This window comes from Chryseobacterium sp. (genome assembly GCF_022869225.1).
GTDB lineage: Bacteria > Bacteroidota > Bacteroidia > Flavobacteriales > Weeksellaceae > Chryseobacterium.
This window is the reverse complement of record NZ_JALIHL010000001.1, coordinates 1,152,255-1,209,925: the sequence shown is the minus strand read 5'-3', so window position 1 is coordinate 1,209,925 and position 57,671 is coordinate 1,152,255. Positions and strand designations below refer to the sequence as shown.

Sequence of the window (57,671 nt, the reverse complement as noted above, 5' to 3'; positions counted from 1 at the left end):
CTACCATCCGAAAAAGGATTTCTTTGGGAAGTTGAAATAACCAGGTAACTTATTCCCTGGTCTTTATAATGAGAAATCTGGGCGTCCGTTAAAGTTTCATTTTCTTTTAAGTGATGCAGGTTTTTCACTGCAATCCATCTCCTGCAATAATGTTCGTTGGTGGCATTGGCATGCGGGGCCTGCTGGTGATTGAGATGAAGCTCTTTTAAAATCTGTATCTTATCAGAATTCTTTTTCTTAACCAGGCATAAATAAAACAGGTCTTTAATGCCCATTTCCGCAGAAAGGATATTGGTCAGGCGGTAATAGAAGGTTTCAGGAGACTGGGTGAAACTGTTGATCAGGTTTTCAAACTCCTGGTGCTTCCATGTATTCTGTAAGAAAAATTCTGAGGTCTTTTCGATGACAGGGTCTTTGGGAATTAATAAAGCTCCGGCAAAATAAGACGCATAAAAATTATTAAGAATCTCTTCAAAACTTCCGAAATCAAGCCAGGAATACGTATTGGGACGAACCTTTAAATCCAGTACATTAAATCCTATTTCTTTGGCTAAAATAAATGTCTTCTGATCTTTTTCGAGCTTTTTATTCAGAAGCAGTAATTTTTTCTCCGGAATAAATAAAGAGCGGAGATTATCCAGGGTTCCATATTTTTCAAAATCTTCAGCCTGTATATGATAGTCAAACTTTTCCAGCAATATATTTTCAAGGGCTTCAGATTTAAGATTTTTACCAATCTGCAATTGATTTTCCCGGGTAAATAAGTCTGCTTTTTCTTCTATTTCCGGAAAATAATTGTCATACAGTTCCTGGAATGACCTTAAAACGGCGAAATAAAACCTTTCTTTTCCAAGGTTATAATTCTGAGAGATTTCAATCAGTGCATTAATGAAAGCGGTTACTTTTTTCGGGGCATCATTGATGATGCTGATCAGGTTGTTTTTATTGATCCCAAAAAGTTCCAGGGGGACTTCTTTGAAAAAATCCGACTGAAGAATTTCATTGAATGGGGCTAAACTTTTGTCCAGTTTTGTGGAGACCAGCTCATCAAAAGTAGTTTGCAAAGCCTCAGAAAGCTGGATGATCTTATCGTGTTTCGGATATTTTTTTCCATTTTCAATTTCGTTAAGATAAGATTTTGATAACCCGGTTTTTACGGCAAGGTCCTGCAGAGACCAATTTTTCTTTTGTCTCTGTTGTTTCAGTTTTAGTCCGAAAACTGTTTTGATAAAGTCGCTTTCTGAATTCATTACTCAAATATAAATAATTAGATGCGATTATTCGCATAATAATTTTTTAAAAATTTTAGCGAACGTTCGCTATTTGTGAAAATTTTTATTTATGTTTGTAATATCAAATCATCAAAATCAATATGTTATGGAAACAAAGTCTCAATTAAAAATAGGATCTGATCAGCAATTTCAAGAGGTTTTTACTCCGGAATTGATGGATTTTCTCACGGTACTTCATCAGAATTTTAATCAGAAAAGACTGAAACTTTTAGAAGAAAGAAAAAAAATACAGCAGGAATTTGATAAAGGTGTTCTTCCAAAATTCCCGAACGACACGGAAGAAATCAGAAACGGAAACTGGAGATGTGCATCGCTGCCGCAGGATTTATTAGACAGAAGAGTAGAAATTACGGGTCCTGTTGATCGGAAAATGATTATCAATGCATTGAATTCAGGAGCTTCCACATTCATGGCAGATTTTGAAGACAGCAGTTCGCCGACCTGGCAAAATTGCATTGAAGGCCAAATCAATCTTTCAGATGCTGTGAGCAGAAGAATCGATTTTATTAATGAAAAAGGGAAGGCCTATAAGCTTAATGAAAAAACAGCGGTTTTACTGGTCCGCCCGCGTGGTCTGCATCTTCCGGAAAAACATATTGAGATCAACGGAGAAAAAGCCTCCGGCTCATTGATCGATTTTGGAATTTATTTTTTCAGGAATGTGAAAAATCTTCTTGAAAAAGACAGTGGCCCTTATTTTTACCTGCCCAAATTAGAACATTATAAGGAAGCCCGCTGGTGGAATGAAGTTTTTGTTTTTGCTCAGAATTATCTGGGAATTCCGCAAGGAACCATTAAAGCAACGGTTTTGATTGAAACCATTACCGCTTCATTTCAGATTGATGAAATTTTATATGAATTAAAAGAGCATAGTGCAGGCTTGAACTGCGGAAGATGGGACTATATTTTCTCATATATCAAAAAATTCAGAAACCTCCCGGAATTTATAGTTCCGGACAGGGATCAGGTGACCATGACCTCTCCTTTTATGAGTGCTTACTCAAAAAGAGTGATTGAAGTATGCCACAAAAGAAATGTTCATGCGATGGGCGGGATGGCAGCGCAGATTCCTGTGAAGGATGACGACGAAGCTAATAGCATTGCATTCGGAAAAGTAAGAAATGATAAAGAGCGCGAAGTGAAAAATGGACATGATGGAACCTGGGTGGCACATCCGGCATTGGTATCCGTGGCTAAAGAAGTTTTTGATCAGTATATGCCTTCCAAAAATCAAATCGATAAAAAATTTGAATATCACATCACAGAAAGCGACCTGCTTGAAATTCCTAAAGGGGAAATTACAGAAAAAGGAGTCAGAAAAAATATCAATGTAGGCATCCTTTACCTGGAAAGCTGGCTGATGGGGACGGGAGCTGCGGCCCTATACAATTTAATGGAAGATGCAGCCACCGCAGAAATTTCAAGAACGCAGATCTGGCAGTGGCTCAACAATGAAGCCGTTTTGAGTGATGACAGAACATTGACGAGAAATATGGTTCTCCAATGGGAAGCCGAAGAAATGGAGAATATTGAAAAATATGTAGGGGAAAGCCGTTTTAAAAACGGGAAATTTAATCTGGCCAAAGAACTTTTCAATGAGCTGATATTCTCAGAAAAATTTGAAGAATTTTTGACCCTGAAAGCTTACCCTTTTATTTAGTTGAAAATGGAAAATAGAAATAGAGGATTGAAAATCGAACATCCTCCCATCTATTACTTAAGTCCTACTCCCTAATATCTAACTAACAAAATCCAAATATTATGAAATCAAGACAAGAACAAATCCAGGCTATAGAGCAAGATTGGCTGACGAATCCACGCTGGAACGGTGTAAAAAGGCCTTATACGGCAGAAGATGTTTTAAAGCTCAGAGGATCTTATACCATTGGTTACACTATCGCTACTGAAATGTCCAAGAAATTCTGGGAAAAATTAAATACCCAGGAATATGTGGCAGGGCTTGGCGCCTTAACCGGTAACCAGGCGGTGCAGGAAGTCGATGCCGGGCTGGAAGCTATTTATCTTTCAGGCTGGCAGGTAGCGGCAGATGCCAACCTATCCGGAGAAATGTATCCTGACCAATCCTTGTACCCGGCTAACTCTGTGCCGGCTGTGGTAAAAAAGATCAATAATGCATTGTTAAGAGCAGACCAGGTGCAGTCGGTGAACGGAACCGGAGATAAAGAATATCTTGTGCCGATCATTGCGGATGCAGAAGCAGGCTTTGGCGGAAATCTGAATGCTTTTGAACTGATGAAGCAGATGATTGAAGCCGGAGCAGCAGCCGTACATTTTGAAGACCAGCTTTCTTCAGCCAAAAAATGTGGCCACCTGGGCGGAAAAGTACTGGTTCCTACTCAGGAAGCCGTAAATAAACTGATTGCAGCACGTCTGGCAGCAGATGTCTTGGGAGTTCCAAGCCTTATTATTGCCAGAACTGATGCGGATGCCGCAGACTTGTTGACATCAGATATTGATGACCGCGATAAAAAATTCGTAACCGGAGAAAGAACTTCCGAAGGGTTTTATGTCGTAAGAAACGGGGTAGAGCAGGGGATAGACAGAGGACTGTCTTATGCTCCCTATGCAGACTTGATCTGGATGGAAACTTCAAATCCGGATCTGGAGCAGGCAAGAAGATTTGCTGAAGGAATTCATGCAAAATTCCCTGGAAAAATGCTGGCTTACAATTGTTCTCCTTCTTTCAACTGGGCTGCGAAGCTAAGTGTTGAAGAAATGTCTACTTTCCGTGAGGAGCTGGCAAAAATGGGGTACAAATTCCAGTTTATCACGCTGGCAGGATTCCATGCCTTGAATACAGCGATGTTTGAATTGGCTTTAGCCTATAAAGAAAGAGGCATGGCAGGATATTCAGAGCTTCAGGAGCGTGAGTTTGCACTGCAGCAAAAAGGATTCAGGGCTGTAAAACATCAGTCTTTTGTAGGAACAGGATATTTTGATGAAGTTCAGAATGTTGTTACGAATGGCTCTTCAGCTACTGTAGCAATGAAGGATTCTACGGAAACGGCTCAGTTTCATTAGTCATTTTTTCCATATTTTTTGATGTAAACCTTCTCATTTTTGGGGAGGTTTTTGTGTTTATTCCTGATTTGCGCAAACCGAATATCTGCCGGACCTCAATGGAAAAGTTCCTATATTTGATATTCAAGAATACAGGAAGAATGGATTTAGTACATCAGAAACAGATTAAGGTAACGGAAGAGCATATCGATCAGAACAATCATGTGAACAATGTGCAATATGTACATTGGGTAGAGGAAATTGCAGCGGAACATTGGGATCTTTTAAAGCACAAAACGGAATATGTGAATGATGCCTGGATGCTTCTCGATCATCATATACAATATAAAAAACAGGCCTATCTGAATGATATGATCACAGTAAAGACCTATCCTGAAACGCCCGAAGGAGCAAAACAGCCCAGAAAAGTTGAATTTTACTGCAATGACGAACTTGTGGTAGATTCAAGTACACTCTGGGTTTTATTTGATCCGGAAACAAAAAAAATCAAACGGCTGGAAAAGGATTGGCTGGAAAAACTGAAGTGGTAACCGTAACTATGAGAGTATTTAAAATATTGATATCAATAAAATATGAAGATCATCATTTCTTTTTTAACAATATTCTCAATCTGCACATCTGCTCAATCTTTGAATGGGACAATTCGGGATACGCTGCTATATAAGGAAAGCAATGCTCCGATATTTGTATTGAAACTCACTGATATTTTATATAAGAATGAATTTCATGGCTATACCGACAGTAATGGGCACTTTGAGTCTGAAAATTTAAAAGATGGAAAATACAGATTGAATATCGCTGAGAATAATAATTATATAAAAAATGAATATCTGCTCAATGTCAAAGGAGATACCGTCGTCAATTTGATCGCTGTAAAATACTGCCCTTATAAAGAAAACAAAAGTTTAGTCTGCCCGGTTTGTAGGCGTGATAAAAACGTACTTCCCATTTTTTATGGACTAACTACTTGGAAATTCGAAAAGAAAAATAGAAAGAAGTATTATTTTGGAGGTTGTGAAGTTTCAGGTTGTGATCCAAAATATTATTGTAATACGGATAGAGTGAAGTTTTAGAAACGAGTACTAAGGTTTACCGCTTGATTGCTATAAAATCGTAATGGGTTGTAATAGATTTTTATGAATGAGCTTATAGAGGCTCTGTTTTTTTAAGTTAGAGCGTTTTGTCATATCTTTGCACGATGATACGTATTACAAAAATTTTTACATTCGAAACGGCTCACGTACTGTACAACTACGATGGGAAGTGTAAAAATATGCATGGACATTCCTATAAGCTGTTTGTAACGGTGAAAGGAAGACCGATTAATGATATGGATAATCCCAAAAATGGGATGGTGGTAGATTTTGGAGATATTAAAAGTATCGTAAAATCTGAAATCGTGGATGTCTGGGACCATGCGGTTCTTGTGAATGCCCTGTCGCCCCACAAAGAATTGGGCGATGATCTTGAGCAGAAAGGACATAAGGTAATCTATTGCAGTTTCCAGCCGACTTGCGAAAACATGTTGTATGCTATTGCTTCAAAAATCAAATCAAAACTTCCGGAAAGAATTTCTCTGGCCTATCTTAAACTGCATGAGACTGAAAATTCTTATGGAGAATGGTTTGCAGAGGATAATCAATAATTATACCCCACAAAATTCAGAAGGTGTTAACAACTACGATCAATTTAGAACCTGGAAAAAAAGTGTATTTTGCTTCAGATCAGCATTTTGGGGCTCCCACGCCCAAAGAAAGCAAGGTGCGCGAAGAGAAGTTTATACGCTGGATGGATGAGATCAAGGAAGATGCTCAGGTTTTGTTTTTAATGGGGGATCTTTTTGATTTCTGGCATGAATGGAAACACGTTGTTCCAAAAGGTTACGTACGTGTTCTCGGAAAGATTGCGGAATTGAAAGACCGGGGGATCCATATTTATTTCTTTGTAGGGAATCATGATCTCTGGATGAAGGATTATCTTGAGGAAGAGATCGGATGTACGGTTTTTTATCAGAAACAGTATTTTGAAATGGGCGGAAAAAAGTTTTTACTGGCTCATGGAGATGGCCTTGGCCCTGGGGACAAAGGATATAAAAGGATGAAAAAGTTATTTACCAATCCAATTGCCCAATGGTTTTTCAAATGGCTTCATCCGGATGTAGCCATGAAAGTTGCACTGTATCTTTCTCAAAAAAATAAAATGATCTCCGGGGAAGAGGATAAAGCGTTCCTGGGAGAAGACAGGGAGTTTTTGATTATTTATTCCAAAGAGAAGCTGAAGACAGAAAAGATCGACTACTTCATCTATGGGCATCGCCACCTTCCGATGGTACTGGAACTGGAGCCTCATGCCAAATACATCAACCTGGGGGACTGGATCTCTTATTATACCTATGGTGTATTTGAAAAAGATTTTGAACTGAAGGTTTTCGAAAAATGAAACAAAAAAATTGCCCCTAAAAGAGGCAACTTTCGAATAGACCGAAGTCTACTCTTGTTTTTAATCCATATTCCGAATAAATAATTGCAATAAGTTTACCAAAGTATAGTTTGGAACTGAAAAATTTTAATAAAAAATAACCACCCTTCATGATTGGCTTGTATTAAGAAGATTTAAAGGGTAAAACTTTTATAACATTGGAAAATATATTCAACATACAGACAGAACAGGATTTCCTGGAGGCATCATTGAAAACTTTTCGTTATCAGTATGAAAATGTTGAAATATATAGGAAATTCGTTGATTTTTTGAAGATCAATCCGGATGAGGTAAACAGTTTGCCAAAGATTCCATTTCTGCCCATAGAAATGTTCAAAAATCATCAGATTTTAGATAAAAATGTGACTGCAGACCTTTATTTTCAAAGCTCAGGAACTACACAGATGAATTTGTCAAAGCATTTCATTGCAGATCAGAACCTCTATAAAGAAAGTATTTATAAAAGTTTTGAACAGTTTATAGGGAAACCGGAAGATTTTATTTTTCTGGGACTGTTGCCAAGTTATCTTGAAAGACAGAATTCATCTCTGATCTATATGGTGGATTATCTGATGAAAAAATCGGAAAGACCGGAAAACGGATATTTCCTGTATAACCATTCAGAGCTTTTTGAGCTTCTGAATCAATTGAAGGACCAAAAAGTCATTCTTTTCGGAGTTTCTTTTGCCCTGTTGGATTTTTTAGACTATTGTCATTCAGAGCGTAGCAAAGAATCTCTAAATTTTCATGAAAATTTAATAGTTATCGAAACCGGAGGAATGAAAGGCCGGAAAGAAGAAATGACGAAGGATGAGCTTTTAAAGATGCTGCAGGACGGTTTTAAGACCGATAAGATCTATTCAGAATATTCAATGACGGAATTGCTTTCACAGGCTTATTCCCTTGGTAACAATGAATATGAATGCCCGAATTGGATGAGGATCATGATCAGGAATGCAGAAGATCCGCTTACTTATGAAAAAGAGGGAAGAACAGGTGCTATTAACATTATTGATCTGGCTAACACACATTCCTGTGCTTTTATTGCGACTCAGGATCTGGGAAAAATAACAGGTGATGCATTTCAGGTACTGGGAAGAATAGATCACTCAGACATAAGAGGTTGCAGCTTGTTGGTGAGTTAATAATAGCGGGGTGCAGAATCTGTGTTATAGGATTTGAAGACCAAGTACGGGGGATGAGATTTCGGATACAAAATAGGAGTCTCACCGGTTAAGGTTCAAGCGTTACAGCTAAAGTCGTAGTTCCTCTCAACATTCTAAACCTAAAAATCATCTAATATCTTAACTCTTGGCTCTTGGTTCTTGGCTCTTGGCTCTTGACTCTATTATAACACTTGATATTTTTACATTAATACCTTATAGAAAACAATGCTTAAAATAGAAGAACTCATTCACGCTTATATCCATACGCACTGCGATTTTGAAAAAGAGCTTGTGCTGACCAACTATTTTCAGGCAGACTGGGAAGCGGATATGCTGATCATTGATGCGATGGGGAGCAGTCATGAAATTGAAATAAAGCTTTCGAAAAGTGATTTTAAGAATGATTTCAAAAAATCATATATCAATAAAGAGACGGGTGAGAAATTTCTGAAACATGATAAGATTTCCTGTGGAGACTATATGTGTAATGCTTTCAGCTTTTTACTGCCTATGGGAATGGTGGAGGCGGAGCTTATTCCTGAACACTGTGGCATTATTGAATTCTATCATAATGCAGATACCTGGGAAACGGAATTCTATCTGATCCGCCAACCTAAAAAACTTCATGAGGACTCCTATTGGAAATTGAATGACAAAGATCTTTTTATCAGGAAAATGGCTCTCAATCTGCTTCAGCGTAAAATGGAGATCAAAGGAAAGCATGAAGAACTCATTTTTAAAAATCCTTTCGATATCAAAAAGATAAAATAAAAAATCCTGCCGCCGGCAGGATTTTTTATTTATTATTCTCAATCTGATTAATCTGTTACTTCTGCAGTATCTCTCTGAAGTAGAAATTTGTAGATCAGCCCTCCTGCAATTCCTCCCAGAATAGGAGCTGCCCAGAACAGCCAAAGCTGAGACATGGCAATTCCGCCGGTGAAAACGGCCTGAGAAAGAGATCTCGCAGGGTTTACGGAAGTATTGGTAATAGGAATGGAGATCAGGTGGATCAGGGTAAGGGCAAGACCAATAGCAATACCGGCAAATTTACCGTTAGCCCATTTGTCTGTAGCTCCCATGATTACAATAAGGAAAAAGGCAGTTAATAGAAACTCGGCAAGAAATGCGGCACCCATGCTGAATGCCTTGCCGTTATAAACTGCTTCTCCATAGAAGTTGGTGGCAAAAGCACCCGGTTTTGAAAAGTCTACCACGCCGGCACCATTAAGGATGGTGTATAGACATGCTGCTGCAACAACTGCTCCCAGACACTGCGCTACAATATAAGGGATCAGATCTTTTGCAGGAAATCTTCCTCCTGCTAAAAGCCCGAAAGAAACTGCAGGATTGAAGTGTCCTCCCGAAATATGACCTACTGCGTAAGCCATCGTAAGAACAGTAAGTCCAAAGGCTAAAGCAACTCCCAGAAGGCCGATGCCAATGTCGGGAACTCCGGCTGCGAAAACTGCACTTCCACAACCACCGAAAACAAGCCAAAATGTGCCGAAAAATTCAGCAAAAAGTTTTTTTATCATGTTGTTTATTTTTAAATGTATCTCAAATGTAGAATTTATATCTTAAAATAAAAAGATAAATCTTAAAAAATATTTCAAAAATAAGGGAACAAAAAATGTAAATTCAACAATTTGGTTTGAAGTTTGTTTGGGATCTATTCGGATCGTATTATGATCAAAAATGAAAGAGATAACATAATTGTTTTATCTTTTATTAGTAATTTAAAAGGGTGGTTAATGAGAAAGTTTCTTTGTGTGGTCTTTGTACCTTTTATGTATAGCTTACATTATTCGCAGGCAGCCAAAAAAGTTTTTCCCTGCTATGATCTTACGACGGTTTTAAAAGTGGAGCCTACAGCCCTTTATAAACCTCATATCGATGCATCGAAAAGTTTTGGAATAAAGCTGCTGAAAGATGCTAAAGCTGTACAGAAATACATTAACAATGGAAAATTTCATAAGATAAAAAAAACAGGAAAGGGCTATCAGGTTCAGAAACTTGATTACAGCAGGGCTTATATGGTGTCTAAAGCAAAAACTACGCTGGAAAAGATAGGCTCTAGATTCAATAAAGAAACCAAAGGGGGAACATTTACAGTCTCTTCCATCACCAGAACACTTGAAGATCAGTGCAGGTTAAGAAGGGTAAATGCTAATGCTTCTCTGGGGATAAGTTCGCATAACTACGGAAATTCTTTTGATATTTCATACATCAGATTCAATCATGTTCTTAAATATAATCCGAAAATGGAAATTGCTCTGGAAAAAGTTTTAAAATATTATGCAAATGCCGGTAGAATTTACTATATAAAAGAAAAACAGCAGAGTTGTTACCATATTACGGTAAGGAATTATTAATTAAAATTCTTACTTGCATGGCATGTGTAGTTTGTCTATTTTTATAGGACTTAAAAAACCATGCTTATGACAACATTAAACAGAGAAGACTACATGCTGCCGCACGATCAGTGCTCAGTAGCTGCAGCTACTTGGAACGAGTACCTTGCTAAGTATTCTAAAGTAGGGGAACTGATCCCTACCAATAATATTTTTGAAATATCCAGACAACATCTCGATTGGATGAAGAACAACAGCCAGTACAATGAATTTTGTATTGAGGTAGGGGTGCATGAAGCGCATCTGATTCTGATTTTCTATCCTATGAGCGACACAGGAAGAAAAATTGATGATAAAGAAGCTTATCCATTTAGTGTTCTTTGCAGGCTTGACCGAGATATAAGACTTCAGGAAGTACAGGAGTACAGCATCGTTAAGAATGCTATTTTATCTAAAGATCTTCAAAATGTTGATAAAGAAGCTGACATGTCTTTCCCGGTTTCCGGTAAACCGATCCTTGAGCAGGATAAAGCTTTAGAAGCTATTGAAAAGTGGAGAGATGAAGGAATGGACTGGTTTTACAGAGAATGTACAGAATTCGGTGGGGCGAGAATTTTCAGAAGATTTTATGTTCCTACAGAAGACTTATGTCTTAATAACCCGGGGCTGACAAATATTGTATGCTCATTTGGGCTTAAATATAATGATGTCTATGAGAGAATGCTGGTTACCCTGATTTTCATTTCATTTAACCAGGCTCTGGAAAATGTAGGTGGGGTAGAGCTTGAATCCAATACCTATGACTGGGCCAAACCATGTCCTCCAATCTGCCGTATACCTTATGAATAATTTATAAATGGGAATGGCTGATTTTTATAAGGCGATTTTATTCCTCAATTATGGTCTGCTTCTATCCGTTATTTTTTTAGGAGCAGCCAAATACCGTATTTTAAATAATAAGGAAAAGCAGTATTTTTATTGTATTGCTTTTCTTTTTTTTATTGAATTACTGAACCTTATTCTGCCTTATATTTTTAACCTTAATGATACCTCATTTCTCTATCCTTTCTATATTGCGGGTGAGTTTTTTTTACTGAGCTTTTTATTTATCAGAAAACTGGATCTTCCCCGATATTTTCTGGGAATTGTAGCGGTACTGGCTGTTGGATTTATGATTTCAAAATATGGTTTTGATTATCCATCCAATGCAGATATTGCAAAAGTAGTATCAAATATCATCATCATCTGTCTTTCAGGATTTACGCTGATCCGGGAAATAAAAGATACTTCGGGACAAAACCGTTTCCTTTTGACAGACGCCAGTATTTTCTTCTACTATTCCGTTTCGGTATTTATTTTTATCGTTCAGCATCAAATCGCAAACCTGTCGGAAGACGGGTATTATATTATTTTTAGTGCAAACAATATCCTTTCAGGTATTTTGTACATTTCATTTTTATATACCTTCATCCAATTAAAGAAGTAACCTTAAATATCAACCTGCTGATTCTTATAATTGTTACCATAACAGTTATAGTCGCTTTTATTCTCCTCGCCTACAGATCGTTTATCAGCAGGATTATAAAGGAAAAAAATGCACAGCATGAAGTAGAGGTGCAGCATCAGAAGAAGCTGGTGCTGGAAAATATTAAGGCACAGGAAGAAGAAAGGAAAAGAATTGCCGTTATGATTCATGATGATATCGGAAACAGGCTCAATATTCTCTCTTTATGGCTCAATAACCTGGATACTCAGGGAGATGAGGTGATCAAAAAGAATATCTACAGCCAAATGTCTTCCCTGATTGATGCCGCCAGAAGTATTTCACATTCATTATATCCTGTCAACCTGGAATCCGTAGGAATGGTCTTGTATGTAGAAGAACTGATAGCAAACCTTTCCCATAAAATCAATATTTCCATGCAGGTGATGCCGGGATACGAAAAGAAAGATCTTTTTGTAGAAGTTCAGCTGTACAGGATTATCCAGGAGTTTACGACGAATGTGATCAAGCATTCTACCGCTTCTGATCTGTGGATCTATATTAAAGACTATCGCGGGAGCATGGCTGTTGTCATTTCAGATAACGGACAGGGTTTTGAGTATGATCAGGTGAAAAAAGGAATGGGAATCAAAAATATTGAATCCCGGATCCAGTCAATGAATGCTACCCATAAATGGAAACATACTTTTTTACATAAAGGAAGTCGATTAATCATTAAAATTCCAAAAAATAATGAGTTCCCAAATCAAAATAGCCCTGATAGATGACGAACAGCTGATCCTGGAAGGAGTAAAAATGCTGCTGTCAAACGAAAAGAATATATCGGTATCCCTTACTTCCGATAATGGTCCCGATTTTATAGAACAGCTGGAAAAACTTTCAGAACAGGAATTTCCTGATATTGCTCTTGTAGATGTCCAGATGAAGCCCATGAATGGTTTTGAACTGGTAGAAATTCTTAAAGAAAAATATCCGGATCTTAAAATTATTATCCTTTCCTCACACTATAAAACCTCTATTTTAGGATATATGGTAAAGCTGGGCGTTTCTGCCTTCCTCCCCAAAAATTCCAATAAAAAAATATTTATTGAAGCAATAACAATGGTGTATAAAAACGGGGTGTTCTTTACTGCCGAGGATCATCAGATGTTATTTACCTATATGAACAGTTCTGCAAAGAAAAACTCCCTCTTTGAAACGGAAGATGAATTGTCCGAACGAGAGAAAGATGTTGTAAAACTGATTTGCCAGGAATTTACCAATAATGAAATAGGAGAAAAACTTTTTATCAGTCCAAGAACAGTAGAAAGCCACAGACAGCGTATCCTGGAAAAGATCGGGGCAAAAAATACAGTTGGAATCGTTATTTATGCCATCGTAAATAATATCTATTCCCTTGAAAAACTTTAGTTGAATTACATGTTTATATGTAATTTTTTATCTTCATTCCGTAGAAATACGGAATTTTTTATTTGGTATTTTTTACTCTAGTTTACCAGCCCATACTTCTGTTACTTTGAAAAAAATCCTTGTCAGCGACGATTGGATGAAGTTTGAATGTAAAATACAGAGAAAATCTGTAATAATAAATGAATAAAAGAATGCAGGACAACAACGTAATTTCCGTTGGAATCTTCTTTGATGGTACTGGAAATAATGGAATAAATGCTTTTTCACCGGATAAACCACTGAAGAATAATGAAAGCTACTATGGTGCTTTTACAAATGTTTATAAACTATACAACCTGTTTAACGGGCATGAGAAAATATATGTCGAAGGAGTAGGAACTGTGCCAGGAGGTGAAGATAATAACTTTGCGATGGCAACATGTGCCAACCCACCGTATGGAAGCGGATACTCGTCTGATGATAAAATCCGGAAAGCTGATATTTTTGTACAGGAGGTTACCAGAGACAGGAATAAAGAATATCATTTTTATCTGTATGGATTTGGAAGGGGAGGAATGCTGGCCAGAACTTTTTGCAACCAGCTGCTGGCTTATTATTCTTTATCCCATATTAAAATCAAATTCCTGGGAATTTTTGATACTGTAGAATCTAAGCCTTTTAATACATATGACTTAAGTCTGCCACAGGAAATAGAACACGCCCTTCATCTTTGTGCCATCAATGAATGCAGGTTCTTTTTTCCGCTTACCGGTTTTTTTGAAGATTCAAAGACGATGCAGGACAGAAAATTTGAATACGGGAACTCTGTATGGAAGGAAATTTTTGTCCCCGGTGCTCATGCTGATGTAGGCGGCGGATACCTGGAAGGGCCGCAGTCTGTTTATATCTCTACAGATTTTATGAATGTGAATGATCTGCACGATTATGTATCAGATATTAGGAATGCAAAAAGCAATGCTGAAGGAAACCGGGTCTGGGATGCTTTGCTTGCTGATTATCAGGTTGAGACTGGTGAAATTTATTCTCAGGCTTATGTATGCAGGGATAAAGTGTATAATAATCTTGCAAAAGCGTACGGCAGGCTGATGCTGGAAGAAACCAATAGTACTGCTGCGGTTTTTGATGCAGATCTTGCTGAATTATATTTCGAAATAGACTATTATAAACATCCTTTTCTTGTTCGCTTTTATGATCAGCTTAAAGAATATACCCGGGATCTTTCAGCAGATAAGAAACCGGTGTATGATGATAAAAAGCTTAGCGATTATATTCATATATCAGCCAATTTTGGATTGTATGAAAATTCTGTACTGAAGAGATCAGAGTCCGAAATTAATGCTGAGCTGATTAATAACGGGTTGAATGTATCCAGCAGCACATCTGTTGATCAGGACAGCCAGACGAGGCTTTCCGTGGAGCTTCATCTCCCTGAGGATAGTTTTGTAGCAGATTTTCTGTACGGTACCAATGTTTCTAATAATGATATCTGGGTCCGCTCTGTCATCAAGACCCCGACCGCGATAAAACTAACGAGATAAATAATAGTGTTAGTACTTTTCAGTTTTAAATTTAGGTATGGGACATCGTGTAAGGTGTCCCATTTTGATTTGTAAAATGATATCTCTCCGCTGCGTAGAAGTACTGAAGCGTGAATTTGGTATTTTGTACTGTAGTTTCCAAAGACTTATTCCCGTTACTTTGAATTGTTCTTTCAGCGAAGCTTCAAAAAGACAGAACAGGAATTATAACAATAATCATTCAAAAAAATAAGTACAACATCAAAATATTGAGTCATGGAATATAGAGATAATGAAGTTTTTCTTGAATCAGCTTCAAATAATTTGGTAAAAGGATCTTTTACAGTAAGTGAGTTTTCTGTTACAAGTGGACAGGATCCTAAAGGACATATTTATGCAGGATATACTGCAAGCTGTGGCAGTGACGGCAAATTTACTTTTTCTATAGGAAGAAAAGGATCAAAAGAAGTGGCGTCATGGTTTACAGACAGAATTCCGGGAAGCAGAACAACATTTGATCACAATCCGGATGATTTGAACTTTGCCATGATTGGAACTTTAGTGTTGGAATTTTCCGGCAATAAAGTCTGTACATTTTATAATATTGCATTGGCACAAGGTCATAGCGGATCCAGTAACAACTGGTGGTTTGGAGGTAAGCAGGCCATGAATAATGGCGGAAATAAAGTCATCTGTGGAGCCGTAAGCAACGGAATTGTAGAACTGGCTGAATTTCTGAGAGGAGGAAATGATGTAAGCCGTGTAAGAGTAACCCCTAAAACTTTTTAACAACGTTCATCAATACAGTGAATAGATAAGTTTTTAAGCTTATAAAAAACTGTCCGTTACGGGCAGTTTTTTTATTTCTGGCCTATTCATTTCTTTTTCCGTATTTTTGCCCCGAAAATTCATTATTAACTCTTAATTTAAAAAATGCTTTCTGTTCAAGGTTTAGGATTACATCATTCGGGAAACTATCTGTTTCAAAATGTAAATTTCACTATTAAAAAAGATGATAAAGTAGGTCTGGTAGGGAAAAATGGAGCGGGGAAATCCACTTTATTGAAAATGTTATCCGGAGAGATTAATTTCTACGAAGGAGATGTAATAACTGAGGGAAGCGTTACCATCGGCTTCCTGAAACAGGATCTTGATTTTGTAAAAGGAAGAACTGTCTGGAACGAGACCATGCAGGCTTTTGAACAAATTAATGCCTGGAAAAATGAGCTCGAAGAGGTCAATCACCAAATGGCAACAAGAACCGACTATGAAAGTGATTCTTATACGGATTTGATCAATAAAATGACCGAGCTGAATGATCTTTTAATGAACCATGATGCCTACAATCTGGAAGGGGATATGGAAAAAGTATTGTTTGGTTTAGGATTTAAAGCAGATGATTTCCAAAAGATTACCGATGAATTTTCAGGAGGGTGGAGAATGAGAATCGAATTGGCAAAGCTGCTTCTGCAAAAGAATGATATTATGCTTCTCGATGAGCCTACTAACCACCTGGATATGGAATCTATCATCTGGCTGGAAAATTTCTTAAAGGATTATCCCGGAGCGATTGTTTTGGTAAGTCACGATAAGCAGTTCATGACAGCCGTTTGTAACAGAACTTTTGATATCAACAACAAAAAAGTTGACGATTACAAAGCCAACTACACAAAATATCTTATCATGCGGGAAGATCGCCGTGAAAAACTGATTCAGGCTAAAAAGAATCAGGATGCGGAGATCAAGCAGATGGAAGATAATATCAATAAGTTCCGTGCCAGTGCTACCAAGGCATCTTTTGCCCAGTCACTGATCAAAAAATTAGATAAAATTGAACGTATTGAAGTGGATAATGAAGACGTTTCCAAGTTCAATATCCGTTTCGTACAATCTATGGTTCCCGGAAAAATAATTTTTGAAGCGGATCATTTAGGAAAAGCTTACGGGAAAAAACAAATTTTTGATGATGTAGATTTCATCGTTCAAAGAGGAGACAGAATTGCGCTTTTAGGACAAAACGGACAGGGAAAAACCACTTTAGCTAAAATTTTGGCGGGTGATATCAAAGATTATTCAGGTTCTTGGAATCTTGGTCATAATGTAAACATCGGATATTTTGCTCAGAATCAGGAAGAGGTCTTAACGCCTAATAAAACCGTTTTGGAAGAAGCTGAAGATGCTGCTACGGAAGAAACCAGGCCCAGGGTAAGAGATTTATTAGGATCTTTCCTGTTTCAGGGTGATGCTGTATCTAAAAAAACAAAAGTGCTTTCCGGGGGGGAAAGAAACCGTCTGGCGCTTTGTAAGCTTCTTTTACGTCCATTCAATACCCTGATCATGGACGAACCTACCAACCACCTGGATATCCAGTCCAAGGAGATTATTAAACTGGCTTTACAGAATTTTGAAGGGACCCTAATTGTCATCTCTCACGACAGAGAATTCCTTCAGGGACTTTGTGACAAGATCTACGAATTCCGTGATGGGAAAATGAAAGAATTCCTTGGTGATATCAATGAATATCTGGAATATAGACAAAAGGAGACGATCAGAGAGATTTCTGCGGAAAAAGCCAAGCTTCACCATGAAGAAGTAAAGGTAGAAACTAAGAAGGCGGAAGAAAAACCTGCCGTTGGCAGCAGCCCGTCCTCTAATGCTATAAGTAAAGAACAAAAAAATATTCAGAATAAAATCAAAAAAGTAGAAGAGCGAATTTCCGAACTGGAAACAAAAGTTGAAGAAATGGAAGCTTCTTTTGCGAAGGAAAACCCTTCTGATGAAACTTTAGAGACGTACAATAAAACTAAAGAAGATCTGGATTCTGCCTTGCAGGAATGGGAATATCTGGGAACTCAACTTGATTAAAACAAATATAAAAGCTTCATAACCTCAAAATTATGAAGCTTTTTTTATAAAATAGTGGTTATTGCTACATATGGTACTACTCATTACAGTAATTTAATAAAAGTTTAGTTTAACAATTAAATTATTTTCATAATTTTGAAGAATGATTTTTAAAGAAAGCAGAATTTTGAAGAGTTTTATCTCCAAGCTATTGTTTGGAGTGTACTTCCTCGCACTGCTTTCTCAAAGCTTTCACCACCATGATTCTGTGGATTATTTTAAGTCTTTTAATCTTAAAAAGACAGAGAATACCGTGACGAAAGCAGTTGCTAAAGAGAAAGCTGGCGACTGTCTGGCCTGCCACTTTTTGGCTACCGGACATACATTGGCTCCTGAAGAATTCAGTTTTACCTTCGGTCATTATACGCACGAAGTAAAGCAGATCATCGCTGTTCAGGAGAAAATCTGGTCACAGACCAAATTCACATTTCAGCTTCGGGGGCCTCCCGCTATTTCATAATCAATAGATTCTTACTGGGTTTAAAGTTTTGTACTTTAAAGTTCAACGTTTAATGTTGTTGGAAAACAGCCGGCAGTTTGTGATTGGCAGTTATACTGATAAAAATGCCTCAATTACTGACTTCTAACTTCTTACCATTAACACACTTTATATAGTACAATCAAACCGGCCCATCCAACAAATTTTAACGAAAAAATGTACCCGGATAAAGGGTACGCAATCAATCTATTTATAATGAAATTGATATATTGCCTATTGCTGATCTTTTGTGGATCAGTATTTACAAGCGCACAAAAAACGTATACTGTACAGGGAACTGTTCAGGATTTTCACGATAGGACGATGCTGGAAAATGCTGTGATTAAAATCGGAAACTTTACAGCCAAAACAGATAAGAAAGGACGATTTTCTTTTGCTAAAATCCCTGCAGGGAAGTATACACTCATTGCCAGCCATCCTGATTGTAATGATTATACTGAAAATATAGGAATTGATCAGGATGTTCAGTTGGTCCTTACCCTGGAACATCATATCAAAGATATTGAAACCGTTACCATACATGGAAACCACAAAAATAACGGTTCGCTGGTTGTCAAAACGCTTAGTAAATATGATATAGAGAAAAATTCTACAGACAATCTGGGGAATTTATTATCTAAAATTTCAGGAGTGACCGCATTGAAAACCGGAAATAATATTTCAAAACCCGTAATCCATGGGCTTTATGGGAGCAGGATCAGCATTATGAACAATGGTGTGCGTCTTGCAGAGCAGGAATGGGGCGTAGAACACGCTCCGAATGTTGATATCAATAATTTTCAGCATATCGATGTGATTAAAGGAGCATCTGCTTTGAAGTATGGAAGCGATGCCATAGGAGGAGTCGTGGTCATGGAACCTGAAATTTTCCCTAAAAAAGATACGATTAAAGGCTCGGTAGGGCTTTCCGGAATTTCTAACGGAAGAGGTCTCGGCTTGGACGTAGATGTTGCCAAAGTCTGGAAAAACGGATGGGCTGTAAAATCTGGCGGAAGTATCAAAAAGCTGGGCGATCAGAGCGCTCCCGACTATAATCTGAAAAATACGGGAATGGATTTTTCTTCCTTCAATTTTACAGTCCAGAATAATACCTATGAAAGAGGAATTTCCTTTGATTATTATCTGACCAATCAGAACATAGGGATTTTAAGAGACTCCCATGTGGCCACATCGGAAGATTACGACAGGGCAATGAATGCAAATCCCCCTATTTATTCAGGTAAATTCAGTTATGATATTGATAACCCAAGACAGGTTATTGAGCATCATATTGCAAAAGTTTCAGCTTTCAAAAGGTTTGAAAATATCGGGAAACTATCTGCAACATATAGCTACCAGTACAACCACAGACAGGAATATGATATCAGAAGAGGAGAGTTAAATGATACACCCTCTCTGGATCTGGAACTGATGACCCATCAGTTTAATATTAATGATTTGTTAGAAAGGGAAAAATGGTCTTTGGAAACGGGAATTGATGCCGGTTTTCAGAACAACTATTCAGATCCTGCAACAAAAGCAAGACGTCTGATCCCGAATTACGACAAGTATTCTGCGGGGGCTTATTCGGTGTTCAAATATAAAATCTCTCATGAATTTAATTTTGAAGCAGGATTGAGATATGATTTTACCCGTTACGATGTTACCAAATGGTATGACAAAAGTGACTGGGACAAATTATATGCGGACACGTATCCGCAGTTTTATGTGAAGACTGATCAGAACAGGGTTTTGACCCGTCCGCAGCTTAATTATAATAATGTTTCCTTCAATGCAGGCTTGGAATACCGTCCCAATGCTAATTTTGATTTGAAATTTAATTATGCTAAAGTGGGAAGATCTCCGAATGTTGCTGAACTGTTTTCAGATGGATTACATCATTCTGCAGGAGTGATCGAAACCGGAGACATGGGATTGAAAAATGAACAGGGACATCAGTTTAATTTAAATATCGACTCAAAGTTCAGTGTTCTGCAGGGACTGAACGTTTCTGTAAATCCCTATTTTTTCATCACTAAAAATTTCATTAATGAAGTTCCTGTAGGGATCAAGGGTACCATCAGAGGTGTATTTCCGGAGTGGGTATATGAACAGATTGATGCGAAAATGTACGGAGTAGACCTGGATATCAATTGGAAGCTTACGGATGATCTGGCGTATGTTGGGAAAGGAAGCTATGTATACGGGCAGGATGATACCCACAATGAACCGTTGATTTTAATGATGCCGCCGAATTTTTCCAATGCATTGCAATTCAAAAAAGAGAAATGGAATAACTTCTATCTGACTCTTGAAAATCAAACCTTTTTAAAACAAGCCAGATTCCCGATTCGAAATGCCCCGTTGGAGCTTTATGTAAATGGCGAATTGGTGGATAAAATGATCGATTTCAGTACTCCGCCCAACGGATATTCACTTTGGAATATCCAAACCGGAATCAATATCAGCAAAAATCTTTCGGCAGGACTTATCGTGAACAATCTTTTCAATACCTCCTACAGAGAGTATCTGAACCGTTTGAGATTCTTTGCAGATGAGGCAGGAAGAAACTTTATTTTAAACTTTAGATACAGATTCTAAAGATTTCAATACTATTCAATCAAAATTTTTACAATTTTAAAATTCTTAAAAATGAACAAACTATTCAATACTAAAAATATTATCAAATTATTAGCTGCTTTATTTATTACCGTTACTGTCGTTACTTCTTGTCAGAGAAACGGATCTGCAGAAGAAGATGACCTTCCTCAGGAAGAGCTTACCAATATTATTCTTTTGGTAACTGAAGAGGGAAGCACCAATACAATTTCGTATGACTACAGTATTGGAGCTGGGGGAACACCTACCATTCCTCTTAAAGATGGGAAGAGCTACACCGTTCAGGCTAAATTCAGAAACGGTAACGAAGATGCCACCCAGGAAATTATTGATGCTAAAAACGAACACTTTTTAATTTTCGACTTTCCAAAATCTAATATTACGGTAGAAAGAGTGGATGGAGGAGATCTGAGAAGTGACGGAAAAAGAGTAGGATTAAGAACAAAATGGACTGTTGTAAAAGCGGTGGACGGAACAGCACCATTCTTAAAATTAACCCTTATTCACTCCCCTCAAAGTGTAAATGATGCTAAATCAGGAACAGCCTGGGGAAGCGTAGTAGGAGGAGAGACTGATGCGGAAGCCAAATATAACCTGAGTAATTAGGAATAATTAATCTTGTTTAAGCCACCGGAATTCCCGGTGGTTTTTTATTTAACAATATTTGGCGTTATAAGTTGACTTTAAATGGGTGATTTTCATAAAAAATTCATATTTTTGCAACCTAAAATTTTAATCAATAATGAAGGTTACCGCACAAAACCATGATGACGTAAGTGCATTGCTTACAGTAACATTGGAAAAATCTGACTACAAAGAAAAAGTAGAGAAGCAGTTGATTAATTATGCTAAAAATGCGCAAGTTCCTGGATTCAGAAAAGGGAAAGTGCCTTTGAGTATGGTTAAAAAACAATATGAAGCAGGTATTGCATTTGAAGAAATCAACAGACAGGTTTCTGATGCTTTGAACAACTATGTTAATGAAAATAAATTAAGATTAGTTGGTCAGCCAGTTCCTCAGCCAGTAAATGAATTGAATTACAACGCTGATCAGATCGAGGTTGCTTTTGAAGTAGGATATGAGCCTGAATTCACGATAGATTTAGCTAAATATGAAGCTCCTCACTACAAAGTAGAAGCTTCTGAAAAAGAAATCAACAAGAGCATTGAAAACATGCAGAAGCGTTTCGCTGAGCAGGTTCCTCAAGATAAAATCACTAAAGATTCTTATATCGCTTTAGAAGTTTCTCAGGTTGTAGAAGAATATGCAGAAGGAGAGCACCACCACCACCCAAAGAACGTTACTATTACAGCTGACAACAAAGAAGCTTTCAAATTAGTAAAAGCTTTGAAAATGGATGAGTCTGTAAAAGTTTCTAAAGAAACGCTTGCCGGCGATGAAGAATTAGCTAAAGAATTAGGATTCAGCAAAGAAGAAGTAGAGCACCTGCACCATGATGAATTAGAAGTAAAAGTAAAAGACTTCTATTCATTAAACTTAGCTGAGCTTAACGAGGAGTTATTCAACAAAGTATACGGAGAAGGAACAATCAAGTCTGAAGAAGAGCTTAAAGAAAAAGTAAAAACTGAATTAGACGAGTATTTCCAACAGAATGCTGATGTTCACTTTGTGAATAAAGTATTAGAACAGGTAACTGAAAAAGAAGAAGTAAAACTTCCTGAATCATTCCTTGTGAAGTGGTTATTGTTCTCTAACCAGAATATCCAGTCTGAAGAGCAAGCTAAAGAAATCCTTGAAGCTGAAAAAAATCAGTTGAGATACCAGATCATCGAAGGTAAACTGATGAATGATAACGAAATCCAGTTGGATTATGCTGATGTATTGGCACAAGCTGAGCAGTTGGTAAAAAATCAGCTGGCAATCTACGGAATCCACCACTTAGGGGATGAGGAGATCCAAAAATATGCTGTTGAAATGTTAAAAGATCAGGAGCAGGTAAAACAGATCTCTTCTGAAGTAGCTATGGCTAAATTGAAAGATGTAATTCTTGAAAAAGCAAGCAAAAAAGAAACTAAAATTTCTCACGACGAATTTTTAGAAGAGCTTAAAAAATAATTATACACTGATATAAATATTTTAAAACCGTCATTTTGACGGTTTTTTTTATTTAATGATCCTCCTCTGTATATTTCGGTCATTATTCATATATTTACCCTCTAAACTTATTATTACATATATGAAAAAGATGATCATCCCTTTTTTCTGTGCAGTGCTTTTTTCCGTCCCTGCAGCAGCGCAGAAGAAAGAAGCTGCTACTGTTAAAACAACAGAAGCCGTACCCTCTAAACTGACTCCTAAAGAAGTAGTGGATAATTACTTTAAAGCATTAGGTGGAAAAGATAAATTGGAAGCTGTAAAATCTACCGTTACAGATAATACGCTTAGCGTACAGGGAATGGAAATTACAATGACGACCAAGAAGCTGGGAAACAAATTCAAATCTGTACAGTCCTTAATGGGGCAGCAGATGGTTCAGCTGTTTGACGGTGAGAAAGGATATTTTGATCAAATGGGGAAGAAAACCGAAATTCCTGCAGATAAACTTGCCGATTTGAAAAAAGGGAAGCCGGTAGATGCTTTGGCTTTTGATGCTGCCAACTTTAAGAGTGCAACAGTAGAAAAGCTGGACGGAAAAGATTATAATGTACTTTCTTCAGATAAAGGAAAATTCTACTTTGATGCGGCTACGGGTCTTTTATACAAGACAATGGCAGGAGAAGGAAATGTAACCGTTAAAAGTTATATGACGGTAGATGGATTGCAGTTCCCATCCGAAGTAGATGCTGAAGGAGGCGGGCAGAAAGTGAATATTAAAACCACTAAAATAGTAATCAATTCCGGAGTGACGGATGCCGATTTTAAATAGACCTTTCATAGAAAAAGCCGGATATTTCCGGCTTTTTTTAATATTGGTCCCTGAAGTAAAATCTATGACCCGAATTCTTTCTTCCATTCATCAGCAGCTTCGCTTAGAACGGTATAGAATTCTTCACCGTATTTTCTGGTCAGTGGAGTTTTCAGGAATTTATAGACAGGAACCTGAAGCTCTTTGCCCAGTGTACAGGCATCACTGCATACATTCCACTCATGATAGTTTAAAGCGGTAAAAGTAGAGTATTCTGTAATCCTGATAGGGTAAAGGTGGCAGGAGATAGGTTTCTGCCAGTCTACAGCACCGTCTTCATACGCCTTTTCAATACCACATTTGGTAATTCCTTTTTCATCGAAAGTAACATAAGCACATTCGCGGTTCTCCACCATTGGAGTAACATACATTCCGTCGTGTGGGTCAGTAGTCCATGTTCCCTGTTCTTCAAGGGCTTTGATGCCTTCCTGGGTAAGGTAAGGCTTTATCTTATCAAAAATACTGTCCAAAATTTCAAGCTCGTCTTTATCCAATGGAGCTCCTACATCCCCTTCTACACAACATGCACCTTTACACTTGGTAAGGTTGCAAACAAATTCTTCGGAAAAAATATCCTCGGAAATCAATTTATCGTCTATCTGAATCATAATTTTTTAAAATAAGTCAAAAACTGTACCTGCTTTAAAGCCAAGTAAACTAATAATAATAAGCCATAATGCGGCTTCCTGCATCCAATATCTGGGCAAAAATCTCATCATCCTGCTCAGAATAATACTTGAAGGAAATGCCAGTAAGAGCAGATATTCATAGTTTTTATTCATATACAGAATGATGGTTATAAGCTGGGCAACGGAAAAGACCAATAGAAACGTATATTTATATCTGCTGATCGGGCTTTTCTTATTGTAATTTTTAAAATGGTCATATACCGCGTAAATCAGCATCAGGACAACTGGAACCAGCGGTAACAGCCCAGTATAGTCCGTTACCGGTTTCATCTTTCCAAAAGGAAAATAATCAATATTCCAGGTAGTGAACTGTACAAAATACATGATTGAGAAATAACTGAAAGCGATCAGAACTATTCCTAAAAGAAACCTGAAAAGATTCAATCCTATTTTTGCTGAAGTGGCGACCACGTGGATGATGACAAAAACAGCCATCGGCCAGGTGGTGGGAAGAAAAATAAAGTTCAATGCGACAATGGCCCCTACCAGTACATATGATTTTTTTCTGATGTCTTCATCTGCACTTGTCAAAAGAAGAATAAGAAAAGAATTGGTAAGCAGGGAAACCGCAATTCCGATATCTAAATTTCCGGGATACAGCCCAAAAATAAAAATTGTATATAAAAATAACGGAAGATGGGTCTGATAATTAAGGGCTACACTGTGAAAACAAAAATATCCCAAAGCAATTCCCAGAAAAGTAATTCCGGCAATAATCGCTTCGTAAGTATTGAAATTCAATATGTTAAATATTATTACTACTAAAAGAAGAAAACCAATATAAACAGGAATTGAAAAAATATTGCTTTCTTTTGAAAGTAATTTAAACATTTTTTATAAATTTGTACAAAGTTAATTTAAAAAAGGAAAATAATGACGTCTTTCTTTCTATTCTTAAGTAAAGTTTTCAAATGGACTTTCGGGTTCTTTGATGCTTTCGGAAATGTTTTAAACTGGATCCTGTTTATCGTTTGTTGTGCATTGTTTACATATTGGTGCTATGTACTGGTAGCTAAACTTGGAGGCGATAAAGATAAAGACTATTATTCTCCAACGGAAGGGAAGCACCCTTACTACGATCCGAATATCTACAAAAAAGAAGGTTAATTAATTGGTTATATAGTAAAAAACCGATCAAATAATTTATTTGATCGGTTTTTTTATTACTAACGATTAAAATTTATTTTTCTCAGTCATGGATGGGAAGTACCAAAACGGGAACAGGAGAGTTTTTTGTCAGCCCTTTGGTAAGACTTCCGACAAATACATCATAAATTCCGCTTCTTCCGTGTGATCCCATAACGATATAATCCGCATTTTTTTCCTTGGCATGTTCCAGGATAATATCTTTGGCAAGTCCTTGCTTTAACAGGTGCTCACAATCAATATCATGGGCGATAATCCTCTGTTCCAGTTTATTAAGCTGAACGAGCTCCTCTCTGATCTCATTCGCTTCCACTTCCGGAAAATATTGAAATCCCATATCCCCGATCGCGAAGCCAATATCTGATGGAGCTACGTGAATCAGATAAATTCTACCATTAAGTTGTTTTGCAAATTTTATGGCACCTTCTACCAACTGGTCTGTTTTGTCCCCAAAATCTACGGGTAATACAATATTTATCATAACCTTCATTTTGTTACCTAAAGATATAAAAAAATTACCAGAGTTGATGTTAAATTACTTATAATATTCGAATGTCAAGTACTTTTTCTTCCTCAAGATACGCTTCCAGCACGTCATTTTCACTTACTTTTCCGACCCCCTTCGGAGTTCCGGTAAAAATAAGGTCGCCTACTCTTAATGTGAAATATTGTGACGCAAATGCGATAATATCATCAAAACCGAATATCATATCCTTTGTATTGCCATCCTGTACCGTCTCTTTATTCTGCCGTAATGAAAACTGGAGATTCTCAAGGGTATAGTTCTCTTTTTTAAAGAAATTTCCCACTACCGCAGAGCCGTCAAAACCTTTGGCAAGCTCCCACGGAAGCCCTTTGGATTTCAGTTCAGACTGAAGATCTCTGGCGGTAAAGTCTATTCCTAATCCTATTTCTTCGTAATGCTTATGAGCAGATTCTTTCTGAATGTATTTTCCGCCTTTTGAAATTTTTAATACCACCTCCAGTTCGTAGTGGATATCATTTGAAAATTCAGGGATGTAAAAATCATTTCCTTTTAACACTGCAGTATCAGGTTTCATAAAGATAACTGGGTTCTCCGGAATTTCATTTCCTAATTCTTTTGCGTGTTCGCTGTAGTTTCTTCCAATGCAGATGATTTTCATAACTCTTTTTATTTTATTTTTTTGACTTCGTCATTGCGAGGAACGAAGCAATCTTTTAGATGGGCTAAAGACTATTAATTCCTAACAGGTTAATGGGTAAATTCATTCCCGCAATAATAACATTTGAATTTATGGCTCGTCAGAAAAGAAATTCCAAAGAAGCTGGTGGCGCTGTCATCCCTGTAAATATGATTCGATCCGCATTTCGGGCATACAAAATCAAATTCGGGATCACTGATGGTATGTTCTACCTCTAAAGAAAATGCTTCATTTTCCTTATAATCTGTGAGAATCTGTTTTGCCTTTTCAATGTCATCTTCAAAAACCTGAAGCTGGATTCCGCCTACCGCCTGTGACAGCAGCCAGTCGGATTGAATGAGCTGTTCATTGGCAATGAAGCTGTTGATCCCATTTTCTGCCAGTATCTGTTTGTCCCTGTTGGCTTCAAGGGCAGTTTCATAAAATTTAAAACGAACCAGATCAGACATTTTTAAAATTTACTTGATAATTGAATCTTGGTGAAAACTTTCTTGGTATACAGTGGGAAATCGGCATTCTGAAGCCATCCGAAATATCCGAGATCTTTTTGGAATACGGCTTTTACCCCCTGGCCTTTATATTTTCCGAAATTGAAAACTTCTTCCATCTTGTCATTGTAGCCGATAAATCCGGCAAGATCTGCATTTTTATTATGGAACGTGAACTCGCTTAGCGGAGCAATTTCGTTTGGAATGTCATCATATTTTCCCACCTGTGCGTCCAGAACTTCGAACGTAGCCATTACATCAGCCTCAGCAGAGTGGGCATTTTCCAATGTTTTACCACAATAAAACTGGTAAGCGGCTCCCAGGTTTCTAGGCTCTTTTTTATGGAAAATAGTCTGTGCATCCACCAGTCTGAATTTGCTGAGATCAAAATCTACCCCCACCCTTAAAAGCTCTTCTGCCAAAAGTGGAACGTCAAATCTATTAGAATTGAAACCTCCCAGATCACTTCCGGAAATCATTTCCATTATTTTAGGAGCGATTTCACTGAATACAGGGGCATCTTTTACATCCTCATCATATATGCCGTGAATTTCACTGCATTCTTTCGGGATCGATATCTCCGGGTTTACACGCCAGGTTTTGCTTTCTCTGGAAGCATCAGGATTTACTTTTAAGATACAGATTTCAACGATCTTATCCTTTCCGATATTCGTTCCTGTTGTTTCCAGGTCAAAAATACAAAGAGGTTTATGGAGTTTTAAATTCATGTTGTTGATTAATAATTTGAAAATGGGTTAATTTGAAAAGAAGATCATAATCAATTTCTTATTCTGTTATTTAAGCTGTTTTTGAAAAACAAGTGACACCAGGATATAATAGATGACCAGCATCGGGATTCCTACTGTTTGAAATAAAGCAAGAATAGCAATACCGCCCACCAATAAAACTATTTTAGGGTAATTGTCTTTCAATTGTTTGGATTTAAACTTCATCGCCATCATTTTTATCGGGCTGATCAGCAGCCATGAGGTAAAGAGGGTGAGGATGACCAATAACAATTCGTTTTCAAATAGAAAACTGAAAGCCCCTGTTTCCCTGAAGGCATAATAGAGGCCAAACAGCAATACCGTATTGGTAGGCGTGTTCAATCCTTTAAAATAATATCTCTGTTCCTCATCCAGATTAAAGATAGCCAGCCTTAGACAGGAGAAAACAGTAACCACCAATCCTATATACTTGATTTCAAATGGGAAATGGATTCCAAGCAATTCTGCTCCGAATGGCTCAAGTGCTTTATACATGGTCAGCCCGGGAATCACTCCAAAACTTACCATGTCTGCCAGAGAATCGAGCTGAAGGCCGAGATTCGAGTTTGACTTTAGGGCTCTTGCTACAAATCCGTCAAAAAAATCAAAGACAGCAGAGAAAATAAGGCAGATCGCCGTTGTCTGATAATCTCCTAAAATAAGATGTATTGCACCTATACAGCCTGCAAATAAATTAGCCAGCGTTAAAGCATTGGCAAGATTATTCTTTATAAAATCCATAAGTACAAAATTACAGTTTTTAAAAATTCTAGCTTAAAATAATGTGCACTAAAAAATACAATAAAGTGATTTTGATGTAAATTTGCCCCATGAAATTTTTTAAAGAATTAAGAACGCAGGAAGTTCTGGTATTGATTTACAGGATTTTCTTAGCCTATTTTTTTTATCAGATAGCAAGACTTTTATTCTGGTATTTCAATAAAGACCTGATTAAAATTGATTCGGTTTCAGATTATCTGAAGCTTGCTTATCATGGGACTGCTTTTGATACCACTGCGATTTTATATGTTAATTCGCTGTTTATACTGCTCAGTCTCATTCCTTTGGTGATCAATACGAAAAGAGTCTTTCAAAAAATTCTTTTCTGGATTTATTTTGTAACGAACGGGATTGCCTATGCAATGAATTTCGGTGACTTTATTTATTATAAATTTTCGCAGTCCAGACTTACCTCTGCAGCATTGCAGGTAGCAGAACATGAGTCTAACCTTTCCAAAACATTTATGATTTCTGTGGGACAGCATCCTTTTGTGTTGATAGGGTATGTTGTTTTGATGGCAGTATGGATTTTCCTGTATAAAAAAGTGAAGGTTGAAGAGCAAAGACCGGTGAAATTAATACCCTATTTTGTTTCTTCAATCGTGGTTCTGTGTATTACGGCCATTTTGGTAGTTGGAGGAATCCGCGGTGATTTCAAACACAGTACAAGACCGATCAATATGGTAGATGCCAACCGTTTTGTCACCAATCCGCTGCAAGGGAATGTGGTTCTTAACAGTACTTTTTCTTTTTTCAGAACGTTGGGAACCAACAGCTTTAAAGAAGTTCATTTTGTAAATGATCAATATATCCAGGAAAATGTACAGCCTTATAAAGTCTATGACCGGAACGTTCAAAACCGCCCCAATATTGTTATTTTTATTGTAGAATCTTTCGGTCGTGAATATTCCGGAGCCTTTAATAAAGATAAAAATATCAAAGATTACGTTTCCTACACTCCGTTTATGGATAGTTTGGCGGCCCAGAGTCTTATTTTTCCGAATGCATTCGCGAATGGAAGACAGTCTATCCATGGGATGAGCAGTGTATTGGCCGGGATTCCGAGCTTAACGGATGCTTTTACAGGATCACCGTATTCCAATCAGAAAATTCAGTCTATCGTTTCAGTATGCAATGAATTGGGGTATGATACTTCTTTCTATCACGGAGCCCCCAACGGCTCTATGGGTTTCCTTGGGTTTGGCAATATATTAGGATTCAAACATTATTTCGGAAAGACAGAATACAATCACGATGAAGATTTTGACGGAATGTGGGCTATATGGGACGAGCCGTTTCTGCAGTATTTTGCCAAAAATGTAGGAAAGACACAGCCTTTTATGGCGACAGTGTTTACCGCTTCATCTCATCATCCTTTTAAAATTCCTGAAAAGTATCAGGGGAAATTTAAAAAAGGAAAAATAGAAATGCATGAGCCGATGCAGTATACAGACTATGCAATCAGGAAATATTTCGAAACCGCTAAAAAACAGCCTTGGTTCAATAATACTATTTTTGTTTTCACCGGAGATCATACCAACCAGATTTATTATCCTGAATATGAAAAAGCAATGAACCGTTTTGCTGTTCCGTTGATTTTTTATTCTCCCAATCCGGAATACCAACTGAAAGGAGAAAATCCGGAAACGGCCCAGCAGATTGATATTTATCCTACTTTGGCAGACCTGATAGGCTACCATAAGCCGATCAGAAGCTGGGGGAAAAGCTTGGTGAGTGAGAAAAATTATCCTTCTATTGTGGTTAATTCAGATGGAACTTCGGAACAGTTTATTATCGGCAATTATATCTATCGTTTTGATGGGAAGGAAATTATCGGCGTGTATGATAAAAATGATTTAGGACTTGAAAATAACCTGATCAATACCCTTACAACTCCGGAAGTGCAAAAAGGAAAACAAACGGCAAAAGCCTGGTATCAGGATTACATGAACAAAGTGATTCATAGGAAACTTGATTAAAGCAAAAGGGAACATTGCAAAAGAGTAAAAGAGGATAAGCCCATTGGGAAAGCAGCCTTTTCACAATTTGGCCTTACTTTTGCCACTTTATGCTTTGTATAACAAAAGTTTTTGTTTGTTGAGAATTAATTTATATTTTTATCAATAGGTAGAAAAGACTATCGTATAAGAATTAAAACTATAAAAAATATGAAAAAATTAGTATTAACATTCGTGCTTTCTCTATTCAGTGTGCTTTCTTTTGCACAGATTGAAGGCAAGTGGAAAACAATAGATGATGAAACAAAACAGGCTAAATCTATTGTGGAAGTATTTAAGAAATCAGATGGAAAATATTATGGGAAAGTTTCCCAATTGCTTATAAAACCTGCTGATCCTAACTGTACTGCCTGTAAGGATGACCGAAAAGGAAAACCGATTTTAGGGCTGGAAATCATCAGAGGATTAAAAAAAGACGGGGATGAATTTACAGGTGGAAGCATCACTGATCCTAAAACAGGTAAAACTTATAAATGTACCATTACAAGAAGCGGAGATAAGCTGAATGTAAGAGGTTACTTAGGATTATCTTTATTAGGAAGAACCCAGGTTTGGGAGAAAATGAATTAATTTAAGTTTAAATAGAATTCTAAATGACATTTCAGAAATGAGATGTCATTTTTTGTTTATAAGAGAATGTATGGGAATTTCTTCAGGACCTTAGAGAAAACGGCAAAGAACTAAGCTGGCAGGAGGAAAAGCCGTTTTCAATAAAATGAATAATAAAGATTTCCACTCAAATGAGATGCCTTTTTTATTATGTGTATAATAAAAAAAACACTATTTTTGTAGTCTAAATTTTTCGAATAAATATGGCAGAATATACTTTTCGTGAGGTAATTGCACAGGCAATGAGCGAGGAAATGCGTAAAGACGAATCCATCTTTTTAATGGGGGAAGAAGTTGCAGAATACAATGGTGCATACAAAGCTTCAAAAGGAATGTTGGATGAGTTTGGTCCTAAAAGAGTAATCGATACCCCAATTGCAGAGCTTGGTTTTACAGGAATTGCTGTTGGTGCTGCGATGAATGGTAACAGACCAATTGTAGAGTATATGACATTCAATTTCTCATTGGTAGGAATTGATCAGATTATCAATAATGCTGCAAAAATCCGTCAGATGAGTGGTGGACAGTGGAACTGTCCAATCGTTTTCCGTGGTCCTACAGCTTCTGCAGGTCAATTAGGAGCTACCCATTCTCAAGCTTTTGAAAACTGGTTTGCAAACATTCCCGGCCTTAAAGTAGTGGTTCCTTCAAATCCTTACGATGCGAAAGGGTTGTTGAAAACTGCAATTCAGGATAATGATCCGGTTATTTTTATGGAATCTGAGCAGATGTATGGAGATAAAATGGAAATTCCTGAAGAAGAATACTACTTGCCACTAGGAAAAGCAGATATCAAGAGACAAGGTACAGACGTTACTCTGGTTTCTTTCGGTAAAATCATGAAGCTAGCTTTACAGGCTGCTGAAGATATGGCTAAAGAAGGAATCTCTGTAGAAGTTATCGACCTTAGAACAGTTCGTCCTCTGGATTTTGATACTATTTTAGAATCAGTGAAGAAAACAAACAGATTGGTGATTTTAGAAGAAGCTTGGCCATTTGCTTCTATATCTTCTGAAATTACTTATATGGTACAGCAAAAAGCATTTGATTATTTGGATGCCCCTATCAAGAGAATTACGACTCCTGATGCACCAGCACCTTATTCTGCAGCATTATTTGCAGAGTGGTTTCCTAAACTTGAAAAAGTAAAAGAGGAAATTAAAAAAGCGATGTACGTTAAATAATAATAGAGAAAAACTTCCGAAAGGAAGTTTTTTCATTTATTATATTCATGAAGAAAAATTCTTAGGGTCATAAAATTAGTATAAATTTGCGCGTTTAAAAATAAATAAGCTGACATGGCAGACGTTACAGAAGATGGTTATCATTTTGACATCAAAAAACTTTCTTTTATTGGAGTTTTAGTCTCTCTAGGAATTGTTTTCGGAGATATCGGGACATCACCGCTTTACGTAATGAAAGCGATTGTAAATGCAAGAGCAGGAGGCAGCAATATGCCTTTCAATGAATATATAGAAGGAGCCCTTTCTTGTATTATTTGGACGCTTACTCTTCAGACCACTATAAAATATGTGATCATTGCTTTGAGGGCAGATAACAAAGGAGAAGGAGGAATTTTAGCCTTGTTTTCATTGGTCCGGAATCTTAAAAAAGGATGGCTGTATCTTATTGCTATTATAGGGGCAGCAGCACTTATTGCAGATGGAGTGATCACGCCGTCGCTTACCGTGATGTCAGCAATCGAAGGTCTTGAGATCTATAACCCTCATACCCCCATTGTTCCTATTACGATCGGAATTTTAATTGTAATTTTTGTGGTGCAGCAATTTGGGACTAGTTTTATCGGTAAATTTTTTGGTCCTGTCATGGTGGTTTGGTTTTTAGTGTTAGGAGGTTTGGGGGTAATGCATCTGAGCGAAAATTTTGAAATTTTAAGATCATTCAACCCTTATTATGCCTATAAGCTTATTGTAAACTCTCCCAGTGCTATTGTTATTCTTGGAGCTGTTTTCCTTTGTACAACCGGGGCGGAAGCTCTTTACTCGGATTTGGGACACTGCGGTGCAAAAAATATAAGAGTAAGCTGGGGGTTCGTTAAGATTATGCTTATTTTAAACTATCTTGGACAGGGAGCCTGGCTTTTAACCAATCATGGAAAACCTGGATTCTCTGTAGTCAACCCATTCTTTGGGATTATGGAAGAGTGGATGATTATTCCAGGAGTAATTTTAGCAACTGCAGCCGCAATTATTGCCAGTCAGGCTTTGATTACCGGTTCATTTACCATTTTCTCCGAAGCAATGTCTCTTAACTTATGGCCTAATCAAAAAATTGATTATCCTTCCGGAGTTAAAGGGCAAATGTATATTCCCAGAATCAACTGGGGCCTTCTGATTTTATGTATCATTGTCGTTCTCCACTTTAGAGAATCAGGAAAAATGGAAGCGGCTTACGGACTTTCCATTACAGTCACCATGTTGATGACAACCGTCCTGTTGGTCTTCTGGCTTTTAAAACACAGAGTGAGCAAAGTACTCATTCTACTTTTTGCTATGGTGTATATGGCCATTGAATTAGGATTTTTCAGTGCCAATATTATCAAATTCATGGAAGGAGGATGGATCACAGTGGTATTGGCTGGTTCTATTGGAATCTCTATGTATGCATGGTATAACGGAAGACTTATCAAAACAAGGTTTATCCAGTTTGTAAAAATAGAAAAATACGTGTCTATCCTTAAAGACATGAAACTGGATGAAACCATTCCAAAATATGCTACCAATCTTGCTTACTTAAGCAGAGCTAAAAGAAATGATGAAGTAGAATCAAAAATTATCTATTCTATCATTAAAAAGCAGCCGAAGAGAGCAGATCACTATTTCATTCTGAGCATTGTCAACCAGGAAGATCCGTATACTTTCAAATATACGGTAGATGAAATTCTTCCGGGAACAGTATACAAGGTGAATTTCCTTTTAGGATTCAAAGTAGACCGAAGAATCAATGATTACTTCAATATGGTGTTAAAGGATTTAATGGCTGACGGTACCATTCCTTCAAGAAGCAGCCATCCGTCTTTAAGAGCCCATGATATACCACCGGATCTTAAATATGTTATTATAGATAATACGTATATCAACGATATCCTTTTAACTGTTAAACAGAAGATTACCCTTAATATTTACAACTTCGTGAAGTATATCGGAAGTGATGACTTTAAGGCCTGGGGAGTATCCTCGCACAACGTTGAAGTAGAATCTGCACCCATTACAGAACTTACTGTTTATGACAACAAAATTGAACAGTCAGGCTACTTCCGTCACAATTCTTGATGACCGGCACTGCCGGGCATACTGTCTATTTAAATAAAAATCAATAAATTTGTAGATAATTTTTTTAATGGATACAGTACAAAAAGACAAAAATATAGCTTTGATCAAGGATGTTTTAAGAAACTACTTATTAGAAAAAGGGTTCAGAAACACTCCTGAAAGATATACGATATTGGAAGAAATTTATAATATGGATCATCATTTTAATGTTGATGATCTGTATCTTCTGATGATGCAGAAGAAATATCACGTTTCCAAAGCAACGATTTACAACACGATTGAAATTTTCCTTGATGCGGGCCTTATCAGAAAGCATCAGTTTGGAGAAAAGACATTGACCTCTTCATCTTACGAGAAGTCTTATTTTGACAAACAGCATGACCATCTTGTGATTTACAAAAAAGACTCTGATAAAGAAATCGAAGAAATCATTGAGTTCTGCGATCCGAGAATTCAGGGAATCAAAGAAGCAATTGAAGAAGCATTTGGCGTAAAAATTGATTCTCATTCGCTGTATTTTTATGGCACTAAGAATGACTAATTAATGAGAATAATCCTTTTTCTGTTCATCTTTATTTCTACGCTGGGTTGGGCGCAGGATAAGACCCCTGTGAAGAGAGATCCTTATTTGCAGGCTCCTTTACCTGCAAAAACACAGCCACTCAGACCGGAAGATAAAATAAAGATCATCCATGCGGATAAAATCATCAAAGACCCTGAAAAATATCAGGGTAACCAATACTTTACAGGAAATGTTCAGATTGAACATCAAGGATCCATCCTTACTGCAGATGAAGTGGTATTGTACAGTGAAGAGAACTTTGTAAAAGCAATAGGCAATACAAAACTTCAAAATGCAGACGGCTCTGTAATTACTGCCGGAGAAATGGAATATGACGGGAACACCCAGAAGGGGGTTGCCCGGAAAAATGTTGTTCTTACCGATCCTAAACAAACTATAAAAACAGATATCCTCTATTATGACAGGCTTGCCAATCAGGCTTACTTTAATACGGGAGGAACTATTTCTGATGGCCAGAATGTAATGTATACCAAATCTGCAACCTATTTCCTGAATACCAAAATGATCGATTTTGTGGGAAATGTGAAAATAGATAATCCCCAATATATCATTGAAGGAGTTAATATCAAGCAGAATCAGAATACTAAAGTTGCCGAATTTTTTGGGCCGACCACTATTACCAACAGGGCTAATCCTAAAAATAGGATATATACGGAAAGGGGAACCTATAGAATGGAAACAAAAGAAGCGTTCCTGAATAAGAATTCCAAGATCTTTTACAATGATAAAATCCTGACCGGTGACGATATGTATTTCAATCAGATCACAGGTTTTGGTACAGCCACCGGAAATGTAACGCTTGATGACCCTAAGGAGAAGAGATACATAAAAGGAGGGTATGGTGAGATTTTTGAAAAGAAAGACTCTGCCATGATGACCAAAAATCCTTATGCGGTAAAGGCAATGGAAAAGGATTCTGTCTATTTTGCAGCTGAAAAGATCCTTTCCTATCAAAGACCGGATTCTCTGGATATCAAAGTCAAGAAAAGTTTCTTAAGAGCCTATAAAAAAGCCCGTATTTACAAGTCAAATGCTCAGGGTAGAGCAGACTCTATTGCCTTCAATGAAACAGACGGTATCATGCATATGTATACAAACCCTATTCTGTGGAGTGGAGAAAAACAGGTGACCGGTGATAAGGTAGAAGCTTACTTTAATACAAAAAATGAAAATATAGACTCGCTGAAAGTCATTGGAAATGCCTTTGCGATCAGCAAAGTGGATTCTTTGAACTTAAAAGATGAATTTAACCAGGTAAAAGGAAAATTCATGACCGTCTATTATGAGAACAATGATATCAAGGAAGCAAGAGTGGTAGGAAATGCTCAGTCCATTGCCTATGTGGATGATACCAACCAGGAGACTAAAAAGCCTGAAAGAATAGGAATAACCCTTTCTGCATGTGGTATTATTGGTGCCTTGTTTGAGGAAAGAGCCCTGCAAATTATTTCATGCAGTATTGGTGCCACCTCAGATACTTATCCGATGAGTATGATAGAACCGGCGAAAAGAAAATTTGCTGATTTTAACTGGAATACAAAAGACCGGATCAGGAAATGGCAGGATATTCTTGTAGACAGTCCCAATTACGAAGAAATACAATATGTGGGCGATAATGAGCTCTATGATAAGGCTCAGGAAGCTGTAGAAAAGGAAAGAGCTAAGGAAGAAGCGAAAAAGCCGAAACGAACCAGAAAATAATATAAAGACCGGAGATATCCGGTCTTTTTTGGTCTATTAATTTTAGCGTTTAGGGAATGTTTTATAGCTTTGCTAAAATTTTTTGAGACGATGGAAATGCAAAAAGACTTTTTTATATATCAGGCACAAACCACAAAATTTGCTGCAGGTTTTGAAGTGGATAAAGCTGTTGGCAGCTACATCTATGGGACGGATGGAAAAAAATACCTTGACTTTGTAGCGGGAGTTTCTGCCAATACCTTAGGACATTCACATCCTAAAGTAGTCAGCGCTATTAAAGAGCAGGCGGACAAATACCTTCATGTAATGGTATACGGTGAATATGCGCAGGAAAAACCTATTGCATTGTGTAAACTGCTGGCAGAAGCCACTCCGGATCCATTAGAGGTAACTTATCTTGTGAACAGCGGTGCAGAAGCTATTGACGGAAGTTTAAAGCTTGCCAAAAGATATACAGGAAGAGAAGAGATCATTTCCTTTAAAAATTCTTATCATGGAAATACCCATGGAGCTTTAAGTGTTTCAGGAAATGAAACCCACAAAAGAGAATTCCGTCCGTTGCTGCCAATGATTTCTTTTATCGAATTCAATAATGAAGCTGAATTCGAAAAGATTACTGAAAAAACGGCTTGTGTTATTCTTGAAACCATCCAGGGTGCCGCAGGATTTCTGGTTCCTGATGACGGCTACCTGATCAGGCTGAAGAGAAGATGTGAAGAAGTAGGCGCTCTGTTAATCCTTGATGAAATTCAGCCGGGATTCGGAAGAACCGGAAAACTATTCTCATTTGAACATTTCGGAATCGTTCCTGATATCCTGGTGATGGGAAAAGGCATGGGCGGTGGTGTTCCTGTTGGTGCGTTTATGAGCTCCAAAAAAATTATGGAAACCTTAGCGCATTCTCCAAAACTGGGGCATATTACTACCTTTGGAGGAAATCCGCTGATTGCAGCGGCGAGTCATGCCACACTGAAAGAAGTGCTGGAAAGCGGCCTTATGAATGAGGTGGACGAAAAGGAAAAACTATTCAGAGAACTTCTGGTACACCCAAAAATTAAAAATATTAACGGAAAAGGATTAATGCTCGCAGTCAACCTTGGGTCTCCGGAATATACCTTGGAAGTAGCTAAGAAATGTATGGAAAACGGCCTTATTGTTTTCTGGCAGTTATACAGAAATGAATACCTGAGAATTTCTCCACCCCTTACATTATCAATGGATGAAATCAGACAGGGCTGTCAGATCATACTGGATATACTGAATGAAAATTAAATAAAAGGTCTCTCCAAAAACGGAGAGATTTTTTTATGCTTTACATGGTAGTTGTAAGGGGTTTTATTTAACATAATATTGATTTGAGATCTCTGATAAATATCATACAGATTCTATAAAAAAGTAATTGCTTTTTTGTGTAATAAAAAAATTAATTTATATATTGCGGGACGATAAAAACAAAGATTATATGGCGAAACATAAAGTCCATTACGAATTTCCAATGCATTGTTTATCAGAGATTTTATATGAATATCTGGCGACGGCAGAGGGGTTGTCTGAATGGTTTGCGGATGAGGTAACAGAGAAAGGCGATGATTTCTTTTTTAGCTGGGGCGGAGGACCTGCCGAAAAGGCCACTTTGATCAGATATAAGCCTGAAGGTTTCGTGCGTTTCAGATGGGAGGAAGATGAAGGAACTAAAAATTTCTTTGAAATGACTATCACAATAGATGATATTACAGAAGATCTAGCTCTGAATATAACAGATTTCTGTGAAGAAGGAGATGAAGAAGAAAACGCAATGTATTGGGAAAATCTTATTGAAAATCTCAGAATAAAATTAGGTGCGGCATAATACCGGACTGTATGACATGATAAAACTGATGAACGATTTATCGTTCATTATTTTTTTATAAATAAATCACATCAAAAATTGGAAAATCAATATCTTACATCTGATACATTAAATGTAAAGAACAGAGCCTTTCTTTGGGGCGATACAGTGAAGGTTTCTTTCTTCGTGAGAAACGGTGGATTACTCATGGACGAAGAATGCTACTTTTTCCTGATGGCTTCCATGAGGAAGATGAGAATGAATATCCCTTTGACCTATACACTGGAATTTTTTCAGACACTTTTTCAAAAGGAGATGATCGAAGGTAAAGGAATTCAGCACGGAATTATTAATTTCCAGGTTTTCAGAAACAATGATGAACTGACGTTAGCAAAATCTTCAGTTTCTTATTTCTATGAGGTAGTAGAAATGGAAGATGTTCTGGGTGTTCACGAAAAACTGCTGGAATTGGATCTGATAAAAGAGATTAATGTTAATAACAACCTGCTAAGCAATATCAGGGTTCATTGTCCGGAAAATATTTATGGCGGAATTTATGCCCAGGAAAATGATCTGGATGATGTAATTCTTCTGAATCCCAATAAAAGGATTGCACGTTCCACTTCCGGGAATCTTTTGTTTTTGGAAGGTGATAGTATTAAAGTTCCAAAGCAGTCGGAAGGGGCATACATTTCTCCTCTGATGGAAAACTTCGTGACTTACTTACATAAAAATAACCTTGCGGATGTCCAGGAACACGAGATTATAGCATTTGAATCTCAGAAAGCCGAAGAAATTTTAATGATTTCTGATGAGAAAGGCATATTTTCTGTAGGTAAAATAAGAAATAAGACTTTTGAAAACAGTCGTTTCACAGAACTTGTGGAAAACTGGAAGAAAAGTTTTAATTAAAAATTGACAAACCCGGTAAACAACAAATTTGAGCAGTCCTTTACCGGGTTTTATTCTGAATATATCAGAAATTGTTTTTTATTTAATACTCATTGAAGATATCAACGAATTTTTGTGCGATTTCTTTCTGTCCCTTTTCACTGGTTAAATATTCCCGGTCTTTTCTGTTATTAATGAATCCCAATTCTACCAATACTGCAGGTGCTTTGGTTTCTCTTAACATGTGAAGATTACGATCTTCAATTTTAACTGCATCAAATTTTTTAGAGATTTTTTCAGCCAGGATTTTTGAGCTCTCAGAATTTTGAACGAAAATTTCAGTTCCCTGCTGCGTGGTTTCCTCTTGAGGAGATCGGTTAACATGGAGTGAAATGACCATTTCCGGATTCAAACTGTTGATTTGGGATGTTCTTTCGGAAAGGTTGGGGTAAGTGTCAGAATTTCTTGTTAAAACCACTTCAAATTTGCCCTGCTTTTCACTGATCTTCTGAATTTCCCTGGCGATACTCAATGAAATATCCTTCTCAGAAAACCGGCCGTATACAGCCCCTGAATCATTTCCGCCATGACCTGCATCTATGACAATATATTTTTTGTCGTGGGGAGTGAATGAAAAAAATGCTGCAGAAAAGATGGATAAAGCAAATAATTGAATTCCTTTCATTTTCAGTGATTTTTGGTTTTTCAAATAACGTAAAAACTTTTTTAAAAATTAGTTAACGTAATATTAAAATTTGTTAAATATAGATAAGGATTTGACCGGTATGTTATTAATTCAGTGATATGTCTTCAGGAGAGTTGGCCCAAAGCAAAAATTCACCACCCAGGTTTTGCATGATGGACTTCCATAAGGTCTGATCGTTGGGAAGTGTATAATCAAGATTGTAAACGTCTACTACTGTCCACATTTTTCTTTGAACCTCAGTATCCAGCTGATTAGGGGCCCATCCCGAATATCCTGAAAAGATTTTGACACTGTGAATATCTAGTTCATTACTCAGTACTGCATTGATGATGTGTTCAATGTCTTCTGTCAGGTAAAACTCATCGGTGATGTCAGTAAAGATGTCAGTTACCTTTGGCCCTTTCACAATAAAGAAGACTTTATCATTTTCCACAGGACCGCCGTCATATACTTCAATTTTAAAATCAAAAAAATCTTTGAATTTACTACTCATCTGGCTGTTCTTTTTATTCAATATCAAACCAAATGCACCGCCTTCATTATGTTCAATAACCAATACCACCGATCTTGAAAAAATATCGCCGGAAATGTCAGGTGTCGAGATTAATATTTTACCTTTGTATGAGTGATTCATACTCAAATTTAATAAAAAATATTTATGGAAAACCTGCACGATAAAAGAAAAGTGTACGAGAAATCCCAACTTATTGAAAGTGAGGTAAAACAAAATCCAATCGAGCAGTTTAGAGACTGGTTTTTGGAGGCAAGTGAGAGCCCGGCCATCTCTGAAGCCAATGCCATGGCCGTTTCTACGCTAGAAGAAGATGGCTGCCCAAGGACAAGAATGGTATTGCTGAAAGCCTATACTCATGAAGGATTTATTTTTTATACCAACTACGACAGCAGAAAAGGAAAAGCAATAGAAAACAATCATAAAGCCTGTCTTCATTTTTTCTGGCCCAATCTGGAAAGGCAGATCATTATAAAAGCCGATCTGGAGAAAATTGCTGGAAACTTAAGCGATGGCTATTTTCATTCAAGGCCGAAGGGAAGCCAGCTTGGGGCAGCAGTGTCTCCGCAGAGCCAGGTAATTCCGGACAGAGAGTTCTTAGAAGAAAAGTTGAAAGAACTGGAAAAAGAATATGAAGACAAGGAGGTTTCAAGACCGGTCAATTGGGGCGGATACATTGCGAAACCCTATGAGATTGAATTCTGGCAGGGCAGACCCAACCGGCTTCATGACAGAATTATCTATCAGTTGGAAGATCTGGACTGGAAAATTTCGAGATTAGCACCATAATGTAAAAACCGGAAATTGAGAGACCTGAAATTAGGGTTTGTTTCTGGCTGCCCATCGTAGAAGTGGAGATGTTGTATACATGTTATGGCTTTACAAGTCTGAAAGGCGTAGCCAAAACCTGATATTCTCTTAACTGTTAGTATACTGAAGCTTTTCAAAGCCACCAAAAAAAGGGCTGTTTCTCAGAAACAGCCCTTAAATTTTTTGTAATCTGAATGATTATTTTTTCTTAGCACCAGAAACTGCATTTGATAAATCAGCTCCAGCCTTGAATTTAGCAACTTTTTTAGCAGCAATTTTAATTGGTTTCTTAGTGGCAGGGTTAATACCTTGTCTAGCTGCTCTCTCAGCTACTGAGAAAGTACCGAATCCTACTAAAGAAACTTTTCCGTCTTTTTTCTTTAAAGTAGAAGTTACGTTAGAAATGAAAGATTCTAAAGAAGCTTTAGCTGCAACTTTAGTGATACCTGCATCTTTTGCGATTGCGTCGATTAATTCAGACTTGTTCATAATTTTTAATATTAAAGTTAGTTCGTAATTATAGCAAATATAATACTATTTTCTAATTGTGCAATTTTTTTATTAAAACTTATATAATTTTTTTACGTTTCAGTGAAAATAGTTAAAATATGATAATTCGGGTTTCCACGAAAAATCTACGTTACGCGTTACTAAAATCATGCCAAATGCTTATGTGTATTGACTTTAGCAAAAAGTTAATATTATTTCCTACATTTATTAAATCCTAAATTGCATATCAAGTATTGACCTTTTTGAGGATATGTTTATTGATTCTATAAGCAAAATTCATTTTTTTTATGTTTTATAAAAATAAACACCTGTGTTTGTGGGAGTTTTAAAATGATCAGAGACCTATGTTTTATTAATTTTTATTAATAAATTTGCAGTATGTTAATAGAAGTTTTCAAGTCTAAGATCCATAGGGTAAGAGTTACAGCCTCAGACCTTAATTATATTGGGAGTATAACGATAGATGAAGATCTTATAGAAGCTGCCGGGCTGGTAGTGGGAGAAAGAGTCTACATCGTGAATGTGAATAACGGGGAACGTTTTGATACCTATGTTATCAAAGGGAAAAGAAAATCAGGGGAAGTATGTCTGAATGGACCGGCTGCAAGGAAAGTACAGAAAGATGATATCATTATCATCATTGCTTATGCCCAGATGACTCCTGAAGAAGCTAAAGATTTTCAGCCTAAAATCGTTTTCCCGGACGAAAAAACAAATCTTCTTACCTAATTCATGGAGAAAACATCAAAAAGTCCTTTAAAGTCAATACTTACACTGGTAATATCGCTTGCTTTTGCAGGCTTTTTTTTATGGCTTGCTTTAAAGGGACTGGATTTTAAAGTCATTCAGAAATCACTGGCTAAAGCCAATTACCTTTGGGTGCTCTTTGCCGCCGGATTTGGTATTCTGGCCTACTGGTTCAGGGCTATTCGCTGGAACCTGATGCTGGAACCTATGGGACACCATATTTCCAACTCCAATGCGCTCTGGTCCATATCATTTGGATATCTTATGAACCTTACCATTCCCAGAAGTGGAGAGCTGGCCAGAGCAACGGCCTTATATGGTGTGGAAAAAGTACCGGTAGACCAATCTTTTGGAACCATCATTCTTGAAAGAGTAGTAGATCTTATATGTATGCTTGGCTTTCTGGGACTGACATTACTGTTTAAATACGATGCCATTCTGTCTTTTTATGAAAATTCCGGAGTGCATATCAATCCTAATAAAATTTTATTCGTTCTTCTGATCCTGGCGGGCGGTACTGTTTTGTTTTTTGTATTTAAAAAGAAACTGGCAGGCGTTCCTTTCTTGGGAAAAGTAGTGAATTTCATAGACGGGATCTTTCAGGGACTAACCACTATTTTTAAATTAAAACAGAAAGGGAAGTTCATCGTCTATACATTGGGAATCTGGATTTCCTATTATTTTGCAGCCTACCTCGTATGCTTTGCACTTCCTGAAACTTCAGGATTTACAATGGCGGACGGTTTTTTCATTATTGTAGTAGGTACATTAGGGATGATCATTCCTGCCAGTGGAGGAATTGGAGCCTATAATCTGGCGATGAAATACGGCTTTATGGCCCTTTTTATTTCAATGGGAAAAAATGCTGAGCTGGGAGGTGAAATGGGACTTACCTATTCGTTTATCTCGCTGCCGCTTCAGATCGTTATTATGCTGGTAATGGGGCTTATTTCTATTCCCATGCTGGCGAAGGCAAGAAATACGGCTATTGCAGATAAAAATTTTTAAGAACGAAATTAATAAGATTATATTTTTTTAAAGTCCAATTGAAAAATTGGACTTTTTTTGATAGAATTCTATGATATGAAGGGAAAACGGATTAATTTTTATAAATAAATTTGGTCAATTCATAAATCAAATTTATCTTAATGCAAAAAAATAATTAATAGAAACATTATGGCAATTAATTTACAGAAAGGACAAAAGATTGAATTAGGGCTGACTAAAATGACAATAGGATTAGGCTGGGACCCCAATGAAGGAACAGGGTATGATTTTGACCTTGATGCTTCTGCCATTATGATTGATTCCGATAGAAAATTAGTAGGAGAAGAATATTTTGTTTTTTATAATAATTTACAGTCGCCGGACGGTGCATTAACCCATACAGGTGATGATCCTAATGGTAAAAATAGTGATGGGGACGATGATGAAGCCATTGTCATAGATCTTGAAAAAGTAGATTCCAAAGTGGAAGAAATTCTTTTTGTGGTAACGATAGAGGATTTTGAAAGAAGAAGACAAAACTTCGGGCAGGTGAGAAACTCATACATCAGGGTAGTGGATAATAATACCGGGCAGGAAATTGCCAAATATGAACTGGATGAAGATTTCTCCATTGAGACAGGGGTGGAGTTTGGAAGACTTTATAAAAGAAACGGAAGCTGGAAATTTGAAGCTTCGGGGATAGGCTACAGGGCAGACCTGGGGTTCTTCCTGGAAAAATATTATAAAGGACAGATCATTAAATAAATTATCAAATGACACAAAATAATAACTATGGCAATTAATTTACAGAAAGGTCAGACGATTGATTTAAGAAAGAATGACCGTGGAGAAAGTGTTTACGACCTTTCGAAAGTAACAATCGGTCTGGGATGGGACGTGAGAAAACAAGGCGGATTTTTCGGAAAACTATTCAATAAAGAAGCCGAATACGATCTTGATGCCGTTGCATTTCTTTTAGATGGAAACGGAAAGGTAGCCAACCTTGGAAGAACGGTTCAGACCAATGACGGAAGGCAGATGGGGTTTTACCAGGGAGATGTGGTGTTCTTTAATTCCATGCAGCATCCAAGCGGAAATGTTTGGCTTACAGGAGATAACAGAACCGGTGCCGGGGATGGAGATGATGAGCAGATCATCGTTAAGCTGGACCAGCTGGATCAAAGCTACCAGAAAATAGTATTCCTTGTTACGATCTATCAGGGAAGAAGCAATAATCAGCACTTCGGAATGATTGAGAATGCATTTATTCGTGCCGTAGATGCTTCAGGAAAGGAAATTACAAAATACAGTTTATCCGGAGACTCAAGCATGAACGGAATGTGTGCCATGGTTTTTGCAGAAGCCTACCGTCATCAGGGAGACTGGAAATTCCGTGCTGTAGGAGAGCCGCACCATACCGATAACTTTATCGATATTCTGAGACAGCAGTACGCATACACCCACTAAACTTTACATTTTTATTCAACATATAAGCCGGCAGGGAAGTTGAAAACTTCCCTGCCGGCTTCAGAATTAATACATGTCTTATCATGGATAGAAGATTATTAGCATACTTTTTATTGGATACTTCGGGTTCCATGAATGGGGAACCTATTCAGGCACTTAATAACGGATTCAACGGGCTTATCAGTATGCTCCGGGCAGATCCGCAGGCGATGGACAGTCTTCATTTAAGTGTCATTACTTTCGATAGAGAGGTCAGAAATACGATTCCCTTAATTGATCTGGCGCGTTTTTATCCCACGGAAATTACCTGCCCGGATAGTGGACCCACCCATACAGGAGCTGCATTGGAAATGGTGGCAGCGCTGATTCAGAGAGACAGGGTAAAAGGAACTGCTGATACAAAAGGAGACTGGCAGCCCCTTCTTTTTATATTTACGGACGGTAAACCTTCGGATATTCAGAAGTACAGGCAGATGATTCCGGTCATCAAAGGACTTGATCTGGGAGCAATCGTAGGCTGTGCGGCAGGCCCCAAAGCTGATGAAGACTTTCTTAAGGAGCTGACCGATCACGTGGTGAAACTCGATACTACAGATGCCATTACCCTTTCTTCCTTCTTTAAATGGGTAAGTTCTTCAATTACCCAGGGCGGACAATCCCAAAGTACAGGAGAAAATATAACACTGCCACCGCCACCATCAGAACTTAATATTATTATTTAAAAAATTGTCTTTACACTTATGAGACGACTTCCGATTTATTTTTTAGTAGACATCTCCGAATCTATGGTAGGAGAACCTATTGAGCAGGTACAGGAGGGTATCGCCAATATTATAAGAGATTTAAAAAAAGATCCGTATTCATTAGAAACCGTATATATCTCCATCATCGGCTTTGCAGGAGAAGCTGAGGTCATTACCCCACTTCAGGATATTATCAGTTTTTATCCGCCGAAGATCCCTATCGGAAGTGGCACTTCCTTATCCCAGGGTCTGATCAAAATAATGGATTGTATAGACCGGGATATTGTGAGAACAACGTATGATAGAAAAGGCGACTGGAAGCCTATTGTTTTTTTATTTACTGACGGCGTTCCTACCGATGATGCCACAAAAGCCATTGAAAGATGGAATGCCAAATATAACGGGAAATCCAATACGATTGCGGTGTCCATAGGTGACAATACCAATTATAAACTTCTCGGCTCGCTGGCCGACCATGTTTTGCTGTTCAATAACTCGGATGAGAATTCTTATAAAGAGTTTTTCCGGTGGGTGACAGATTCTATTAAAACCACCAGCCAAAGTGTTACAGAGGCTAAAAAGGAGGGCATCAATCTGTCTAAGATCGATTCTGTCATTCTGGAAAAAGTAGATCCGGAGAGGGAACAGCGTTTTCCGGACAATAATTTTGTCGTTTTAAACGGTAAATGTTCAGAAACGGAGAAGCTGTATCTGATGAAGTTTAAAAAAACATTGGCAGCATCAGGAATCCCGGGAATGTCTACCCGCTACTATAGATTGGACGGCGCTTATAAAATTGATGAGAAAGCTTATATAAGACTTTCTTCTTCCCAGAAAAATAACCTTAAAATTTCCATTGAAGAGCTTCAGGGAGGAACTTCCTGTCCCCACTGTGCCAACCCTATTGCACTAGCCACCTGCTCCTGCGGAGGAATTCATTGCCTGCAGGGAGAAGGATATAATAAATGTCCCTGGTGCGGAACATCGGATTATTATGGTTTTTCCAGTGAAGGGTTTGATATCAACAGAACCTTAGGATAATAATACATCAGGTATGGAAAAAGCTGTTATTGATAAGGAAAGGGAAGAATTTAAAGAAGTCCACTGGGTGTTGAAGAATGCGAATTCAAAACAGTTTTATGAATTCAGCCTGGAGATGGAAGAATTTCCGAATATAACGATACTGAAGATAGAAAATCTTGAGGAAACCGGGCTTATTTTTGAAAATAATACCTTATCAGGAATTGCAGCAGCCCATAATATGTATGATCTGGATATTGCATTTTTTCATACCAGAGATGTCCATACCATTGCAGTAAAAAAGGTGCAGTTGTTTATCAATGCCGATCCGAAAGATCTGTGGAAAAATATTCCAAGTGATCGGGAAGCTGATTTTTATAAACCGGATGAAACTTCCTATAAAGGTAAATTTTTAGATAAAAGAATTGTTGTTGCTTCTAAAAGAGGCCGCTCTCATGCCCATGAAGGAAAATTCAGGGACGATGATTTTGCAGTGAATGAACTTCCCGGAGAATGGAGTATTGTTTCCGTTTCCGATGGCGCGGGATCAGCTGCTGCAGCCAGAGAAGGATCCAGATTGGCTGCCGTTTCGGTGAATACATTTTTCAGTACACCGGATATTTTGAAGGAAATTGAGAAAAATATCAGCATCCTATATCGTTCTGAACACGCAGAGTTGATGGAGCATGAAGCGGGACAAAATATCATAAGATGTTTATATGAAAGTGTTTTGTATGTTTATCATACTTTAGATAAAACAGCATCAGAACTGGGGCTTTCCATTTCTGATCTGCATACCACGCTGATTTTTACGCTGGCCAAAAAATTTGACTTTGGATATATCATTCTGAGTTTTGGAGTAGGAGACTGCCCGATCATCCTGATCAACGAAGACTTTTCAGAAGTGAGACTTCTCAATCTAATGGATGTAGGAGAGTTTGGCGGCGGTACCCGTTTTATAACCATGAAAGAAATTTTTAATGATCAGATCATATCACGCTTTGGAATAACCCTTGTGAATGATTTTTCCCACCTCATCCTAATGACAGATGGGATCTATGATCCTAAATTTGTTACAGAAAATAAATTGGAGGACCTGGCAAGCTGGAAAACATTTTTTAATGATCTGAACGGAAATAATGATGACCGATCGAAAGTAGACTTTATCAACGATACTGAAATTGATACCCGGCTTTTGACCTGGGCTGATTTCTGGAGCAGAGGAAATCACGATGACCGTACATTGGCCATAATCTATTAATAAATATGAAAAAGACCACAAGGGTTGCTTCTGTTTTAGACCCAGCCAAATCTTATGAATATGTTGACGAAAACCCGATTCGGGGTGGAGTAAAGGATGTATATTTTTCTCCCGATAAAGAATATGTGGTTGCTTTTTATCGGAATCCGCTGGATGAAGGCCAGAAAGAACGGATCATGAGAATTGTTTCTACTTATCTGGAAAGCATACGGAATGGAAATGCATCTGACTATTTTCTGAACGAAATATTCAGGTGGCCCTGTGATATTGTTGAAAAAAATAAACTGACAGGAATCATAGTTCCTGTTTATCATAAAAAATTCTTCTTTGCCAAAGGATATGTGGGATCCGATAATATTCAGGGAGAAGATAAAGTAGGGAAGTGGTTTACAGCACCCATGTTCAGAAATCCCCAATATCCGTTGCGGCTTGACCAGGCAGAACTTGGAGACTGGCTGAGCTATTTTCAGATCGGTATCCATATCAGCAGAGGGGTTAAAAAACTACACCAGATGGGATTGGCCCATTCTGATCTTTCCTATAATAACATTTTAGTAGATCCTGTTACAAAGTCTGCCTGTATCATTGATATAGACGGGCTGGTGGTTCCCAGATTATTTTCCCCTGAAGTCATCGGAACGGCAGATTTTATTGCGCCAGAAGTTTTAAAGACAAAACATCTGGACCTTAAAGACCCGGGAAGGCATTTACCGGATCAAAAAACGGATCTGCATGCCTTGGCCGTTCTGATATATATGTATCTTCTGAGGAGGCATCCTCTGCGTGGCGGGAAAATATGGGATCTGGATTCTGAAAAAGACGAAATTATATCGATGGGTGAAAAAGCAATGTTTGTGGAGCATCCGGAAAATACAACCAATTACGTAAAGGCCGGCCAGCTTAGAAAGTGGGATGCTTTCTGGGGAGACCCTGAAAATATTCCTTTTACCATTGTTGGACCCTACCTTTCTGATTTGTTTAAAAAAGCATTTGTAGACGGATTACATGATCCGATCAGGCGCCCCACAGCCAATGAATGGGAAGCAGCTTTACTGAAAACAGTAGATCTGATACAGCCCTGCCATCATTCCGGGTGCACAGAGAAATGGTACGTTTTTGACAATACGAGCAATCCCAAATGTCCATTTTGCGGTACTCCTCATCAGGGAAGCCTTCCTGTTTTGGACTTGTATTTTAAATTTGATGGTGAAGTTTGGAAACCTGAAAATCACAGACTGATGGTGTATCATAACCAGTATTTATTTAAATGGCATGTATCCCGGAAGGTGATCCGAAATGAAAACCTCACCATGCAGGATAAAATGCCGGTAGGTTACTTCACTTTTCATCAGGGAAAATGGGTGCTGGTGAATCAGGGACTGCCGGATATGAAAGATATCACAGAACAGAAACAAGTTCCTCCGGGTTCGATGGTAGAGCTCACCGATGGCAAGAAAATACTTTTGTCTGCTGAAGAAGGTGGAAGATTGATCTATGTGACAATGGCCAATCAATAATATTGATAACAAAGGAAAAAGAAAGATTCATCAATAGAAACAAACCTTAGTTCGTTGATCTAAAAAATAAATTGGCCAATTGGCTTTACCCTAACCTTATTGATCTCTGTTTTTGTATTTTAGAAAGGTGACATTTCCATAAAGTAAGAATGCTCATCTTCGCCAATGATTGTAAAGCCAAGGCTGGTATACAGATGCTGTGCCTTGTTGGTCTTCAAAACGCTTAAAGATACTGTTTTTCCTGCTGCTGATGCCTCTTCAAGGATCCCCGTCAGAATCATCCGCCCTAATCCCTTACCCTGCTGGCTGGGATCAATCTGAAGCTGAAGAACTTCTGTCGTAACATCGGTTCTGTTTATTTTTAATAATCCTATAGGCTGTTGATCCAGGAAAATAATATTTGCTTTTTCAAATTCATACAGAATTCTGCTCAGCGTCGTCTCCCGGTCTGTAGGAAGATTGGAACTGGCATAGTGGGGATTCATGGTTTTCATCCTGAGATCAAGGAGAAAATCAATATCGTTTTCAGTGGCTTTTTTATAGGTCAGATGTACACTCATAGTCTTTTATTTCAGTGCAATTTTCAGGCCCATTTCATTTTTCAGATAGAGGAGAACCTCAGCATTTCCTCTGGCGTCATCTACCGGATGGTGGGTGTGTTCTGTGGTACGGAGATGTTTCCACTGGGCAAAAGTATCCCTTTCCAGTCCGCAGTAAAGATCAGATAATCTTCTGGATGAATAGCCAAAAGGATTTCTTCCGATAAAATGATGAAAATACCAGCAGATAAACATCCAGTCAAAACCATTATTGTCACTGATAAAGATCGGCCTGCCTTTGGAATTTGTTTTGATCCATGCTTCAAAATCCAGCATTACTTTTTCCGGGTCTTCAAAATTCATGGTTTCTTCCCTGGTAAAGCCTGAAACAGCTAATGCTTCATGATTAAATTTCCCGGAAATAGGCTTCAGTTTTCCATAGAATGTTTGGTCCAGCTTCTCATTGACGAGTACTGCTCCAAAACAAACCATTGAAAAATCTCCGGGAATAGGACCGTCTGATTCGATATCGACCATGATGTAGCTCATTGGAAATTCGTTTTTAATAAGACGAAGATATTAATTTAACTTGAGTGGAAATAGAAAAGTTTGGACTTTTGAAAGCCGGGATATAAGAATTTGAGGCCGGAAGACATTGTGATATCGGGAAATAGAGACAGTCATTTGACGGCAACTGCATCAGATTATTTATTTCGGTGTAGGTTTTCTCCATTTTCTCCAACTTTGATCTTCCGGCCTTCAGTTACTTTATACCAGTTCAAAGAAGGCTCTTTTGCCGATTTTTATCCTGGTTTGGGGAAGAAGTTCTATTTCTTTATCAGGAGCGAGTATTTTGACTGTATTCACCTGTATTCCTCCACTTTCAATTAACCTGCGGACTGCTGATTTGCTGAGGTCATTCTTCAGTTGATGGCAGAGCTCTGTCAAACTCATTGTATGCTCACAATGGTTCAGGGAAGTGAGGCTTACAGGCTCAAAGGTTTTCTCTTCAAAGCTTTTATTCTGAAACTGGCTGGTAAAGAACTGTTCTGCACTTTCTGCCGATACCTCATCATGGTATTGGGCGATGATATTTTTGGCGATCAGTTTTTTTATATTCATTGGGTTTTCTCCATTTTCCATTTTTGATTTTAATGCTGTTTTCTCTTCCGCTGAAAAATCGGTGGTCAGATCAATGAATTCATTGATCAGCGTATCCGGAATAGACATGGTTTTTCCAAACATTTCATTTGGTGCGTCTGTAAGGCCTATAATGTTGTTCAGGGATTTACTCATTTTTTCTTTTCCGTCAAGCCCTTTCAATAAAGGCATACACATAACGATCTGTGCCGGGAGTTCATGCATTTCCTGTAGCTGGCGTCCCATGGTGCAGTTGAAAAGCTGATCAGTTCCACCCATTTCAATATCACATTCAATTTTTACAGAATCAAATCCCTGAAGAATAGGATATACCAGTTCATGCATGGCAATAGGCGTATTTTCCGTGAATCTTTTGTTGAAGTCGTTTCTGTGCATGAGCTGTGCGACTGTCACTTTTGACATCAGCTGAATGACTTCTGAAAAATCAAGCGCATCAAGCCAGTCCGAATTGAACAGTATTTTAGTCTTTTTTACATCAATGATTGTGGAGAGCTGATTGATATAGGTCTGGGCATTATGCTTCACTTCTTCTGCATTCAAAGGTTTTCTTGCTTTGTTTTTTCCTGTAGGATCTCCGATTCTTGCCGTAAAGCTTCCCACAACAATAACGATCTGATGGCCCAGATCCTGAAACTGTTTCAGCTTTTTCAGTACGACAGCGTGTCCCAGATGAAGATCCGGAGCAGTAGGGTCAAAACCTAATTTGACAGATAATTTCCTGTTTTCTTCTTTAGCCAGTTTTAATTTTTCTTCCAACCCGTTTTCAGGCAGGGTGATGGCTACATTTTCCTGTAATAAATTGATCATATTGAATGGTTTTATAATGAAAAAGCCCGGACAGCGATTGTCCGGGCTCTATATATATGTTAGATTATTTTATTGAAGTACAGCTATAGAAATTCTTCCCGAACAATAGATCGGAGCGTAATACTCACTGAAGAAAGGAAGACGCAATATGCTGTTGAGATGTTTCATATACAGTGCAAATATAACAAACTTTTTACGGAAAAATCCAATATTTAAACCATTAAGAGACGAGATAGGAAGTTATATAAAAACTAAACTATCTCTCCGGTCTTAATGGTTTAAAATAATGGTTCAAAACAATTTTACTTATCCATTGTAAAGCCAATACCATGCCATAATGAGCTGCTGTTTCAGCTGTTAAGAATGCCTTGACAGTAGGTGTTTTTAATATGTTTTTTCCATATTTCCACATCCTCTGCCCTGGCCCTGTCTGCTTTATCAAAAAAGAAATGCTGGATAATTTCAAAACCGCAGTAGGTGAAAATACCATGATCTGAGGTAAGGGAAAGGGCTTTATCCATTCCGATCCGTTCATATTCATCATGCGATTTTCCGTGGGTATTGATGATAACCGCTTTTTTTCCTTTCAGCAGGCTTTTTTGTACACCCTGATCATAGCAGTAGGCAAAGCCGTAGCTGAAAACACGGTCTATATAGCCTTTCATGATGGCAGGAAGACCCGTCCACCATATGGGATAGATAAAAGTAATTTGATCAGCCCATGAAATAGCATCCTGCTCCTGTTTTACGTCATCAGAAACTTTCCCGGTGCGCTGCCCCTGCATATCAGACAGGGACAAAACAGGATCGAAGTTGATCTGGTAAAGATCTCGGACTCTTGTCTCATGGCTCCCGGATTCAAGGGTTTTCAGGACATGATCCAAAATGCTGTGATTGAGACTGTTTTCATTTGGATGGGCATAAATAATTAAATGTTTCATTGCTCTCTTTTTAAATTGATAAGACAAAAGTAGAGCGGGAGAAATTTTTAAAATTGTAAGAAAACGAAATCTATTTATCCGGACTTCGGATTGCAGATATCCTGCTGGAATTTCAGATATCGGGCAGGAGAAATGTTGAGGAAATGTTTGAAGTCATGGATGAGCTGGCTCTGATCATAATATCCGCATTGATCAATGATGGTAAACCATGTGACTTTGTCCTGTTTTTCTATCTCTTCCTCTATTGCTTTGACTGCTTTCAGAAAACGGTTGTAGCGGTTAATTTCTTTTAACGAATAACCAAACTGTTCTTTCTGTTTACGCTGGATATTTCTTTCCGTTTGTTGGGTTTGTTCGGCAACAATCTTGATCGGATTCAGATGATCATTTTCATGACAGCTTAAAAGCCGGCTGATATGATCCTGATTTTTAAGGTAAGGAGTACAAAATTCAAGGATATGGCCCACCTGGTCTTGAGTATCTTTTATTTCAGCAAGTTCATGCCAAAGTGTGGTAAAACAGTTTTCTTCCAGCAGTTCATCCGGATGTCTCGCTGTTTTATCAAGAGCAATCCTTCCAAAAAACCTAAAGAAGGCATCATTTTTAAAATTAGCGACAAGAATCGAAGTTTGAGAAGGAAGTGTATAGTTAAAAGCCTGTCTTACAGGTCCTAATACCATGCATTTATCCACCGTTATTACTGTTCCTTCCAGCGTAGAAATGAATGCTTTTTCTCCGAAACAGAACAGGAGTATCGTTTGATAGGTCGGTAGTAATGTTTTGGTAATGGCAAGGGCAGAAGTATTTTCTGCAAAATAAAAATGGGTGAATATATTTTCAAATTCCTCCGGGACTGAAATTCTGTATTGATGATATTCCGGCTGTAGTTCCTGCATACGATACTGATGATTATACCAGGTTTTTCTCCATTTTATAATTGATGAGGTCGACACCTTTTACCTTTACAGTTTGTTGGCTGATCACCTGAAAGCCCATCTTTTCAAAAAAGGGTTTTGCTGTTGTGCTGACGTCTGCTGTCAGTTGCTGCTCCTTTTGTTTTATCGCTTCCTTTTCTGTCTGAGTATAGAGGGTAAACGCCACGCCCTGATGCTGATAATCCTGATGTACAAACAGGAGATCAATATAATTTTTATGGAGTGTACAGAATCCAATGATCTTATTTTCAGAAAGGGCAATCAAAACCTTCTGGTCCTGTATAACCTTCAGCCATCTTTCTTCATTGTCAGCACCTGATTTCCATGCTTCAATCTGTTCACAGCTGTAGTCCCTTTTACAGACAGCAGTGATTGTTCCTGCAAAAAGCTGCTTCATTTCTGCCAGGTCATTTTTATTTCCTTTTCTGATAGTCATATTTTATTTGCGGGTGATATAATGGTGCTCATACAGGGTCTGCTGCTCTTTGTTCAGAAAGGGATAAAATAAATTCATCTGTAACAGGGTGTAATGGTGTACAGCAGCTTCTTTATCCAATTTTAATATTAATCTGTTGTGGGTAAGCCAGTTATCAGCAATAATGAAAATTTGCTGAATGAGGCCGTCCAAAATAAAATCAGGAACGTTTTTTTTGAGAATGTTATTCTTTTGAAAACCTGAAAAGATCAGTTGAAACTCTTCCTTCCTGCTGGCGTGGATCTCTTCATACTGGGACCTTATTTCAGGAATCTTTTTTAAGATATCCACAAAATTTACAAAAATAAACCGGTAAGAATAAAAAATCTCGCAAGTTGAAAACGTAAACCGGTAGAGGTCTTCCAGGGTTTTAAGTTCCTTTTTCTTCATACCGTTCAGCAGATCATCCATTTTCAGAACCAGCTCTGCAAAAAGAATTTTGATAATGTCTTCGGAATGCCTGAAATGATAATGCAAGTTTCCCGGACTGATATTGAGATCCGCAGCAATATGCCTGGTTGTAATTGTGGTATAGCCTATTTCGTTAAACAGCTCAAGTGCTTTAAACAAAATTTTGTCTTTGGTTTTCATCTTTCAAATATAAGAATATAAGAGAATGATCAATTATATTTTCAAAATTAGAACAATTGTTCTAATTTTAGTATATTTGTATCTGAACATCTGATCAAAATGGAAGGTAAAAAAATATTTGATTATGAAGCTGCCGAAAGAAATGAGAAGAAAAACGAAAACAGTAGCCGGGATATCATGGCAAAGGTGCTGCAGCTGATCATTGGTTTCATTATGGCAGTATTGCACATGTAATGAAAAAAGGGATTTCATATTGGTTTTTGCTGGGGCTGGCAGCCTGGCTCATCATCATTCTGCTGAGGCAGCAAGGTATTTATCCCCCTGTTATCAATGGTTATTTCACTGATTTTATTACCGTTCCCATGTATTGTTATCTGATAGAACTGATCATGAATAAAGTACTGGCATACCACTGGAAACCTGATCTGAAATTTGTTTTGACTTCAGTTTTATACCTTTCTTTTTTATTTGAAATCCTTTGCCCTAAGCTGTCAGATGTATTTACAGGAGATGTTTGGGATGTGGCGGCGTATTGTGCAGGAGGAATAGGATATTATTGTATCAGGTCAGGATTATTTCGATCTTTCAAATGTAAGAATGTTTTGAAAAATAGGTGTTGCCGGATATTCCATAATAAGTTGGTTATTTTTAAAATGAAAGCGGATGGTAAAGACCCTATCTGCTGAAGTAAAAGTTATTTTATCAGGATCTGCGGAATATTCAAAACGGAAATTCTTTTTTGCGATATTTAATGAAAAAAAATTGTAATCAAAAATGAGAGATTTTAGGTCCTGCATGGCAATATCTGCGATTTGAGCTTCTTTCTCTGTAAAATCGGCAATCATTTTATCTTCCGGATTTTTTGATAGCGGAAGTGTCTTGCAATTGGCAAGCTTCCAGGTCCAATTAATTGAGCTCTCTGCTGCTGGGCTTTTTCCCTGACTGTCAATTCGCTTTTTATAGTAATTCTTTTTAACCCTTTTGCAGTAAGGTTTCTATTCAAAAGATAATGTTTACCCCAATGAGTGGTTTGCAAGGCATTCCCAGTGTCAAAATATAAAAACTCCCGCCAATGATCATTCTCTTTGGTTTTTTAACGAATCAGAGATCCATTCTCCATTGAAGAAATGGTTGTCATACTCTTTATAACAGGAGACCAGCAGAAGTCCTGATACTAATATACTGCTGCCGGTCATTAGCTTTCTTAGCAACACGGGTATAGTTTTGATGCTAAATATAGTTTAATTGCTGCCGCCGGCTCTGTTCGATTCTTCAAACTTCACCTGTTTGGTAGCCCCTTTTACATTATTGTTCCCGAATTTATACGTAAGGGAAAGATGAACATTTCGGGTAATTCCTTTATATTGATAATCTATATTGTATGTAGGGTAATATTCAATTCCTTTTTCCCGGTTGGTATTTAAGAGATCATTCAGATAGAGATTAACGAGAAGTTTTTTATCCATAAAACTCAGCTTTAACCCTGTATACAGTGAAGTATTGGTATAGTAGTAGGTATTTCCGTTTCTATTAGGAAGGCTGCTCCAGAGTCCCAGCATGAATGTTACCGTTTTTTCTTTGTTAAGGAAGAAATTATTATCCATGTTAATATTGGCACTGTATCCTGCCGGTACCGGAAGAATAGCCGGATCATAAGACTTTGATCGGGTATAATATCCATTCACGAAAATATTGGATTCCAGCCATTTCAGTTTATTATAGTTATAGCTGATATTAATTCCCGCCTGATCTTTATTATAAAAATTCTTGGCAATCGTATATCTGTAATTTCCATCCATCATTTGAATCCTGTCCCAGTTGTCTTTATTATAATTATAGTACAGGGTGATATTCAGGTTGTTGTTTAAGACATATCCGAATTCAAAATTATCAGAAAAGGAAGGAAGCAGGTATGGATTTCCGGTACTGTATTCATACTCTGAAGTATAAAATTTGAAAGGGTTCAGGTTTCCAAAATACGGACGGGAAATCCTACGGGAATAATTGAGGGAGAAGGCATGGTTTTCATTGGGTTTATAGCTGATATAAGCGGTTGGGAAAAATTTGCCATACCTGATCTTTGCTGAATTGGTATCATTCATTGACACGCCTTCCAAAGTCGTATATTCATAGCGGAGCCCGGCTTTCGCATCCCATTTCTCGCTGATTTTAAAATTGGTAGATACGTAGGCTGCATAGTTTTCCTCATTATAAAAGAAAGTATTGGTGCGTTCGGTATTAATTTTATACTGGTCATTTTCAATATTGAAGAAAT

62 protein-coding genes (2 of these 62 cut by a window edge) are annotated in these 57,671 nt (G+C 37.7%); 42 read left to right on the top strand and 20 right to left on the bottom strand.

Annotated features, from left to right (window positions below; genetic code table 11):
• Positions 1-1,250, bottom strand: partial view of a helix-turn-helix transcriptional regulator gene (locus MUW56_RS05710; protein ID WP_292012286.1) — the 5' portion only. 238 nt of this gene lie to the left of the window's left edge; 1,250 of the gene's 1,488 nt are visible here — the first part of the coding sequence; it begins with the start codon at positions 1,248-1,250; its stop codon lies off the left edge, out of view.
• A gap of 127 nt (positions 1,251-1,377) precedes the next feature.
• On the opposite strand from MUW56_RS05710, the gene aceB reads away from it, so the two are divergent.
• The 8 genes from aceB to MUW56_RS05670 all read left to right on the top strand — a co-directional run bounded on the left by aceB (position 1,378) and on the right by MUW56_RS05670 (position 8,749).
• The gene (gene aceB / locus MUW56_RS05705) at positions 1,378-2,952 is read left to right on the top strand and encodes a malate synthase A (protein ID WP_292012285.1); all 1,575 of its coding nucleotides are present in this window, start codon (positions 1,378-1,380) and stop codon (positions 2,950-2,952) included.
• A 98-nt stretch (positions 2,953-3,050) separates the two neighbouring features.
• On the top strand, positions 3,051-4,334 hold the full coding sequence (gene aceA / locus MUW56_RS05700) for an isocitrate lyase (RefSeq protein WP_367118560.1): 1,284 nt from the start codon (positions 3,051-3,053) through the stop codon (positions 4,332-4,334).
• Positions 4,335-4,432: 98 nt separating this feature from the next.
• Positions 4,433-4,864 carry a thioesterase family protein gene (locus MUW56_RS05695; RefSeq protein WP_292012283.1) on the top strand — a complete coding sequence of 144 codons (432 nt, stop codon included), beginning with the start codon at positions 4,433-4,435 and terminating at the stop codon, positions 4,862-4,864.
• 42 nt (positions 4,865-4,906) lie between these two features.
• Positions 4,907-5,407, top strand: a complete 501-nt coding sequence (locus MUW56_RS05690) for a hypothetical protein (protein WP_292012282.1) — start codon at positions 4,907-4,909, stop codon at positions 5,405-5,407.
• A 125-nt stretch (positions 5,408-5,532) separates the two neighbouring features.
• Positions 5,533-5,979: a 6-carboxytetrahydropterin synthase gene (locus MUW56_RS05685; protein WP_292012281.1), complete on the top strand. Its 447-nt coding sequence runs from the start codon at positions 5,533-5,535 to the stop codon at positions 5,977-5,979.
• Positions 5,980-6,002: 23 nt separating this feature from the next.
• Positions 6,003-6,773, top strand: coding sequence for a UDP-2,3-diacylglucosamine diphosphatase (locus MUW56_RS05680; RefSeq protein ID WP_292012280.1), 771 nt, complete (start codon positions 6,003-6,005; stop codon positions 6,771-6,773).
• 197 nt (positions 6,774-6,970) lie between these two features.
• On the top strand, positions 6,971-7,957 hold the full coding sequence (locus MUW56_RS05675; protein WP_292012279.1) for an acyl transferase: 987 nt from the start codon (positions 6,971-6,973) through the stop codon (positions 7,955-7,957).
• Between the two features lie 246 nt (positions 7,958-8,203).
• Positions 8,204-8,749 (top strand): hypothetical protein, encoded by a 546-nt coding sequence (locus MUW56_RS05670; RefSeq protein WP_292012278.1) that lies wholly within the window; start codon positions 8,204-8,206, stop codon positions 8,747-8,749.
• A 47-nt stretch (positions 8,750-8,796) separates the two neighbouring features.
• On the opposite strand, the gene aqpZ is transcribed toward MUW56_RS05670, so the two are convergent.
• Positions 8,797-9,513, bottom strand: coding sequence for an aquaporin Z (gene aqpZ / locus MUW56_RS05665; protein ID WP_292015383.1), 717 nt, complete (start codon positions 9,511-9,513; stop codon positions 8,797-8,799).
• A gap of 219 nt (positions 9,514-9,732) precedes the next feature.
• Between aqpZ and MUW56_RS05660 the strand changes: the two genes are divergently transcribed.
• The 13 genes from MUW56_RS05660 to MUW56_RS05600 all read left to right on the top strand — a co-directional run bounded on the left by MUW56_RS05660 (position 9,733) and on the right by MUW56_RS05600 (position 23,652).
• Positions 9,733-10,353: a DUF5715 family protein gene (locus MUW56_RS05660; protein ID WP_292012277.1), complete on the top strand. Its 621-nt coding sequence runs from the start codon at positions 9,733-9,735 to the stop codon at positions 10,351-10,353.
• A gap of 66 nt (positions 10,354-10,419) precedes the next feature.
• Positions 10,420-11,181 carry a hypothetical protein gene (locus MUW56_RS05655; protein WP_292012276.1) on the top strand — a complete coding sequence of 254 codons (762 nt, stop codon included), beginning with the start codon at positions 10,420-10,422 and terminating at the stop codon, positions 11,179-11,181.
• A gap of 13 nt (positions 11,182-11,194) precedes the next feature.
• Positions 11,195-11,818: a hypothetical protein gene (locus MUW56_RS05650; protein WP_292012275.1), complete on the top strand. Its 624-nt coding sequence runs from the start codon at positions 11,195-11,197 to the stop codon at positions 11,816-11,818.
• Positions 11,819-11,946: 128 nt separating this feature from the next.
• Entirely contained in the window at positions 11,947-12,603 is a 657-nt protein-coding gene (locus MUW56_RS05645; RefSeq protein WP_292012274.1) for an ATP-binding protein, read from the top strand.
• Positions 12,569-13,246, top strand: coding sequence for a response regulator transcription factor (locus MUW56_RS05640; protein WP_292012273.1), 678 nt, complete (start codon positions 12,569-12,571; stop codon positions 13,244-13,246). Before MUW56_RS05645 ends, MUW56_RS05640 begins: the two co-directional genes overlap by 35 nt.
• 179 nt (positions 13,247-13,425) lie before the next feature.
• Positions 13,426-14,784, top strand: a complete 1,359-nt coding sequence (locus MUW56_RS05635) for a DUF2235 domain-containing protein (RefSeq protein ID WP_292012272.1) — start codon at positions 13,426-13,428, stop codon at positions 14,782-14,784.
• Positions 14,785-15,039: 255 nt separating this feature from the next.
• Positions 15,040-15,552 carry a hypothetical protein gene (locus MUW56_RS05630; RefSeq protein WP_292012271.1) on the top strand — a complete coding sequence of 171 codons (513 nt, stop codon included), beginning with the start codon at positions 15,040-15,042 and terminating at the stop codon, positions 15,550-15,552.
• 144 nt (positions 15,553-15,696) lie between these two features.
• On the top strand, positions 15,697-17,628 hold the full coding sequence (locus MUW56_RS05625; RefSeq protein ID WP_292012270.1) for an ABC-F family ATP-binding cassette domain-containing protein: 1,932 nt from the start codon (positions 15,697-15,699) through the stop codon (positions 17,626-17,628).
• A gap of 142 nt (positions 17,629-17,770) precedes the next feature.
• On the top strand, positions 17,771-18,127 hold the full coding sequence (locus MUW56_RS05620; protein ID WP_292012269.1) for a hypothetical protein: 357 nt from the start codon (positions 17,771-17,773) through the stop codon (positions 18,125-18,127).
• 234 nt (positions 18,128-18,361) lie between these two features.
• Positions 18,362-20,746, top strand: coding sequence for a TonB-dependent receptor (locus tag MUW56_RS05615; RefSeq protein WP_292012268.1), 2,385 nt, complete (start codon positions 18,362-18,364; stop codon positions 20,744-20,746).
• Between the two features lie 51 nt (positions 20,747-20,797).
• Positions 20,798-21,370: a hypothetical protein gene (locus tag MUW56_RS05610; protein ID WP_292012267.1), complete on the top strand. Its 573-nt coding sequence runs from the start codon at positions 20,798-20,800 to the stop codon at positions 21,368-21,370.
• 136 nt (positions 21,371-21,506) lie between these two features.
• Positions 21,507-22,841, top strand: a complete 1,335-nt coding sequence (locus MUW56_RS05605; RefSeq protein ID WP_292012266.1) for a trigger factor — start codon at positions 21,507-21,509, stop codon at positions 22,839-22,841.
• A gap of 121 nt (positions 22,842-22,962) precedes the next feature.
• A complete protein-coding gene (locus tag MUW56_RS05600; protein ID WP_292012265.1) occupies positions 22,963-23,652 on the top strand; it encodes a hypothetical protein in 690 nt (229 codons plus the stop codon).
• A 62-nt stretch (positions 23,653-23,714) separates the two neighbouring features.
• On the opposite strand, the gene MUW56_RS05595 is transcribed toward MUW56_RS05600, so the two are convergent.
• Positions 23,715-24,299 carry a DUF3109 family protein gene (locus MUW56_RS05595; protein ID WP_292012264.1) on the bottom strand — a complete coding sequence of 195 codons (585 nt, stop codon included), beginning with the start codon at positions 24,297-24,299 and terminating at the stop codon, positions 23,715-23,717.
• Positions 24,300-24,305: 6 nt separating this feature from the next.
• The gene (locus tag MUW56_RS05590; RefSeq protein ID WP_292012263.1) at positions 24,306-25,211 is read right to left on the bottom strand and encodes a DUF6427 family protein; all 906 of its coding nucleotides are present in this window, start codon (positions 25,209-25,211) and stop codon (positions 24,306-24,308) included.
• A 42-nt stretch (positions 25,212-25,253) separates the two neighbouring features.
• Here MUW56_RS05590 and MUW56_RS05585 point away from each other — a divergent pair, with 42 nt between their 5' ends.
• On the top strand, positions 25,254-25,487 hold the full coding sequence (locus MUW56_RS05585; protein ID WP_292012262.1) for a hypothetical protein: 234 nt from the start codon (positions 25,254-25,256) through the stop codon (positions 25,485-25,487).
• 82 nt (positions 25,488-25,569) lie between these two features.
• Here MUW56_RS05585 and MUW56_RS05580 read toward each other — a convergent pair whose 3' ends face one another.
• The 5 genes from MUW56_RS05580 to MUW56_RS05560 form a co-directional block, all read right to left on the bottom strand.
• Positions 25,570-26,007 (bottom strand): universal stress protein, encoded by a 438-nt coding sequence (locus tag MUW56_RS05580; protein WP_292012261.1) that lies wholly within the window; start codon positions 26,005-26,007, stop codon positions 25,570-25,572.
• 58 nt (positions 26,008-26,065) lie between these two features.
• Positions 26,066-26,671: a fumarylacetoacetate hydrolase family protein gene (locus MUW56_RS05575; protein ID WP_292012260.1), complete on the bottom strand. Its 606-nt coding sequence runs from the start codon at positions 26,669-26,671 to the stop codon at positions 26,066-26,068.
• 89 nt (positions 26,672-26,760) lie between these two features.
• A complete protein-coding gene (locus tag MUW56_RS05570) occupies positions 26,761-27,159 on the bottom strand; it encodes a DUF2007 domain-containing protein (RefSeq protein ID WP_292012259.1) in 399 nt (132 codons plus the stop codon).
• 2 nt (positions 27,160-27,161) lie between these two features.
• Positions 27,162-27,926 (bottom strand): 3'-5' exonuclease, encoded by a 765-nt coding sequence (locus MUW56_RS05565; protein ID WP_292012258.1) that lies wholly within the window; start codon positions 27,924-27,926, stop codon positions 27,162-27,164.
• 66 nt (positions 27,927-27,992) lie between these two features.
• Entirely contained in the window at positions 27,993-28,706 is a 714-nt protein-coding gene (locus tag MUW56_RS05560) for a CDP-alcohol phosphatidyltransferase family protein (protein ID WP_292012257.1), read from the bottom strand.
• A gap of 89 nt (positions 28,707-28,795) precedes the next feature.
• Between MUW56_RS05560 and MUW56_RS05555 the strand changes: the two genes are divergently transcribed.
• From MUW56_RS05555 to MUW56_RS05515, 9 genes are all read left to right on the top strand, one after another.
• On the top strand, positions 28,796-30,724 hold the full coding sequence (locus MUW56_RS05555) for an LTA synthase family protein (protein ID WP_292012256.1): 1,929 nt from the start codon (positions 28,796-28,798) through the stop codon (positions 30,722-30,724).
• Positions 30,725-30,913: 189 nt separating this feature from the next.
• Positions 30,914-31,333 carry a DUF2147 domain-containing protein gene (locus MUW56_RS05550; RefSeq protein WP_292012255.1) on the top strand — a complete coding sequence of 140 codons (420 nt, stop codon included), beginning with the start codon at positions 30,914-30,916 and terminating at the stop codon, positions 31,331-31,333.
• A gap of 242 nt (positions 31,334-31,575) precedes the next feature.
• Entirely contained in the window at positions 31,576-32,556 is a 981-nt protein-coding gene (locus MUW56_RS05545; RefSeq protein ID WP_089689880.1) for a pyruvate dehydrogenase complex E1 component subunit beta, read from the top strand.
• A 114-nt stretch (positions 32,557-32,670) separates the two neighbouring features.
• Complete coding sequence (locus MUW56_RS05540; protein ID WP_292012254.1) at positions 32,671-34,665, top strand: KUP/HAK/KT family potassium transporter; 1,995 nt, start codon at positions 32,671-32,673, stop codon at positions 34,663-34,665.
• Between the two features lie 67 nt (positions 34,666-34,732).
• Positions 34,733-35,206 (top strand): Fur family transcriptional regulator, encoded by a 474-nt coding sequence (locus tag MUW56_RS05535; protein WP_292012253.1) that lies wholly within the window; start codon positions 34,733-34,735, stop codon positions 35,204-35,206.
• Positions 35,207-35,209: 3 nt separating this feature from the next.
• Positions 35,210-36,949, top strand: a complete 1,740-nt coding sequence (locus tag MUW56_RS05530; RefSeq protein WP_292012252.1) for an OstA-like protein — start codon at positions 35,210-35,212, stop codon at positions 36,947-36,949.
• 96 nt (positions 36,950-37,045) lie between these two features.
• Positions 37,046-38,221 (top strand): aspartate aminotransferase family protein, encoded by a 1,176-nt coding sequence (locus tag MUW56_RS05525; RefSeq protein ID WP_292015382.1) that lies wholly within the window; start codon positions 37,046-37,048, stop codon positions 38,219-38,221.
• A 190-nt stretch (positions 38,222-38,411) separates the two neighbouring features.
• Positions 38,412-38,798, top strand: coding sequence for an START-like domain-containing protein (locus MUW56_RS05520; protein ID WP_034696870.1), 387 nt, complete (start codon positions 38,412-38,414; stop codon positions 38,796-38,798).
• 78 nt (positions 38,799-38,876) lie between these two features.
• Entirely contained in the window at positions 38,877-39,689 is an 813-nt protein-coding gene (locus MUW56_RS05515; protein WP_292012251.1) for an aminotransferase class IV, read from the top strand.
• A gap of 82 nt (positions 39,690-39,771) precedes the next feature.
• Here MUW56_RS05515 and MUW56_RS05510 read toward each other — a convergent pair whose 3' ends face one another.
• Both MUW56_RS05510 and MUW56_RS05505 read right to left on the bottom strand, forming a co-directional pair.
• A complete protein-coding gene (locus MUW56_RS05510; RefSeq protein WP_292012250.1) occupies positions 39,772-40,353 on the bottom strand; it encodes an N-acetylmuramoyl-L-alanine amidase in 582 nt (193 codons plus the stop codon).
• Between the two features lie 106 nt (positions 40,354-40,459).
• Positions 40,460-41,008 carry a YqgE/AlgH family protein gene (locus MUW56_RS05505; RefSeq protein WP_292012249.1) on the bottom strand — a complete coding sequence of 183 codons (549 nt, stop codon included), beginning with the start codon at positions 41,006-41,008 and terminating at the stop codon, positions 40,460-40,462.
• 24 nt (positions 41,009-41,032) lie between these two features.
• Here MUW56_RS05505 and pdxH point away from each other — a divergent pair, with 24 nt between their 5' ends.
• A complete protein-coding gene (gene pdxH, locus MUW56_RS05500; RefSeq protein WP_292012248.1) occupies positions 41,033-41,674 on the top strand; it encodes a pyridoxamine 5'-phosphate oxidase in 642 nt (213 codons plus the stop codon).
• 219 nt (positions 41,675-41,893) lie between these two features.
• Here the strand turns inward: pdxH and MUW56_RS05495 are convergent, their stop codons facing one another.
• Entirely contained in the window at positions 41,894-42,184 is a 291-nt protein-coding gene (locus MUW56_RS05495; protein WP_292012247.1) for an HU family DNA-binding protein, read from the bottom strand.
• A 399-nt stretch (positions 42,185-42,583) separates the two neighbouring features.
• Here MUW56_RS05495 and panD point away from each other — a divergent pair, with 399 nt between their 5' ends.
• The 8 genes from panD to MUW56_RS05455 all read left to right on the top strand — a co-directional run bounded on the left by panD (position 42,584) and on the right by MUW56_RS05455 (position 49,947).
• On the top strand, positions 42,584-42,934 hold the full coding sequence (gene panD, locus MUW56_RS05490) for an aspartate 1-decarboxylase (RefSeq protein ID WP_002976902.1): 351 nt from the start codon (positions 42,584-42,586) through the stop codon (positions 42,932-42,934).
• Positions 42,935-42,937: 3 nt separating this feature from the next.
• Positions 42,938-43,960: a lysylphosphatidylglycerol synthase transmembrane domain-containing protein gene (locus tag MUW56_RS05485; RefSeq protein WP_292012246.1), complete on the top strand. Its 1,023-nt coding sequence runs from the start codon at positions 42,938-42,940 to the stop codon at positions 43,958-43,960.
• Between the two features lie 168 nt (positions 43,961-44,128).
• Positions 44,129-44,704 (top strand): TerD family protein, encoded by a 576-nt coding sequence (locus tag MUW56_RS05480; RefSeq protein WP_292012245.1) that lies wholly within the window; start codon positions 44,129-44,131, stop codon positions 44,702-44,704.
• A 27-nt stretch (positions 44,705-44,731) separates the two neighbouring features.
• Positions 44,732-45,406, top strand: coding sequence for a TerD family protein (locus tag MUW56_RS05475; RefSeq protein ID WP_292012244.1), 675 nt, complete (start codon positions 44,732-44,734; stop codon positions 45,404-45,406).
• Between the two features lie 83 nt (positions 45,407-45,489).
• On the top strand, positions 45,490-46,128 hold the full coding sequence (locus MUW56_RS05470; protein ID WP_292012243.1) for a VWA domain-containing protein: 639 nt from the start codon (positions 45,490-45,492) through the stop codon (positions 46,126-46,128).
• A gap of 18 nt (positions 46,129-46,146) precedes the next feature.
• Positions 46,147-47,190: a TerY-C metal binding domain-containing protein gene (locus MUW56_RS05465; RefSeq protein ID WP_292012242.1), complete on the top strand. Its 1,044-nt coding sequence runs from the start codon at positions 46,147-46,149 to the stop codon at positions 47,188-47,190.
• A gap of 13 nt (positions 47,191-47,203) precedes the next feature.
• A complete protein-coding gene (locus tag MUW56_RS05460) occupies positions 47,204-48,430 on the top strand; it encodes a protein phosphatase 2C domain-containing protein (protein WP_292012241.1) in 1,227 nt (408 codons plus the stop codon).
• Positions 48,431-48,435: 5 nt separating this feature from the next.
• Positions 48,436-49,947 (top strand): kinase, encoded by a 1,512-nt coding sequence (locus MUW56_RS05455; protein WP_292012240.1) that lies wholly within the window; start codon positions 48,436-48,438, stop codon positions 49,945-49,947.
• A 119-nt stretch (positions 49,948-50,066) separates the two neighbouring features.
• On the opposite strand, the gene MUW56_RS05450 is transcribed toward MUW56_RS05455, so the two are convergent.
• The 7 genes from MUW56_RS05450 to MUW56_RS05420 form a co-directional block, all read right to left on the bottom strand.
• Entirely contained in the window at positions 50,067-50,507 is a 441-nt protein-coding gene (locus tag MUW56_RS05450) for an N-acetyltransferase (protein ID WP_292012239.1), read from the bottom strand.
• 6 nt (positions 50,508-50,513) lie between these two features.
• Positions 50,514-51,035, bottom strand: coding sequence for a 3'-5' exoribonuclease (locus MUW56_RS05445; protein WP_292012238.1), 522 nt, complete (start codon positions 51,033-51,035; stop codon positions 50,514-50,516).
• A gap of 219 nt (positions 51,036-51,254) precedes the next feature.
• A complete protein-coding gene (gene tyrS / locus MUW56_RS05440; protein WP_292012237.1) occupies positions 51,255-52,454 on the bottom strand; it encodes a tyrosine--tRNA ligase in 1,200 nt (399 codons plus the stop codon).
• 350 nt (positions 52,455-52,804) lie between these two features.
• Positions 52,805-53,395, bottom strand: coding sequence for an NAD(P)H-dependent oxidoreductase (locus MUW56_RS05435; RefSeq protein WP_292012236.1), 591 nt, complete (start codon positions 53,393-53,395; stop codon positions 52,805-52,807).
• A gap of 74 nt (positions 53,396-53,469) precedes the next feature.
• On the bottom strand, positions 53,470-54,291 hold the full coding sequence (locus MUW56_RS05430; RefSeq protein WP_292012235.1) for an AraC family transcriptional regulator: 822 nt from the start codon (positions 54,289-54,291) through the stop codon (positions 53,470-53,472).
• A 13-nt stretch (positions 54,292-54,304) separates the two neighbouring features.
• Positions 54,305-54,766, bottom strand: coding sequence for a GNAT family N-acetyltransferase (locus MUW56_RS05425; RefSeq protein ID WP_292012234.1), 462 nt, complete (start codon positions 54,764-54,766; stop codon positions 54,305-54,307).
• 3 nt (positions 54,767-54,769) lie between these two features.
• The gene (locus MUW56_RS05420) at positions 54,770-55,396 is read right to left on the bottom strand and encodes a TetR/AcrR family transcriptional regulator (protein ID WP_292012233.1); all 627 of its coding nucleotides are present in this window, start codon (positions 55,394-55,396) and stop codon (positions 54,770-54,772) included.
• A gap of 99 nt (positions 55,397-55,495) precedes the next feature.
• Here MUW56_RS05420 and MUW56_RS05415 point away from each other — a divergent pair, with 99 nt between their 5' ends.
• Complete coding sequence (locus tag MUW56_RS05415) at positions 55,496-55,630, top strand: hypothetical protein (RefSeq protein ID WP_292012232.1); 135 nt, start codon at positions 55,496-55,498, stop codon at positions 55,628-55,630.
• Positions 55,630-56,082 (top strand): hypothetical protein, encoded by a 453-nt coding sequence (locus MUW56_RS05410; RefSeq protein WP_292012231.1) that lies wholly within the window; start codon positions 55,630-55,632, stop codon positions 56,080-56,082. Before MUW56_RS05415 ends, MUW56_RS05410 begins: the two co-directional genes overlap by 1 nt.
• Before the next feature lie 555 nt (positions 56,083-56,637).
• Here MUW56_RS05410 and MUW56_RS05405 read toward each other — a convergent pair.
• Positions 56,638-57,671: the end of an outer membrane beta-barrel family protein gene (locus tag MUW56_RS05405; protein WP_292012230.1), read on the bottom strand. Its footprint extends 1,336 nt past the window's final position; 1,034 of the gene's 2,370 nt are visible here — the last part of the coding sequence; its start codon lies beyond the right edge, outside the window; the stop codon is at positions 56,638-56,640.

Excerpts from the sequence above, each read along its gene's own strand:
- aceB (WP_292012285.1), top strand. The coding sequence starts at position 1,378 with ATGGAAACAAAGTCTCAATTAAAAATAGGATCTGATCAGCAATTTCAA.
- MUW56_RS05695 (WP_292012283.1), top strand. The coding sequence starts at position 4,433 with ATGGAAAAGTTCCTATATTTGATATTCAAGAATACAGGAAGAATGGAT.
- MUW56_RS05690 (WP_292012282.1), top strand. The coding sequence starts at position 4,907 with ATGAAGATCATCATTTCTTTTTTAACAATATTCTCAATCTGCACATCT.
- MUW56_RS05685 (WP_292012281.1), top strand. The coding sequence starts at position 5,533 with ATGATACGTATTACAAAAATTTTTACATTCGAAACGGCTCACGTACTG.
- MUW56_RS05670 (WP_292012278.1), top strand. The coding sequence starts at position 8,204 with ATGCTTAAAATAGAAGAACTCATTCACGCTTATATCCATACGCACTGC.
- MUW56_RS05660 (WP_292012277.1), top strand. The coding sequence starts at position 9,733 with ATGAGAAAGTTTCTTTGTGTGGTCTTTGTACCTTTTATGTATAGCTTA.
- MUW56_RS05655 (WP_292012276.1), top strand. The coding sequence starts at position 10,420 with ATGACAACATTAAACAGAGAAGACTACATGCTGCCGCACGATCAGTGC.
- MUW56_RS05650 (WP_292012275.1), top strand. The coding sequence starts at position 11,195 with ATGGCTGATTTTTATAAGGCGATTTTATTCCTCAATTATGGTCTGCTT.
- MUW56_RS05640 (WP_292012273.1), top strand. The coding sequence starts at position 12,569 with ATGAGTTCCCAAATCAAAATAGCCCTGATAGATGACGAACAGCTGATC.
- MUW56_RS05635 (WP_292012272.1), top strand. The coding sequence starts at position 13,426 with ATGAATAAAAGAATGCAGGACAACAACGTAATTTCCGTTGGAATCTTC.
- MUW56_RS05630 (WP_292012271.1), top strand. The coding sequence starts at position 15,040 with ATGGAATATAGAGATAATGAAGTTTTTCTTGAATCAGCTTCAAATAAT.
- MUW56_RS05625 (WP_292012270.1), top strand. The coding sequence starts at position 15,697 with ATGCTTTCTGTTCAAGGTTTAGGATTACATCATTCGGGAAACTATCTG.
- MUW56_RS05620 (WP_292012269.1), top strand. The coding sequence starts at position 17,771 with ATGATTTTTAAAGAAAGCAGAATTTTGAAGAGTTTTATCTCCAAGCTA.
- MUW56_RS05615 (WP_292012268.1), top strand. The coding sequence starts at position 18,362 with ATGAAATTGATATATTGCCTATTGCTGATCTTTTGTGGATCAGTATTT.
- MUW56_RS05610 (WP_292012267.1), top strand. The coding sequence starts at position 20,798 with ATGAACAAACTATTCAATACTAAAAATATTATCAAATTATTAGCTGCT.
- MUW56_RS05605 (WP_292012266.1), top strand. The coding sequence starts at position 21,507 with ATGAAGGTTACCGCACAAAACCATGATGACGTAAGTGCATTGCTTACA.
- MUW56_RS05600 (WP_292012265.1), top strand. The coding sequence starts at position 22,963 with ATGAAAAAGATGATCATCCCTTTTTTCTGTGCAGTGCTTTTTTCCGTC.
- MUW56_RS05595 (WP_292012264.1), bottom strand. The coding sequence starts at position 24,299 with ATGATTCAGATAGACGATAAATTGATTTCCGAGGATATTTTTTCCGAA.
- MUW56_RS05590 (WP_292012263.1), bottom strand. The coding sequence starts at position 25,211 with ATGTTTAAATTACTTTCAAAAGAAAGCAATATTTTTTCAATTCCTGTT.
- MUW56_RS05585 (WP_292012262.1), top strand. The coding sequence starts at position 25,254 with ATGACGTCTTTCTTTCTATTCTTAAGTAAAGTTTTCAAATGGACTTTC.
- MUW56_RS05580 (WP_292012261.1), bottom strand. The coding sequence starts at position 26,007 with ATGATAAATATTGTATTACCCGTAGATTTTGGGGACAAAACAGACCAG.
- MUW56_RS05575 (WP_292012260.1), bottom strand. The coding sequence starts at position 26,671 with ATGAAAATCATCTGCATTGGAAGAAACTACAGCGAACACGCAAAAGAA.
- MUW56_RS05570 (WP_292012259.1), bottom strand. The coding sequence starts at position 27,159 with ATGTCTGATCTGGTTCGTTTTAAATTTTATGAAACTGCCCTTGAAGCC.
- MUW56_RS05565 (WP_292012258.1), bottom strand. The coding sequence starts at position 27,926 with ATGAATTTAAAACTCCATAAACCTCTTTGTATTTTTGACCTGGAAACA.
- MUW56_RS05560 (WP_292012257.1), bottom strand. The coding sequence starts at position 28,706 with ATGGATTTTATAAAGAATAATCTTGCCAATGCTTTAACGCTGGCTAAT.
- MUW56_RS05555 (WP_292012256.1), top strand. The coding sequence starts at position 28,796 with ATGAAATTTTTTAAAGAATTAAGAACGCAGGAAGTTCTGGTATTGATT.
- MUW56_RS05550 (WP_292012255.1), top strand. The coding sequence starts at position 30,914 with ATGAAAAAATTAGTATTAACATTCGTGCTTTCTCTATTCAGTGTGCTT.
- MUW56_RS05545 (WP_089689880.1), top strand. The coding sequence starts at position 31,576 with ATGGCAGAATATACTTTTCGTGAGGTAATTGCACAGGCAATGAGCGAG.
- MUW56_RS05540 (WP_292012254.1), top strand. The coding sequence starts at position 32,671 with ATGGCAGACGTTACAGAAGATGGTTATCATTTTGACATCAAAAAACTT.
- MUW56_RS05535 (WP_292012253.1), top strand. The coding sequence starts at position 34,733 with ATGGATACAGTACAAAAAGACAAAAATATAGCTTTGATCAAGGATGTT.
- MUW56_RS05530 (WP_292012252.1), top strand. The coding sequence starts at position 35,210 with ATGAGAATAATCCTTTTTCTGTTCATCTTTATTTCTACGCTGGGTTGG.
- MUW56_RS05525 (WP_292015382.1), top strand. The coding sequence starts at position 37,046 with ATGCAAAAAGACTTTTTTATATATCAGGCACAAACCACAAAATTTGCT.
- MUW56_RS05520 (WP_034696870.1), top strand. The coding sequence starts at position 38,412 with ATGGCGAAACATAAAGTCCATTACGAATTTCCAATGCATTGTTTATCA.
- MUW56_RS05510 (WP_292012250.1), bottom strand. The coding sequence starts at position 40,353 with ATGAAAGGAATTCAATTATTTGCTTTATCCATCTTTTCTGCAGCATTT.
- MUW56_RS05505 (WP_292012249.1), bottom strand. The coding sequence starts at position 41,008 with ATGAATCACTCATACAAAGGTAAAATATTAATCTCGACACCTGACATT.
- pdxH (WP_292012248.1), top strand. The coding sequence starts at position 41,033 with ATGGAAAACCTGCACGATAAAAGAAAAGTGTACGAGAAATCCCAACTT.
- MUW56_RS05495 (WP_292012247.1), bottom strand. The coding sequence starts at position 42,184 with ATGAACAAGTCTGAATTAATCGACGCAATCGCAAAAGATGCAGGTATC.
- panD (WP_002976902.1), top strand. The coding sequence starts at position 42,584 with ATGTTAATAGAAGTTTTCAAGTCTAAGATCCATAGGGTAAGAGTTACA.
- MUW56_RS05485 (WP_292012246.1), top strand. The coding sequence starts at position 42,938 with ATGGAGAAAACATCAAAAAGTCCTTTAAAGTCAATACTTACACTGGTA.
- MUW56_RS05480 (WP_292012245.1), top strand. The coding sequence starts at position 44,129 with ATGGCAATTAATTTACAGAAAGGACAAAAGATTGAATTAGGGCTGACT.
- MUW56_RS05475 (WP_292012244.1), top strand. The coding sequence starts at position 44,732 with ATGGCAATTAATTTACAGAAAGGTCAGACGATTGATTTAAGAAAGAAT.
- MUW56_RS05470 (WP_292012243.1), top strand. The coding sequence starts at position 45,490 with ATGGATAGAAGATTATTAGCATACTTTTTATTGGATACTTCGGGTTCC.
- MUW56_RS05465 (WP_292012242.1), top strand. The coding sequence starts at position 46,147 with ATGAGACGACTTCCGATTTATTTTTTAGTAGACATCTCCGAATCTATG.
- MUW56_RS05460 (WP_292012241.1), top strand. The coding sequence starts at position 47,204 with ATGGAAAAAGCTGTTATTGATAAGGAAAGGGAAGAATTTAAAGAAGTC.
- MUW56_RS05455 (WP_292012240.1), top strand. The coding sequence starts at position 48,436 with ATGAAAAAGACCACAAGGGTTGCTTCTGTTTTAGACCCAGCCAAATCT.
- MUW56_RS05450 (WP_292012239.1), bottom strand. The coding sequence starts at position 50,507 with ATGAGTGTACATCTGACCTATAAAAAAGCCACTGAAAACGATATTGAT.
- MUW56_RS05445 (WP_292012238.1), bottom strand. The coding sequence starts at position 51,035 with ATGAGCTACATCATGGTCGATATCGAATCAGACGGTCCTATTCCCGGA.
- tyrS (WP_292012237.1), bottom strand. The coding sequence starts at position 52,454 with ATGATCAATTTATTACAGGAAAATGTAGCCATCACCCTGCCTGAAAAC.
- MUW56_RS05435 (WP_292012236.1), bottom strand. The coding sequence starts at position 53,395 with ATGAAACATTTAATTATTTATGCCCATCCAAATGAAAACAGTCTCAAT.
- MUW56_RS05430 (WP_292012235.1), bottom strand. The coding sequence starts at position 54,291 with ATGCAGGAACTACAGCCGGAATATCATCAATACAGAATTTCAGTCCCG.
- MUW56_RS05425 (WP_292012234.1), bottom strand. The coding sequence starts at position 54,766 with ATGACTATCAGAAAAGGAAATAAAAATGACCTGGCAGAAATGAAGCAG.
- MUW56_RS05420 (WP_292012233.1), bottom strand. The coding sequence starts at position 55,396 with ATGAAAACCAAAGACAAAATTTTGTTTAAAGCACTTGAGCTGTTTAAC.
- MUW56_RS05415 (WP_292012232.1), top strand. The coding sequence starts at position 55,496 with ATGGAAGGTAAAAAAATATTTGATTATGAAGCTGCCGAAAGAAATGAG.
- MUW56_RS05410 (WP_292012231.1), top strand. The coding sequence starts at position 55,630 with ATGAAAAAAGGGATTTCATATTGGTTTTTGCTGGGGCTGGCAGCCTGG.